The sequence below is a fragment of the Vibrio sonorensis genome (assembly GCF_001854765.1).
GTDB classification, from domain to species: Bacteria; Pseudomonadota; Gammaproteobacteria; order Enterobacterales; family Vibrionaceae; genus Vibrio; species Vibrio sonorensis.
In genome coordinates, this window is record NZ_LJJE01000070.1 from 173,015 (window position 1) to 223,877 (window position 50,863).

At 45.0% G+C, this 50,863-nt stretch carries 36 protein-coding genes, 11 pseudogenes and 1 riboswitch (1 of these 48 only partly in view); of the genes and pseudogenes, 25 read left to right on the forward strand and 22 right to left on the reverse strand.

Translation table 11 applies throughout. From position 1 onward, the window contains the following. The 8 genes and pseudogenes from fabF to BLO31_RS13640 all read left to right on the forward strand — a co-directional run. Nucleotides 1-411, forward strand: partial view of a beta-ketoacyl-ACP synthase II gene (gene fabF / locus BLO31_RS13605; protein WP_070967539.1) — the 3' end only. Its footprint begins 831 nt before the window's first position; only the last 411 of its 1,242 coding nucleotides appear in the window; its start codon lies off the left edge, out of view; the stop codon is at nucleotides 409-411. Between the two features lie 76 nt (nucleotides 412-487). Further along, the gene (gene pabC, locus BLO31_RS13610) at nucleotides 488-1,291 is read left to right on the forward strand and encodes an aminodeoxychorismate lyase (RefSeq protein WP_070967542.1); all 804 of its coding nucleotides are present in this window, start codon (nucleotides 488-490) and stop codon (nucleotides 1,289-1,291) included. Then, entirely contained in the window at nucleotides 1,288-2,304 is a 1,017-nt protein-coding gene (gene mltG, locus BLO31_RS13615) for an endolytic transglycosylase MltG (RefSeq protein WP_070967545.1), read from the forward strand. Before pabC ends, mltG begins: the two co-directional genes overlap by 4 nt. Then, nucleotides 2,301-2,936 carry a dTMP kinase gene (gene tmk, locus BLO31_RS13620; RefSeq protein WP_070967548.1) on the forward strand — a complete coding sequence of 212 codons (636 nt, stop codon included), beginning with the start codon at nucleotides 2,301-2,303 and terminating at the stop codon, nucleotides 2,934-2,936. Before mltG ends, tmk begins: the two co-directional genes overlap by 4 nt. Then, nucleotides 2,929-3,891, forward strand: a complete 963-nt coding sequence (gene holB / locus BLO31_RS13625) for a DNA polymerase III subunit delta' (RefSeq protein WP_070967551.1) — start codon at nucleotides 2,929-2,931, stop codon at nucleotides 3,889-3,891. The genes tmk and holB overlap by 8 nt, the downstream gene beginning before the upstream one ends. Next, complete coding sequence (locus BLO31_RS13630; protein WP_070967554.1) at nucleotides 3,882-4,649, forward strand: TatD family hydrolase; 768 nt, start codon at nucleotides 3,882-3,884, stop codon at nucleotides 4,647-4,649. The genes holB and BLO31_RS13630 overlap by 10 nt, the downstream gene beginning before the upstream one ends. Before the next feature lie 444 nt (nucleotides 4,650-5,093). After that, a pseudogene (gene ptsG / locus BLO31_RS13635) lies at nucleotides 5,094-6,522 on the forward strand (PTS glucose transporter subunit IIBC). Nucleotides 6,523-6,696: 174 nt separating this feature from the next. Then, nucleotides 6,697-7,101, forward strand: a complete 405-nt coding sequence (locus BLO31_RS13640) for a hypothetical protein (protein WP_070967557.1) — start codon at nucleotides 6,697-6,699, stop codon at nucleotides 7,099-7,101. A gap of 65 nt (nucleotides 7,102-7,166) precedes the next feature. Here the strand turns inward: BLO31_RS13640 and BLO31_RS23530 are convergent. The 3 genes and pseudogenes from BLO31_RS23530 to BLO31_RS13655 all read right to left on the reverse strand — a co-directional run bounded on the left by BLO31_RS23530 (nucleotide 7,167) and on the right by BLO31_RS13655 (nucleotide 9,812). Beyond that, nucleotides 7,167-7,261, reverse strand: a pseudogene (locus BLO31_RS23530) (MetS family NSS transporter small subunit). Continuing rightward, nucleotides 7,261-8,723, reverse strand: a pseudogene (locus BLO31_RS13650) (sodium-dependent transporter). The pseudogenes BLO31_RS23530 and BLO31_RS13650 overlap by 1 nt, the downstream one beginning before the upstream one ends. Before the next feature lie 495 nt (nucleotides 8,724-9,218). Beyond that, complete coding sequence (locus BLO31_RS13655; RefSeq protein WP_139159010.1) at nucleotides 9,219-9,812, reverse strand: outer membrane protein; 594 nt, start codon at nucleotides 9,810-9,812, stop codon at nucleotides 9,219-9,221. Nucleotides 9,813-9,990: 178 nt separating this feature from the next. Here BLO31_RS13655 and cydH point away from each other — a divergent pair, with 178 nt between their 5' ends. From cydH to BLO31_RS13680, 6 genes and pseudogenes are all read left to right on the forward strand, one after another. Further along, complete coding sequence (cydH, locus tag BLO31_RS25210; RefSeq protein ID WP_139159011.1) at nucleotides 9,991-10,080, forward strand: cytochrome bd-I oxidase subunit CydH; 90 nt, start codon at nucleotides 9,991-9,993, stop codon at nucleotides 10,078-10,080. 12 nt (nucleotides 10,081-10,092) lie between these two features. Then, nucleotides 10,093-11,250 carry a patatin-like phospholipase family protein gene (locus BLO31_RS13660; protein ID WP_070967563.1) on the forward strand — a complete coding sequence of 386 codons (1,158 nt, stop codon included), beginning with the start codon at nucleotides 10,093-10,095 and terminating at the stop codon, nucleotides 11,248-11,250. Nucleotides 11,251-11,380: 130 nt separating this feature from the next. Continuing rightward, entirely contained in the window at nucleotides 11,381-13,039 is a 1,659-nt protein-coding gene (locus tag BLO31_RS13665) for a GGDEF domain-containing protein (RefSeq protein WP_070967566.1), read from the forward strand. Between the two features lie 521 nt (nucleotides 13,040-13,560). Next, nucleotides 13,561-14,778 carry a glucose-1-phosphate adenylyltransferase gene (gene glgC, locus BLO31_RS13670; protein WP_070967569.1) on the forward strand — a complete coding sequence of 406 codons (1,218 nt, stop codon included), beginning with the start codon at nucleotides 13,561-13,563 and terminating at the stop codon, nucleotides 14,776-14,778. Then, nucleotides 14,768-16,227, forward strand: a pseudogene (gene glgA / locus BLO31_RS13675) (glycogen synthase GlgA). Before glgC ends, glgA begins: the two are co-directional and overlap by 11 nt. 149 nt (nucleotides 16,228-16,376) lie before the next feature. Further along, nucleotides 16,377-17,177 carry an alpha/beta fold hydrolase gene (locus tag BLO31_RS13680; RefSeq protein WP_070967571.1) on the forward strand — a complete coding sequence of 267 codons (801 nt, stop codon included), beginning with the start codon at nucleotides 16,377-16,379 and terminating at the stop codon, nucleotides 17,175-17,177. On the opposite strand, the gene BLO31_RS13685 is transcribed toward BLO31_RS13680, so the two are convergent. The 5 genes and pseudogenes from BLO31_RS13685 to torD all read right to left on the reverse strand — a co-directional run bounded on the left by BLO31_RS13685 (nucleotide 17,155) and on the right by torD (nucleotide 21,209). Next, on the reverse strand, nucleotides 17,155-17,478 hold the full coding sequence (locus tag BLO31_RS13685; protein WP_070967574.1) for a putative signal transducing protein: 324 nt from the start codon (nucleotides 17,476-17,478) through the stop codon (nucleotides 17,155-17,157). The two genes, BLO31_RS13680 and BLO31_RS13685, sit on opposite strands and share 23 nt — an antisense overlap. Beyond that, a complete protein-coding gene (locus tag BLO31_RS13690; protein ID WP_070967577.1) occupies nucleotides 17,478-18,170 on the reverse strand; it encodes a TVP38/TMEM64 family protein in 693 nt (230 codons plus the stop codon). Before BLO31_RS13690 ends, BLO31_RS13685 begins: the two co-directional genes overlap by 1 nt. A 210-nt stretch (nucleotides 18,171-18,380) precedes the next feature. Then, nucleotides 18,381-18,973, reverse strand: a pseudogene (locus BLO31_RS13695) (TfoX/Sxy family DNA transformation protein). Between the two features lie 107 nt (nucleotides 18,974-19,080). Then, a riboswitch (cyclic di-GMP riboswitch) is annotated at nucleotides 19,081-19,165 on the reverse strand. Between the two features lie 144 nt (nucleotides 19,166-19,309). Further along, nucleotides 19,310-20,317: an HTH-type transcriptional repressor PurR gene (purR, locus tag BLO31_RS13700; RefSeq protein WP_070967580.1), complete on the reverse strand. Its 1,008-nt coding sequence runs from the start codon at nucleotides 20,315-20,317 to the stop codon at nucleotides 19,310-19,312. Nucleotides 20,318-20,561: 244 nt separating this feature from the next. Beyond that, complete coding sequence (gene torD, locus BLO31_RS13705; RefSeq protein ID WP_070967583.1) at nucleotides 20,562-21,209, reverse strand: molecular chaperone TorD; 648 nt, start codon at nucleotides 21,207-21,209, stop codon at nucleotides 20,562-20,564. Between the two features lie 499 nt (nucleotides 21,210-21,708). Between torD and torR the strand changes: the two genes are divergently transcribed. After that, nucleotides 21,709-22,419, forward strand: a complete 711-nt coding sequence (gene torR, locus BLO31_RS13710; protein WP_070967586.1) for a two-component system response regulator TorR — start codon at nucleotides 21,709-21,711, stop codon at nucleotides 22,417-22,419. 89 nt (nucleotides 22,420-22,508) lie between these two features. On the opposite strand, the pseudogene elyC reads toward torR, so the two are convergent. Continuing rightward, nucleotides 22,509-23,314, reverse strand: a pseudogene (elyC, locus tag BLO31_RS13715) (envelope biogenesis factor ElyC). A 115-nt stretch (nucleotides 23,315-23,429) separates the two neighbouring features. Between elyC and cmoM the strand changes: the two are divergent. The 4 genes and pseudogenes from cmoM to mukB all read left to right on the forward strand — a co-directional run bounded on the left by cmoM (nucleotide 23,430) and on the right by mukB (nucleotide 30,705). Next, nucleotides 23,430-24,212, forward strand: coding sequence for a tRNA uridine 5-oxyacetic acid(34) methyltransferase CmoM (gene cmoM, locus BLO31_RS13720; RefSeq protein ID WP_070967589.1), 783 nt, complete (start codon nucleotides 23,430-23,432; stop codon nucleotides 24,210-24,212). Nucleotides 24,213-24,223: 11 nt separating this feature from the next. Continuing rightward, nucleotides 24,224-25,560, forward strand: a pseudogene (gene mukF, locus BLO31_RS13725) (chromosome partition protein MukF). Then, the gene (gene mukE / locus BLO31_RS13730; RefSeq protein WP_070967592.1) at nucleotides 25,541-26,254 is read left to right on the forward strand and encodes a chromosome partition protein MukE; all 714 of its coding nucleotides are present in this window, start codon (nucleotides 25,541-25,543) and stop codon (nucleotides 26,252-26,254) included. The pseudogene mukF and the gene mukE overlap by 20 nt, the downstream one beginning before the upstream one ends. Continuing rightward, nucleotides 26,251-30,705: a chromosome partition protein MukB gene (gene mukB / locus BLO31_RS13735; protein WP_070967595.1), complete on the forward strand. Its 4,455-nt coding sequence runs from the start codon at nucleotides 26,251-26,253 to the stop codon at nucleotides 30,703-30,705. The genes mukE and mukB overlap by 4 nt, the downstream gene beginning before the upstream one ends. Before the next feature lie 141 nt (nucleotides 30,706-30,846). Here mukB and BLO31_RS13740 read toward each other — a convergent pair whose 3' ends face one another. After that, a complete protein-coding gene (locus tag BLO31_RS13740; protein ID WP_070967599.1) occupies nucleotides 30,847-31,524 on the reverse strand; it encodes a Crp/Fnr family transcriptional regulator in 678 nt (225 codons plus the stop codon). A gap of 198 nt (nucleotides 31,525-31,722) precedes the next feature. Here BLO31_RS13740 and BLO31_RS13745 point away from each other — a divergent pair, with 198 nt between their 5' ends. Continuing rightward, entirely contained in the window at nucleotides 31,723-32,529 is an 807-nt protein-coding gene (locus tag BLO31_RS13745) for a class I SAM-dependent methyltransferase (RefSeq protein ID WP_070967603.1), read from the forward strand. A 2-nt stretch (nucleotides 32,530-32,531) separates the two neighbouring features. Next, nucleotides 32,532-32,855 carry a cupin domain-containing protein gene (locus tag BLO31_RS13750; protein WP_070967607.1) on the forward strand — a complete coding sequence of 108 codons (324 nt, stop codon included), beginning with the start codon at nucleotides 32,532-32,534 and terminating at the stop codon, nucleotides 32,853-32,855. A 191-nt stretch (nucleotides 32,856-33,046) separates the two neighbouring features. Here the strand turns inward: BLO31_RS13750 and BLO31_RS13755 are convergent, their stop codons facing one another. From BLO31_RS13755 to BLO31_RS13780, 6 genes and pseudogenes are all read right to left on the reverse strand, one after another. Next, complete coding sequence (locus tag BLO31_RS13755; protein WP_070967611.1) at nucleotides 33,047-34,024, reverse strand: alpha-L-glutamate ligase-like protein; 978 nt, start codon at nucleotides 34,022-34,024, stop codon at nucleotides 33,047-33,049. A 3-nt stretch (nucleotides 34,025-34,027) separates the two neighbouring features. Beyond that, nucleotides 34,028-35,533 carry an inactive transglutaminase family protein gene (locus BLO31_RS13760; protein WP_070967614.1) on the reverse strand — a complete coding sequence of 502 codons (1,506 nt, stop codon included), beginning with the start codon at nucleotides 35,531-35,533 and terminating at the stop codon, nucleotides 34,028-34,030. An 11-nt stretch (nucleotides 35,534-35,544) separates the two neighbouring features. After that, on the reverse strand, nucleotides 35,545-36,282 hold the full coding sequence (locus BLO31_RS13765) for an ATP-dependent zinc protease family protein (RefSeq protein WP_070967617.1): 738 nt from the start codon (nucleotides 36,280-36,282) through the stop codon (nucleotides 35,545-35,547). 209 nt (nucleotides 36,283-36,491) lie between these two features. After that, nucleotides 36,492-37,468 (reverse strand): annotated as a pseudogene (cmoB, locus tag BLO31_RS13770) (tRNA 5-methoxyuridine(34)/uridine 5-oxyacetic acid(34) synthase CmoB). Between the two features lie 55 nt (nucleotides 37,469-37,523). After that, nucleotides 37,524-38,261 (reverse strand): carboxy-S-adenosyl-L-methionine synthase CmoA, encoded by a 738-nt coding sequence (gene cmoA / locus BLO31_RS13775; RefSeq protein ID WP_070967621.1) that lies wholly within the window; start codon nucleotides 38,259-38,261, stop codon nucleotides 37,524-37,526. A gap of 95 nt (nucleotides 38,262-38,356) precedes the next feature. Then, entirely contained in the window at nucleotides 38,357-39,223 is an 867-nt protein-coding gene (locus BLO31_RS13780; protein ID WP_070967624.1) for a DUF72 domain-containing protein, read from the reverse strand. Nucleotides 39,224-39,504: 281 nt separating this feature from the next. Here BLO31_RS13780 and aspS point away from each other — a divergent pair. Further along, a pseudogene (aspS, locus tag BLO31_RS13785) lies at nucleotides 39,505-41,279 on the forward strand (aspartate--tRNA ligase). 78 nt (nucleotides 41,280-41,357) lie between these two features. Here aspS and BLO31_RS13790 read toward each other — a convergent pair. Beyond that, nucleotides 41,358-42,038, reverse strand: a complete 681-nt coding sequence (locus tag BLO31_RS13790) for a pseudouridine synthase (RefSeq protein WP_070967628.1) — start codon at nucleotides 42,036-42,038, stop codon at nucleotides 41,358-41,360. Between the two features lie 332 nt (nucleotides 42,039-42,370). On the opposite strand from BLO31_RS13790, the pseudogene BLO31_RS13795 reads away from it, so the two are divergent. Further along, nucleotides 42,371-44,595, forward strand: a pseudogene (locus tag BLO31_RS13795) (NADP-dependent isocitrate dehydrogenase). Between the two features lie 64 nt (nucleotides 44,596-44,659). Here BLO31_RS13795 and cspD read toward each other — a convergent pair. Then, nucleotides 44,660-44,881, reverse strand: a complete 222-nt coding sequence (gene cspD, locus BLO31_RS13800) for a cold shock domain-containing protein CspD (RefSeq protein ID WP_070967631.1) — start codon at nucleotides 44,879-44,881, stop codon at nucleotides 44,660-44,662. Between the two features lie 463 nt (nucleotides 44,882-45,344). Between cspD and clpS the strand changes: the two genes are divergently transcribed. Further along, complete coding sequence (gene clpS / locus BLO31_RS13805) at nucleotides 45,345-45,665, forward strand: ATP-dependent Clp protease adapter ClpS (protein WP_070967635.1); 321 nt, start codon at nucleotides 45,345-45,347, stop codon at nucleotides 45,663-45,665. 45 nt (nucleotides 45,666-45,710) lie between these two features. Beyond that, a pseudogene (gene clpA / locus BLO31_RS13810) lies at nucleotides 45,711-47,980 on the forward strand (ATP-dependent Clp protease ATP-binding subunit ClpA). 90 nt (nucleotides 47,981-48,070) lie between these two features. Here the strand turns inward: clpA and BLO31_RS13815 are convergent. From BLO31_RS13815 to BLO31_RS13830, 4 genes are all read right to left on the reverse strand, one after another. Next, a complete protein-coding gene (locus BLO31_RS13815) occupies nucleotides 48,071-48,718 on the reverse strand; it encodes a YdcF family protein (protein WP_070967639.1) in 648 nt (215 codons plus the stop codon). Nucleotides 48,719-48,725: 7 nt separating this feature from the next. After that, nucleotides 48,726-49,547 (reverse strand): NAD(P)H-binding protein, encoded by an 822-nt coding sequence (locus BLO31_RS13820; protein WP_070967642.1) that lies wholly within the window; start codon nucleotides 49,545-49,547, stop codon nucleotides 48,726-48,728. A gap of 222 nt (nucleotides 49,548-49,769) precedes the next feature. Then, entirely contained in the window at nucleotides 49,770-50,021 is a 252-nt protein-coding gene (locus tag BLO31_RS13825) for a TIGR02647 family protein (protein WP_070967676.1), read from the reverse strand. Between the two features lie 452 nt (nucleotides 50,022-50,473). Next, nucleotides 50,474-50,659 (reverse strand): hypothetical protein, encoded by a 186-nt coding sequence (locus BLO31_RS13830; protein ID WP_070967646.1) that lies wholly within the window; start codon nucleotides 50,657-50,659, stop codon nucleotides 50,474-50,476. Nucleotides 50,660-50,863 lie beyond the last annotated feature (204 nt).

Consider the following 50,863-nt stretch of genomic DNA (forward strand, 5'->3'; position numbering starts at 1 on the left):
TCGGGTGGTGCACTAGCGATGGAAGCGGCGATGCGCGATGCTGGAATCACGGGTACGCAGGTGGGTTATGTGAACGCTCACGGTACATCAACACCAGCGGGTGACGTTGCGGAAATCAAAGGTGTTAAACGCGCACTAGGTGAAGAAGGCGCTAAGCAAGTGCTTGTGTCCTCCACCAAGTCGATGACAGGCCACCTTCTAGGTGCCGCAGGTTCGGTAGAAGCTATCATCACGGTTATGTCTTTGGTTGACCAAATTGTTCCACCAACTATTAACCTTGACGATCCCGAAGAAGGTTTGGATATCGATCTAGTACCTCATACCGCTCGTGAAGTGAATATGGAATACGCTCTGTGTAACTCATTTGGCTTTGGTGGTACCAACGGCTCTCTTGTGTTCAAAAAGATCTAATACATCTTTTTACAGAGACTAGGTTTAGGCGGCTTAATGCGATAGCATTAAGCCGTTTTGTTTTATGGAGAAAACTGTGTATTGGGTTAATGGAAAGGTGGCACAAACCGTCGATATCGGTGATCGCTCATTTCAGTATGGCGATGGCTGCTTTACGACCATGTTGACGCTCAATGGCTCAATTCATCTGTGGCATTTGCACAAAGAGCGAATGGTTCGCTGTTTAGACCTATTAGGAATCGTTCAACCCGATTGGTTTGAAGTGGAGTGTTGGCTTAACCATGCAAGCCAACCTTCCCCAAAGGCTGGCTTAAAACTGCATATAAGCAGAGGAGCTGGGGGGCGAGGTTATGGTACAGATGGCGCTGACAAGACACTCGTCACGATTAGTGATTTTGCTTTTCCTTCCCACTATTTGCAGTGGCAAGAAAATGGCATCGACCTCGGTGTATGCACTACAAAACTAGGTCACAATCCACTGCTTGCTGGTCACAAACACAACAATCGTCTAGAACAAGTTTTAGCAAAGCGAGAAGCGGAGAGTGAAGGTTTTGCCGATGCCCTAGTGTTGGACATCGATAACAAGGTCGTAGAGACTACTATGGCAAACCTGTTTTGGTGCAAAGACCAAACACTGTTTACTCCAACCATAGACAAGGCAGGAGTCGCTGGCGTTGCCAGGAAACAGGTGATGTCGTTAGCGAAAGATAAGGGGATGTCTATTTGTGAAGGACACTTCAAACTCGATGAGCTATACCTAGCCGATGAAATTTTTATCACTAACTCAGTTATCGGTGTATGTCCAGTCACCGCCATCTCTGGACGAACCTATAAGCTGGGCGTGTTAACCAAACACTTTCAGGAGACCTATTACCCGTGATAAAAAAACTATCACTTTTGCTTACCTTGACACTATTACTGCTGGTTGGGGGGTATTGGTATGTAACCAAGCAAGTTGAATCTTTGCTTTCGCAGCCATTGAACTTAGAACAAGAGCAGATATTTACCGTAAAATCCGGAACCAGTTATCACGGTTTGGTTCGCGAACTAGAAAAGAACAACTGGTTGCAACCCAATGACATGCACCCAATTGTGCGTCGACTTCATCCGGAGCTAATGGCGATTCGAGCGGGGACCTATCTCGTTGCGGAGAATACTTCTTTTCAATCTTTGCTCGCTCAATTGGTAGAAGGCAAAGAACACCAGTTTTCTATCACTTTTGTTGAAGGGTCTCGTTTCTCAGAGTGGCTTGATGAATTACAAGCCGCCCCGCACTTGGAGATAAAAACCGATCAAATGAGTGAAAAGGCGATTGCCGATGCGCTTGGTTTAAAACAACAGAAGCTGGAAGGCTTGTTCTTAGCCGAAACGTATAGCTATACCTCTGGTGATAGCGATTTAGACATTTTAAAACGCGCTAACCTAAAGCTGCAAAAGGTGTTAGATAAACACTGGTTGGACAGACAGGACAACTTGCCTTTAAAGACGCCTTATGAAGCGTTAATCCTTGCTTCCATTATTGAAAAAGAGACAGCAGTGGACGAAGAACGCGAACGCGTCGCTTCAGTATTTGTAAACCGCCTGAACAAGCGTATGAGATTACAAACAGACCCTACAGTAATCTACGGCATGGGTGAAAATTACGATGGTAATATTCGCAAAAAAGACCTTCGCCAACGCACTGATTACAACACTTATGTTATTTTCGGCTTACCGCCTACACCAATCGCGATGGCTGGTGAAGCATCTATTGCGGCAGCATTGCAGCCAGAAGCGAGTGATTACTTCTATTTTGTGGCGAGTGGCGATGGTGACCACGTATTCTCTAAAACACTAACCGAGCACAACAGAGCGGTTAGAGCCTATTTAAAAAAACTAAGAAGCAGAAAATGAAACAAGCAAGATTTATTGTCATCGAAGGGCTAGAGGGAGCAGGTAAGAGTACCGCTATCAGCAAAGTGGTCGATGTACTAAAAAACAGTGGAGTGACTGACGTCGAACAAACTCGCGAACCGGGAGGAACGCCACTGGCAGAAACTCTTCGCAACTTAGTCAAACAAGATCATAACGAAGAAGAGCTACAAGATATGACAGAGCTGCTTATGATTTACGCGGCTCGTGTACAGTTGGTGGAAAATGTTATCAAACCTGCACTATCGAAAGGAAAATGGGTAGTGGGTGATCGCCATGACTTGTCATCACAAGCATACCAAGGCGGGGGAAGAGGCATTCCATCGACGACGATGAAAGCGCTTAAAGAGACGGCTCTGGGCGAATTTGCCCCTGATCTAACGCTCTATATGGATATAGAGCCTAAACTAGGGCTTGCGCGTGCTCGTGGGCGTGGAGAGCTAGATCGCATTGAAAAAATGGATATAAGTTTTTTTGAACGAACTCGCGATACTTATTTGCGACACGCAGCAGAAGATGACTCGATCATTACCATTGACGCAGCTCAAGACATCGACTCGGTAGCTCGCGATATTGAGAGTAAGTTAACGCAATGGCTAGAAGCGAATGGATAAGCTTTACCCCTGGTTACAGCAGGAGTGGCGCCACTGGCAACAAAGAGTTGGCAGTGGAAGGTTCCCCAATGCAAACTTAGTTGTAGCGCCCAAAGGTTTAGGCGCTCACGACCTCGTTCAACATTTAGTTGCTGTACTTTTGTGTGAGGATCAGTCAACCAGTGCATGCGGATTTTGTCATAGCTGCCAACTGGTTGAATCGGGGAATCATCCCGACTATCACCTTATTGCCCCAGAAAAGGAAGGCAAGGGGATTGGGGTGGACCAAATCAGACAAATTAATCGCATCGCTATGGAATCTTCACAGTTATTCGGTCCTCGTGTCATCCTTATCGAGCCGGCTGAAAATATGAATACTTCGGCTTCTAATGCACTTTTAAAGACATTAGAAGAGCCACCGGAAAACTGTATTTTTATTCTGCGTACGGCGGCCGCTAACAAGCTACTGCCAACGATAGTGAGCCGTTGCCAGCAATGGTTGATAAGAACGCCGAATACAGAAACAACGATGCAATGGTTAGCGGATAAAGGACACGCAAAAGTCCCGAGTTATGTTCTAACCCTAAATCACGGTGCGCCTCTGGAAGCGGAGACTTTTCTCAGTGAAGGAAAGATGAAACAGTACGAGCAAGCAGAGCAAGCTCTGATTCATTTTCTAGCGGCTAGTGAGCAAGTTTCCGAGGTGTATAAAAAGCTCGATGTCGAGGGCAATGAATCGCTGCGATGGATTTGGTATTTACTCGCCGATGCACAGAAACTTCACTTTCAACCGGATTTAACGGGCACCCTCCCCGGGGCTTTGGCATTGAAAGAAGCAAAGTCATATTCCTCTCTCTATAATCAAAGTAAATCCCTTGCCGAATTATTGAATCAGTTTTCGGCTTTTTCAGGGTTAAACCGCGAACTACTCATAGCGGATTGGCTGTTTAAATTTTACGAGGATACATGTTCGTAGATTCCCATTGTCATTTGGACAAATTAGATTACCAAGAACTTCATCAAAGCGTGGCCGATGTTGTTTCTAAAGCTGAACAAGCTAATGTGACCGAAATGTTGTCGGTTGGCGTAACCCTCAACTCGTTTCCCGAAATGTTAAAGTTGATTGAACCCTACCCACAGGTACACGCCTCTTGCGGTGTTCATCCACTTGACGTTGAAAGTGAATTTGCTCTAGATAGATTGCAGGAATATTCCAAGCACCCCAAAGTGGTTGCGATTGGTGAAACGGGTTTGGATTATCACTATCAACCGGAAACGGCTGAGCTGCAAAAGCTCAGGTTTGAGCAGCAGGTGAGTATTGCTACTTCATTGAATAAACCGCTAATTATCCATACTCGCGATGCACGAGAAGACACCTTGTCCATATTGCGTTCCGGAAACGCACAAGCGTGTGGTGGTGTTATTCACTGCTTTACCGAAGACTACGAATTCGCTAAGGCGGCGATGGACTTGGGTTTTTATATCTCCATTTCAGGAATCGTCACCTTTAGGCAAGCAACCGAGCTGAAAGAAGTGGTTAAGAAATTGCCGCTTGATCGACTACTGATTGAAACAGATTCACCTTACTTAGCTCCTGTTCCTCATCGCGGTAAGCAAAATCAGCCCGCTTTTGTTGTGGAAGTAGCTGCATATATTGCCCAGCTCAAAGGACTTTCTCTGTCTGAAGTGGGTGAAAAAACCAGCAAAAACTTCCGAGATCTTTTTTTGAGATAGAAAATGGGTTTTGCACAGAAAAGGAGCGAAAGCTCCTTTTTTTATAAGCGTTAGTTAATAAAAGCATTATTAATATTCTTGTTAACTATTAATGTTGAAGTTGCGAGTCATTTTGGTTCAAAATGTAATTTTGTTACATAAAATAACAACTGGCTTAATTTTATTTACTCAGTGAAATTAATGCGTAGACAATAATTTTTCAATTTATTCATATATATAGGTCAATTGTAATCCATTTCACAGCCTGTTTTGCTATGTGATCTATATATGAGTTTGAAACTTAATTTCGTGACCATGTGGAAAGTACGCTGGACGGCAAGATATATTTGTAGATAGAAAATTGACGTTAATACAATGTTACATTTTCAGCGAGTGCTAACATTTAGGCTACGGGGGTGTGCCGTTAGTACTCGACAATTCTAAAAATCTATCAGGAGCATAATTATGTTTAAGAACCTTTTTGCAAACCTGCAAAATAGGTAAGGCGCTGATGCTTCCAGTATCCGTGCTCCCTGTTGCAGGTATCCTACTTGGTGTCGGTGCTGCCGACTTAAGCTTTATTCCAGAAATCGTTTCCAACTTAATGGAGCAAGCGGGTGGCTCGGTATTCGGACAAATGGCACTGCTATTTGCCGTGGGAGTAGCGCTTGGCTTCACAAACAACGATGGCGTAGCAGGCCTAGCGGCTATCGTTGGCTACGGAATCATGACAGCTACATTAGGGGTTATGGCTGGTGTCATGGGTGTCGAAAAAATCGATACTGGTGTACTAGGCGGTATCCTAGTCGGTGGTCTAGCGGCTTGGGCGTTTAATCGCTTCTACCGCATTCAGCTTCCAGAATACCTAGGCTTCTTTGCTGGTAAACGCGCAGTGCCAATTATCACTGGTTTCGCTGCAATCGCGTTGGGTATCGTTCTGTCCGTAGTATGGCCACCAATTGGCGGCGCAATTGCTAGTTTTTCTGACTGGGCTGCTCACCAAAACCCACAAGTGGCGTTTGGAATCTACGGCATCGTGGAACGTTCTCTTATTCCCTTTGGTCTTCACCACGTATGGAATGTTCCTTTCTTCTTCGAAGCAGGTACCTGTGTCAACGCAGCGGGTGAGACTCAAAATGGTGTGCTTACGTGTTATCTAGTGGCGGACGAAGCCTCTCGCGCAGCGGGCAACGGCTTTGGTCAACTTGCCGGTGGTTACATGTTCAAGATGTTTGGTTTGCCAGCTGCTGCAATCGCGATTGCACACTCAGCTAAGCCAGAAAACCGCGTGAAAGTGATGGGTATCATGGCATCGGCTGCGCTGACTTCGTTCCTAACAGGTATTACTGAGCCTATTGAGTTCTCGTTCCTGTTTGTTGCACCAGTACTGTACGGAATTCACGCGCTTCTTGCTGGTTCAGCTTATGTTTTGTCAAACACGCTTGGTTTTGTGCACGGCACTTCGTTCTCCCACGGTCTCATTGATTTCCTAGTGTTGTCTGGCAATGCTTCTAAGATGGGGCTGATGGTCGTTTGTGGTCTGGCGTATGCGGCTATCTACTATGTGGTTTTCCGCGCGGTTATCAAAGCTCTAGATCTTAAAACACCGGGTCGCGAAGACGAAACTGATGATGCGCAAACCGTAACTGGTACTGAACTAGCCGGAGAGCTGGTAACGGCATTTGGCGGTAAAACAAATATTACGGGTTTAGATGCATGTATTACACGCCTTCGCGTGGCGGTCGCTGATACTGACGCAGTTGATCAAGATAAGTTGAAGCAACTTGGCGCAGCGGGAGTTGTCGTTGTCGGTGGTGGTGTACAAGCTATTTTTGGTACCAAATCTGACAACCTCAAGACTGAAATGGACGAGTGGATTCGCAACCACAGTTAAGTCATTCACCCCTATGATAAAGGAGGCCGTAGGCCTCCTTTTTCCGTTATACATCTCTATCATAACGCGATTGTCTTTCTACTGACTCTACTTCACTTGTCCCTGACATAAGTCACCCCGTCACTGGTATAAAAGCGCTTGTTAACAATCATCTTTGATCTACAGGTATGTGATATGAGCAAACGCCACCTTATGCTAGCCAGTTTAATCCCTCTTTCTGCCATTGCCGAAGAAGCGAATGCACCTAGCCTTTCGGTCGGTATGGCGGTGGACCAACAACTAAGTGTTGTCGTTGAACTCGAAGAGCAGTATCGATTGACTATTGGTAATCAAGGCGGTGCTTTTGACTATATTGTTGGCAGAGGAGAATTTGATGCTCATACTCCAGTAGATTGGTATGTCGGTGGCGGTGCATGGGGAGAGTGGGACCACGATTTTGGTTTAAGAGTTCCACTGGGGCTAAATTGGCAAGTGAGTGATGGTTGGAATGCTTATGGCCAAGTTCACCCAGAGCTCAACTTATACAAGGGGCCGAAACTGCAAATAGGTGCCGCTATTGGTGTGACTTACCGTTTTTAAACTGCGGTTTAAACGACAAAGCCGACACAAATGTGTCGGCTTTAACTTGATTATGCAGTGAGTCGTTACTGCTTGTCCATCGCGCGCTTGATACAGATGCAGCGCCACCCCATGTAATACCAAGACCTAGAACCATCATAATAATTGCACCAGTAGTCATTACGCTACCTCCTTGCGGTTAGTGGCATTGATAAACAGACCGAATACAAACAGTGCCGCGATTAGAGCCCAACCTAGAGTCAAGTCGTAGCCGCCGTAGCCTTCTGTAAATAGGGTTTGTAGTTTGGTCGCCAAGATTACCGCCAGAATCACTGGGGTGATAAAGCGAAGACATACTTCAAACCATGCGCCAATAGTGAAATCAGATGTACTGTTAACATAGTCACGTACGTCGCCGACTTTGTTAAGCAACCAAGCCATTAGGATAATTTCAATCAAACCGCCGACCATAATGCCTACGTTGTTTGCAAAGTGGTCTACTAGGTCAAGAAGCAGTAGGCCGCCATTGGTAGCAAATGCCATTGAAACCACTAAACCAGTACCAATTACGATGTTTGCAGCTTTCTTACGGCTCCAGTTTAGTTTGTCCATAATTGCTGAAGTGACCGCTTCCATGATTGAGATATGTGAGCTCAAGCCAGCTACCACAAGTGCAAAGAAGAACAGAGGGCCTAGAATAAATGGCGCAGGTAACAGGTTAATTGCAGCAGGCAGAGTAACAAATGCCAGACCAACACCCGCAGATACTACTTCAGTAAGAGGCTTACCTTGCTCTGCAGCCATGTAGCCTAGTACAGAGAAGATCATGATACCTGCTAGGATAGAGAAGCCACAGTTGATCAATACTGTCATAAACGCATTGTTCGTGATGTCTGATTTCTCTGGCAAGTAACTTGAGTACGCCAGCATGATTGAGAAGCCGATACTCAAAGTAAAGAAGATCTGACCATAAGCCGCAGCCCAAACCTTCACATCCCAAATTTTGCTAAAGTCCGGTTCGAACATGTAGTTCACACCATCTAGAGCACCTGGAAGAAGTAGCATACGACCGATCAACAGAACGACCATCACAAACAGAATTGGCATCATAATTTTAGATGCGCGTTCGATACCTGACTTAACACCGCCAACGATTGCTGCATAGGTAATGCCCCAAGCAATCAACATCGCGATAGCGATCTTCCACTGGATACTGCCAAGGTTAGTTGGTGAGTTGTCGCCAAGAGCAAGATACTCGCTAAAGAAGAAAGCGTTAGTATCTGTTCCCCAGCTTTGGGTAAATGACATGCCAAAGTAAGAGATAGCCCAGCCGATAACCGCAACGTAGTAAACGGCGATAACCGCTGCTACACCAACTTGGAACCAACCCAACCACTCAAACTTGGAGTGAATTTTACCAAGTGTTTTTGGCGCAGAGCACGGTACTTCTGACCCATGCTGAATTCCAAAATCATAAATGGAATACCAGCGGTGATCATGGCAAAAAGGTAAGGGATAAAAAAGGCGCCACCACCGTTTTCGTAGGCCATGTAAGGGAAACGCCAGATGTTTCCAAGGCCGATTGCTGATCCAACCGCGGCTAGTATAAAGCCTGCGCGGGATCCCCATTGTTCTCGCTTCATAAAAACTCCTTTACAACTTCATGAGGCATAAAGGTCTTTCGGGACTTGACTGCTTTTTTGGAAAGATAGGGAAGGTCAGAATATCTGACTGTTTGCTCTATCTTCCATGAATAAGCAAAAATTTAGTTATATATGTTGGTTGTCCACAAGAAAGACAGAATATTGTGCTTAATTGTCCGATGTGTGTTTGCGAAAACTGAAATATTCAGCTGCGCATGTTGTACAGACTAACCATTAATAGAAGTTAACGCAATAGAATATAATTGTTGTAGAAAGGTGGATAAGAGGTTTTATATGTGTTTTAAACATAAAAATGTGAGCTATGATCTGGTTTGGTTGTTGCTAATGTGGTCAATAATGCTATTTAAAGTGACTTTTATGAGATATAAAACTTTGTGCTAGAAAAGATTGTATGACTGAAAAATGTTCAATCACTAGTTAATGTTTACCGTATTGTTAGAGATGTTAAATTGATCAACATCTGAGAAAGGGTAGCTAAAATTGCCAAACAATACCGAATAGAGCGGCAAATTGATTCATCCAATCGGTTTTAAATCGAATCACGCACGAGCCACTTTCTCCCGCAGGGAGTTGGCAAATACCACTGGTTTGATTGTCTACAACTGTACCCAACCAACGAATTTGACCACTTATCGCTATATTTTCGCTGAACTTGTATTCCAAACCAGTAAATACTGAAGCGGCAAAGTCCGTGTCGGTGCCACTCCAGTCCGTATCAATAATTGACACCCCTAAACCTGCTCCTAAATGACTTTGCCAGTTCGAAGCGATGTCGTAATGAATCGCGCTTTGAAAAAGGGTATAGGCTATTTGGCTGTTAGCGTTTAACGTTTCAAGTTCACTCTCTTGTCGTGAGAGAAACAACCCGATACGCCCTTTGTCAAAGTCGGTATCCAAGCTCACTGCAAATAAGTTTGAGTGCTCGATATTGTAAGTCGCTTCGCTTGATAGTGTGACTTCTCCACCGTCAATCACGCCAGCCCAAGGCGTAACATAGATTGACGCCACGCTATGGCTGGATAGAGCAGTTGATAGTATAGCTAACAGAAACGGGATCTTTTTCATCATAATGTACATGCTCACAATTCACTTAATGTTTGTGATGTTAATTTCATATTTATGAGCTAAACAGAGCGATTGTTTGAACAACGCCGATTGCGGTGTTATTAATTTGTTATACAGGTTTGAATTATAGTCGATTAAACTTGTTGTATAACAGTTAACAGAATCCATATAAGGGGTGTTTATGGAACAGGAACTCAAATATTCGCTGGTGATCACTGGGACTATATTTGCAGTGCTGATTGGCTTTGGTGTAGTAGCAATAGCTTTCTAACTAGAGTGTTCTATGCCAAATAACGGTATCGTTACTAACGATAGTCACGAGATCGACCTTGGCCGATTGTCAAAGTACACGGGTGGTAAACACAGCCTCGTTGCTCAAGGTGGTGGGCAGCGTGGAATCTTTACGGCTGGTGTACTAGATGCTTTTCTCCTCTCAAATTTTGATCCTTTTCAGGAGTTCTACGGCACCTCAGCTGGAGCTTTAAACCTTTGTGCCTTCCTTTGCCGTCAACGCGGTATCGGTCGTTCCTTTATACTTGAACTGACCACTTCAAAATCCTTTTTTAATCTATTCGGCTATATCCGTCGCAAGCAGTACCTAGGGTTGGATTGGGCCTTAGATAGAATTAGAGACTATCCCTACAAGCTTGATCTCGGAATGGGACGCAGCGTATTGGGACCTCGTAGAGCGTTTGCAGCGGTGACTAATGCTGCTACGCTACACGACCACTATTTCCCAGCAATGGGAGACGATTGGCAACAAGTCATGCTAGCGACCTGTGCCATCCCGCGCTTATATCACCGGGAAATTGAACTTGATGAGCATTTGTACATCGACGGCGGAGTGTCTGCGTCAGTGCCTGTTCAAGAGGCATGGAGACAGGGTGCAAGATTGATTACCGTTATTCGTACCGAAGGGTTGCAAATCCAGCCACAGAACAGAGAAGTATTAATCCCCGCCAAAGAGGTTGAATGGTTTGAAGAGTCATTCAAGAGCATAAACAGTCAATGGCGGCAGAAACTAATGCAATGGAAAACGGATTGGAATGACTTTTTCTCTGAGCAGATAAGGCGGTCGAAAGAACAGAAAAAAGATCACGCGCATCTGGATCTTATTAATGGCGGGCGATGGCTTTTTGGCGCAGACGACATCTATCGTCTTAGCCATTTAATAGGAGATAAGTTTGATTCCGGTTTAGCCGATATGTTAATGGTTCACTATCAAACTTATCAGTTAACTCAGGGGTTTCTACAAAATCCGCCTGACGATTGTTTTGTGGTTCAAATTCGCCCCTCCGCCCCGTTGAAGTCAAGTTCCTTGCTCAGCGATATCGACGATTTACTTCATGACTATCAACTGGGCTTGGATGCGGGATATAAATACATCTCTTTACTCGAACATCCGTTGAATTGCCATTTACACCAACAAAAACACGTCTAACTCGCAAATACTTCACATTGTTTTTATAGATGATACATTGAAACATGTTGCATTTAACAAAAGAAGTAGCAAGCGTTGACATCAACCTTCCTTCACATTAATTGTTTCGGTGTATATCAAGCGAGCAAACATGAAACTGAAATATAAAACGTCACTTATATTGGTAATCTTGTGTGGTTTTTTTGCCACCTCTTTATACCTTTCCGTTCGATACGTATTTGAAGATCTTACCCATAAGTTGGTTTGGAAATACGCTCACGTCGCTACGCACTACGATATTGAAACTACGTTGAAACCGATTCTGCACGAGATTGAAGAGATCAGTGATATTGCGAGTCACCCCGATGTTGTTTCTTGGGCAAAGAATCCCGAAGATGAACGGTTACGTACTAAGGCAGAGTACACCTTAGAACGATTTCGTTGGCGATTTACCGATAAGAACTTTTTTATCGCCTTGGATAAAAACCTCTCCTACTACTTTAACAGTGCAGAGCAGTTTAAAAGCGAAAATTTTTATCGCTATACCCTGACGCCTGCTTCCCACCTAGATTTGTGGTACTTCAAGCACAAGGCCGAACATCGAAAAGTGGAAATCAACGTCGATAGAGATAGAAAGCTTGGGATCGAGAAGTTATGGATCAACCACATTATCGAAAAGGACGGTGAGTTTCTGGGTTTAATGGGGACGGGTATGGAAGTCAAACCGTTCGTTAACAGCCTAATTGCCCATCACGGTTCAGGTGTGGATACCTTGTTCGTCGATCATGATATGCGAGTACAGCTTCAGCGAGACTCTGGTGTCTTCCAATATCGACCAATGGGGGTGACAAACAAACCTGTAGAACTCAAAGATATCTTGGTTTCCAACAATGACTATCAAGCAATTATTTCATTGATGGAGAGACAAAAGCGAGGTGAAGAAGCTCACACATTAACTTTGGATAAAGGCGAGAAGAATCAAGTGGTCACCATCCACTATGTCGAAGCCTTAGACTGGTATGAGCTGACATTTGTCAATATCGATACCATAGTAGACCCTCAGCTTTACAGTGCTTTGCTCTATTTAGTGTGTGGATTGATCACCGTGCTAGGCGCTTTAATCTATCTTTTAATCGCAAAGGGATTAACTCGCCAAATTGAGCGCATAGCTACGAGATTAAGGTTGATAAGTCGATCTGAATCATCGGCCAAAAATGAGTTTTCTAGCATTGAGCAGGAGTTGACTAACATCCATGAAGAACTCTCTTCCAGCCGCAGTTCATTAAAGAGGATTAACCAATCTAAACCCTCTGAACTCTACCAACTTGCTATGCTAGATCCAATAACAGGCCTGCTTAACCAAATGGGCATGGAAAGAGAGCTGTCCGAAGAACTCGCTAAAGCCAAGAGGGAAAACATACCATTTGGATTGGTGTGGATGGAGGTAGAGCAAAAGTCACATCGCTATACTCGAGTCTCTACCGAGGGGTTAAAAATGGCAACTAAGGCCATTACCCACTCGATCCGAGAGTTTGACAGTGCTAGCCATTGGGAAGGGGACGAGTTCCTAGTCTTGGTACGCTCCAGTAAAAGGCGTTCGATTTTTGAGCTGACGACGCGCGTGAATACCCATTTAGAGCAGCTTTGTCAGCAGCAACCTGAGTGTGAAAATTTAACCATTCATATCGGTGGAGTAATGATTTCGCCAAATTGTGGGTTACAAGATGCTCTGACTCAGGCTGATAGTGCACTTTACTTGGCAAAAACCGATCAAAACAGGGTGCCTGCACAACAAACTGTTCACACTTAAGTCATGAAATTGAGTTGGAGCCCAGTTTCATCGTTTGTTCACGGAAGAATGGCACACTGACGTAAAGGTCATTGTATTGTGCTGTTATTGTTAACTTTATGTTGTTCCAGACTGGGTTATTGTGACTCAAATCAGGAGCTGAGAAATTAACTCTAATCCACGTCAAGTATGGTGTGTTTTAAATTGTAATCTTCGCTCAGTTCGGTACTTTATAACTATACCTAAGTAACGCTAATGTACTGACATAGCGGGACTCGCGCAGCCTAGAAATTACGACATCGACAGAATAGTGGAAAGTTATTACTAAGGTTTATTTTAGCTCTTTAGGTATATGTGCCTCGTGAATACTTCGGGGTGAAATAGAGAAGCATCTCGCGTCTCTTAAGTACGGTTTATAACAATAAAAAACGACTAAACAATGATGTTAGGTCGATATTTGTGTCTGGCAACAACAGGCTAACAACTAGGAAATTAAAAGCACACCGAATCAGGCGGTAGTGCCATAACAAATGGAGATACAAATGGCTGGTGTACTAGGAATGATTCTTGCTGGTGGAGAGGGCTCTCGACTAAGACCTTTGACTGAGTCCCGAAGCAAACCTTCAGTGCCATTCGGGGGGAGCTATCGACTGATAGACTTCGCACTTAATAATTTTGTCAATGCTGACTTAATGAGAATTTATGTATTGACACAGTTCAAATCTCAGTCCCTGTTTCATCATATGAAAAAAGGCTGGAATATCAACGGTATCACCGACCGGTTTATCGACCCGATCCCAGCGCAAATGCGCACGGGTAAACGTTGGTATGAAGGTACGGCCGATGCTATCTACCAAAACCTTAGATTTATGGAGCTAGCAGAACCAGAGCAAGTATGTATCTTCGGCTCCGATCACATCTACAAAATGGATATTAAGCAGATGCTTGATTTCCATAAAGAAAAATCCGCATCGCTGACGGTGTCAGCCCTTCGTATGCCACTGTCTGAAGCTTCGCAATTCGGTGTGATAGAAGTCGACAAAGAAGGAAGAATGGTTGGCTTTGAAGAGAAGCCTGCTAATCCGAAGTGCATTCCGGGCGACCCGAATCATGCTCTGGTTTCCATGGGTAACTATGTGTTTGAAGCACAAGTACTGTTTGCAGAGCTTATCGAAGATGCAGACAATCCAGATTCTACTCATGACTTTGGTAAAGATATTATTCCAAAGATGTTCCCCCGTGGTGATGTCTATGTATACGACTTTAGCACCAACCGAATTACTGGCGAAAAAGAAGAAGTTTACTGGCGTGACGTCGGTACGATAGATGCCTACTGGCAAGCCCATATGGATCTGTTAGAGAAAGATGCGCCGTTTTCGCTCTACAACCGCAAATGGCCGCTACACACATTCTATCCGCCATTGCCACCAGCGACATTCACTGATTCGCTCAATGGCCGTGTTCAGATCATTGATAGCTTAGTGTGTAATGGCTCTTTAGTGCGTGGCTCTCGCATCGAAAAATCTGTACTTGGTTTCCGCAGCAATATTGCATCTGCTTGTGATATCAGCGAATGTATCCTTTTAGGAGACGTGAAAGTTGGTGAAGGAAGTGTTCTACGTCGCGTGATTATCGATAAAGACGTCGATATTGCGCCAAACACTCAAATCGGCGTCAACTTGCAAGAAGACCGCAAGCACTATCACGTTTCAGATGACGGTATTGTAGTGATTCCAAAAGGAGCAAGAGTTGGCTACTGAAAGTAAGTCCATTCTGTTTGTAGCATCAGAAGTAGAAGGAATCGTCAAAAGTGGAGGCTTAGCCGATGTGGCTAAGGCTCTGCCTGAGGCGCTAAAAAAACAAGGTCAAGATGTCAGAAGCGTTATCCCTGCTTATCGACAAGTCTTGGAAAGTGAAGCTGGTGAATCGGTGTTAAATACCGAGTTAACCCATTGGCCCCATACTCCTTATCGAGTGATAAAGTTAGAAAACGCAGGCGTACCTGTTTATGCCATCGACTGCCCGCAGTTCTTTGACCGACCAGAAATGTATGCGGAAAACAATCAAGCATACTCAGACAACGGAGAGAGGTTTGCATTCTTTAGTGCGGCTTGTCTCGACATGTTGCCAAAGCTAGATTTTAGGCCTGACATTATCCATGCTAATGACTGGCACACGGGTTTAGTGCCATACCTTTTGAAAAAGCGATATGGGAAAGACAGCTTCTTCCAACCAGTAAAAAGCATTCTTACCATACACAACGCCGTGTTTAAAGGCGTGTTTAGTTATGAACAGCTTAGGTGTTTGCCAGAGTTTCACACTCGCTATGCCCCAGAGGCTGCCGTAAGTCCAACTCACGTTACTATGCTAAAGGCTGGCGTACTAACGGCGGACAAGATCAATGCAGTTAGCCCAACATACGCCGACGAGTTAAAAACGACGTTAGGCAGTCACGGTATGGCGGCAGAGTTTAAACAGCGCCAACACGACCTAGTGGGTATTTTAAACGGTTGTGATTACAGCGCGTGGGATCCTCAGACTGATCCAGTTCTACCCGTTAATTACTCTGCCAGTGAACAGAGTATGCTAGAAGGTAAAAAGGCAAGCAAAGCAGAACTGCAGAAACGCGTAGGGCTTTCAGCCAAACCGGGTGCGCTCTTTGGTATGGTGTGCCGGCTGACCAATCAAAAAGGGGTTCACTATCTTTTACCCATCCTAGAACAGTTTATGAAGTATGAACTGCAACTAGTGATTGTCGGCACGGGTGATCCTGTTTTAGCTTCCCAGCTTAAAGAGATTTCCGCTCTGCATGCAGATAAGTTTGCGTTTGTAGAAGCCTATGACAATGAATTGGCTCACTTAGTTGAAGCTGGCAGTGACTTTTTCCTAATGCCGTCAGAGTTTGAACCATGTGGGTTAAATCAGATCTACAGTATGGCCTATGGCACATTGCCAATTGTTCGTGGAGTGGGGGGTTAAGAGACAGTGTTGTGGATTACGATACCAACCCTTATGAAGCAACGGGCTTTGTGTTTGATGATCCCGAACCACAGTCACTTCTTCTGACCTTGCAAAGAGCACTTTTGCTTTATGCGCAACGTCCAGACGAAATGATAAGAGTTCAGTTACACGCCATGAAGCAGGACTTTTGTTGGGATAAAGCCGCAAGCCTCTATGTGGCGCTTTATGAAGAAGTAATAGGTTATTAATTGTTAGTCATTATTAAAAAGGTACCAATTTGGTACCTTTTTCTTTTCTGGTCGGATAGGCATTGTTACACTTATTGACTTAAGCTAAACATTAGCATGAGTGGATTGTGCTATTGTTGCCAACCTAAAAAATTATAATTGCATTGGATATGTCGTTCGAATCATTACTGTTTCATAAAACTTATTTACACCCAACCAGTAAAGAATGGGTGGTGTTTGTTCATGGAGCTGGTGGAAGTTCATCTATTTGGTTTAAACAGCTAAAGGCCTACAAAGCCCACTTTAACCTTTTACTTGTAGACTTACGCGGTCACGGAAAGTCCAATCAATTGCTTAGAGAATTGATCGCCAATCGCTATACATTCAAAGCTGTGACGCTCGATATTCTTAAAGTTCTCGATCACCTAAAAATTCATTCGGCGCATTTTGTTGGCATGTCCTTGGGTACGATTATTGTACGTAATATTGCCGAGCTCGCTCATAGCCGAGTGAAAACAATGGTGTTAGGCGGGGCAGTAACTCGTCTAGATGCCCGTTCCCAGTTTCTTGTAAAGTTAGGGAACATGTGTAAACACATAGTACCTTACATGTGGCTATACAGCTTATTCGCTTACATAGTGATGCCTCAACGCGCTCAAAAAGAGTCAAGGCACCTGTTTATCAGAGAAGCAAAGAAGCTATGTCAAAAAGAGTTTAAGCGCTGGTTTATGTTAACTTCAGAAGTAAACCCGTTGATGCGCTACTTTAAAGAGCGAGAACTCCCGATACCCACGTTGTACCTTATGGGCGATAAAGATTACATGTTTATTCGTCCGGTAAAAGAGATGGTGGCAGTGCATCGTCAGAGTCAGCTTCGAGAGATTGAAGATTGTGGACACGTATGCAATGTAGAGCGCCCCGACGAGTTTAATCGCTACTCAATAGATTTTATTCAACAACATTCTCTATAGGTGCATGCTGCCCACATTGCCAGCAAATGGCAAATTGCGCTTCATTGCTTTCTCCGCATTCAGGGCAATGCCAATCCTTTTGCAATGACTGGCTTTCAAAGTCCCTAATGACGGTTTTTGCTCTATCCAATTGTTGTTGATCTAACAGCCAAATATAACTGTCGGTGTCTGGCGATATCGGTAACTCCCCTTGAAGTCCAAAAATGCCCTCTCCGCGAACTTCACAGCGGATCGTCTGACTTTTGAGAAGTTCGCAAAGAATATGGGCTTGAGTAGGATTTGATGCCGAATAAATTTTCATTAAGCGTTTCCATTACCAGCAGGCTGGGACGGCTTAACCTTAGCCATGACCCATTTAGCGATGATAGGGAACACACCCAGAAGAGCAAAAGAGAGCAAAACCTGAGGAGAGACAATTCCAGACAGAGAGTCAATTTGCGCCAATTGAGTACCGGCATTTAAATACACTGCGGTTCCGGGAAGCATGCCTAACTGACTGACGAGATAAAACCTCAGGGTGGAAATCGGGGTGAGCCCCATTAAGAGGTTAATTAAGAAAAATGGGAATACAGGGATAAGCCTTAGCGAGAAAAGGTAAAACGCCCCCTCTTTTTCAACTCCATTATTGATAGCAGAGAGTTTGTTTCCAAATTTTGTTTGTACCCATTCGCGCAACAAGAAGCGGCTACTAAGAAAAGCAATCGTTGCCCCAATTGTACTGGCAAAAGAAACCAGTAGTAGGCTATTCCAAAATCCAAATAGGGCGGCGCCAAGTAGAGTAACGACAGCAGCTCCGGGAATGGAAAGGGCGGTAATTGCGATATATAGCGCGAAATAAGTGGCGGCAGAGAGAAAGTAATTTTGCTCGATAAGCTGCGCCAGTGCGGCCTGTTGTGCTTTTGCATTTTCCAGAGTGAGATAGTCGCCAAAGTTAATCGCAACGAAGGCAATCAGTGCGACCAACAGAATTCCCAAGATAAGTTTACCGTTCATTACTTCTTCTCCGTTCTCATAGAAGTGCCTAGTTTAATAGTACGCAACTTTTGTCGGATAGTCGCAATCCTTTGGAGAATAAGAACTTGTCAACGCAAAAAAAATTTCACTACATATCTATTAGGAGAAAATAAAGTAAGGGGCTAGATGAGTAATAAAGCGCTATAAAAGAAGAGCTCACTTGGGGGAGTGAGCTCTAAATGAAGGGGGTTAGCTACTGAGTCTATCGACCAACTCGCGTCGCCTTTCTACTGGGATTACTGACCAGTGCGTTCCTTTAATCGCGCCTTCAAGCGCCCAAAGCAGTTCGAGGCTCACTTCGGAGGAATGGGTTTGCTGAATCGCCTTAAAGGCTTCAACGGCACCGGTTTGCTCAAGATTCTCTACACTGCAATCCCAGCCTTTTTAAGCATACGCTCGGTTGCGAGGCGCAGATTAGGGAGATCTTTGAGGCGATTGGGTTTCGCTTTTGCTTGCTTAGTTTTTTCTTGCTTAGCAACTTCTAACGCGCGCTTCGCCATAGCTAGAGTGTGGTTTTGAGTTTCCGCCCAGTTGTCGGAAAGTGCAAAGTATTTTGTGACAACAGGGAAACCGCGCTTTTTGTAAACGTATGGTTCTAATCCCTGAAGTTTAAAATCCTGAGCAGTTTCTTCATCGGCTCTGATGTGAAGCTTATCGTGTACGACTAAAGCAAACATTGTTTCATCAGCAAAAATCCCAAATCCACCAAACATAGAGCGGGATTTTATACGACCTAGTTGCTCAAAGAGTCGCATTGAGTCTTTTAGTATTGGTTTATCCATGCTGTCTTTTCTCGGTGTATATGTATACGCCACCAATTCAGGTCCGAGAGATTAGCAAAATAATGCAGAAAAATGTCAGTAAGGAGTTAACAGTTTGCATATTTGCCATCGGCAACCCCGCTACCATGCATAAAATGCTTAGGCCGGAGGCTTTGCGTCCCACTCTTTCGAGGTGGTTTGCCCTGTGCGTGGCTCTTTTCGTCCAAATTAAGAATAAATAAATTTTGAGGTAAGTATCACACCTCAGTGTTTCAAGTGTGATCTTGATTCAGATAATCGCACGTAACGATGTGTTTGGCTGATAAATAGTTGAAGCAACCAAACACAAATTAATGACTATTTAGTCAAATCACGCACCGTGCAACGCTCCACGATTTCAGGGTGCATCTCAAATACACGCTTGTCGTGCTCTTTATCTTTAATGCGCTCTAGCAATATCTCAAATGCATTTTTACCCACACGTCGTTTTGGTTGGTGAACAGTGGTGAGAGGCGGAGAGAAGTACTCTGCCAACTCAATATTGTCGTAACCAATAACCGAAATATCTTCGGGAACGCGGATCCCTTTTTGCTGCAAACGGCTCATCAAGCCCAGCGCCATGGTATCGTTGAAACAGAACACTGCCGTGGGTTTTTTATCCATTGCTACGATTTTATCCGCCGCTAATACTGCAGTATCGCATTCGAAGTTACCTTCTAAAATCCAGTCTTCGTCGACAGAAAGGTTCGCTTGGCTCATTGCACGTTTGTAACCTAGGATCCGCTCTTGGCAGGCGGCTTTTTCAAAGTGTCCGCTGAGGCACGCAATATCTTTATGTCCTCTGTCTATTAAGTATTTAGTGGCTAGATAACCGCCTTCTTCAGAGTTATCAATGATCTTGTCTGCCTGAGAGCTTTCAGGCCCCCAATCCATGACTACTTTAGGGATATCAGAGTGACGATCCAGCATCTCGCTCAGCTCTTCCGTAAGGTCAGAACACATAACTAAGATGCCATCGACGCGTTTTTCAGCCAACATGCGAATATAGTCGCGTTGCTTTTCATAGATACCGCCCGTATTACACAAAATGAGTGTGTAACCTTGGCGATAACAATAACTTTCTACACCGTCGATAACTTCAGAGAAAAATAAATTGGTCGACTGGGTGACTAGCATGCCAATGGTACGAGTGGTGTTGCACTTAAGGCTTCTTGCAACAGCACTTGGTGCATAGTTAAGTTCTTTTACCGCTTCATTCACTTTTTCTTGTGTTGCTTCGGCAACAAAACGGGTTTTGTTGATAACGTGTGAAACAGTCGTTGTCGAAACTCCGGCTAAGCGAGCTACATCTTTAATAGTGGCCATAAGGTTTTGTCCTGTCGAATCCTGCAATCTGGTTTTATCATCCAATTGCAGTAAGTATCAGAAACACAAAAACCGCTTTTAAACAGCGGTTTGTATTTAACTTCATCGTTTTTATCGTTTGCGGTCTCAATTTTAAACTGCTTGTTAAAAGCAGGCAAATAAAAAACCGTTAAGCCTACGGAATAAGTCACATTTAATAAAACTGATTTAGTTTTATTATTGCTAATTATTCAAGCTTAAATCCCTACTCTCCAATGAGGTAGTGATCGTCAAGCGCTAAAAACGCGGCGGTTAATTCAACCATTGCTGCGTAAAACCCAAATTCATCGAGTTTTGTACATTTCTGTGTAAATGGTTCGAGCCAATTGAGTAGGTGTTGCTCAATAAACTCATGTTGCTCGGCAAAGGCATCTTCCATATGTCTTTCTTGTTCTAACTCATTCGAGCGAATAATTAAGTTACCTAAAAAGTCGAGCTGAATGGCGATGTGGTCGGCTGGCTCATTGAGCTGCTTATCAACCGCAATGCCGTGTTGTTCTAATATGCTCTCCATCTCTTTTGCTGGTTTGTCGTTGAGCAAGCCGCTTTCGCCTACGTACATCGAAGCATAAGGCAGTGCAGATTCTTTGTCTGACTTTAAAAATAAATCGCAAAAGTCCGCAGCTAGTTCAAGTTGAGCGTCTTGTCTGTCATTGAGACGATTTAGGGCGTCGACCAATTTATCCGTCGCGGGCTTTAAGCTTGGGTTTTCACCTAATCCCGATAGAAATGACCGTATCTCTGCAGACTGATACTGCTCCAAATCTGCTTCTGTCAGTTCTCTAGCAAAAACGCTGGATAACCACCAGTAAATCTCAGCCCGTTTTTCGTTAAAGGCTTTTAGTTCTTGCATCGCTTATTACTCCAACCATTTGTCATCACGACGTCACTATATTTATTCCTTTAAGTGTAACGAATAAATATGAATAGAGGTAACACCATGTGTAACAAATAAAAAAGAGAAATAACGACTTGTGAAAACAAAAGCGAGATCGATCACTAAGTTCGGTTGTCGCACTCGATTAGGTTATCAACATACTTGAAATAGAACATGGTGCAACTCGCTAGAAAATAGAACAATTTTATTTAAGATGCCGTTTGAAAATTGCAAAGCTATTTCTATACGGAGTTGGATGAACAAGCTTGATAACACGTTTTGCTGTTAAACCCGATTTCAACCTCTAGGCGAGACCAGATAAACCTGTTGCATTTGACCAAAGAAGTAGATTGTCTTGCATCAATAAACTCTCAGGTTTCCAACATTTTCCTGCTAATCAGGCTAGAATTGTTAATGTTTATGAATAGAATGACCCGCAGTTCCTGCTCCTAATAACTTAAACAAAGTGGTGAAAATGAGCTCTCACGTACTTGTAGTAGAAGATGACATTGTCACTCGCAGCAAGCTAGTCGGATACTTTCAAAACGAAGGCTATCGAGTTAGCGAAGCGTCGAGCGGCGATGAAATGCGTACTTTGCTATCGGAACAAAATGTCGATCTGGTGATGTTAGATATTAACTTACCCGGTGAAGATGGCCTGTTACTGACTCGCGAACTGCGCAGCCAGTCTGATATAGGGATTATATTGGTTACTGGACGCACGGATAGCATAGATAAGATCGTTGGTTTGGAAATGGGCGCTGACGATTATGTGACTAAACCGTTCGAGCTACGAGAGTTGCTTGTACGAGTTAAAAACTTGCTGTGGCGTATTTCCCTAGTGAATTCTGGATCAGAAGGCCACAGGACGAAAGAGGATACGAGTCTCATCTATTTTGGAGACTGGACGTTCGATGTACAAAGACGAGCGCTGTGTAAAAATGGTGACCCCGTTAAGCTAACCAAAGCTGAATATGAGCTATTGGTGGCGTTGAGCAGTTACCCCAATCAGGTACTGAGCCGAGAGCGAATACTCAATATGATCAGCCATCGAGTCGATGCGCCAAATGATCGCACCATTGATGTCTTGATTCGACGAATGCGTGCAAAAATGGAGTATGACCCCAAGAACCCGCAAATTTTTGTTACCGTCCATGGTGAAGGGTATATGTTTGCAGGCGATTAAAGCTTTTTTTTGTAGGACATAGACAATAAATAACCGAAGCGTCTGCTTCGGTTATTTTGTCGTTTATCTCGCTCCGAGTGAGTAGATAGTCACGACTGGTTTGCTGCCGAATTTTCTATCGCTTTCTCTTCGTAATCCGAAGCCCAGTCACGCAAGCTCTGCCAAATGATACCCAAAGTTTCATGCCAGTACTTTTCAGTCTGTTCCAGATAAACTGCTTTAGGTGTGTATTTAACCCAGAACTGTTCGACATTAGAGTGTGCCAAATAGTTAGTGGGTGCAGGGAAAGGTTTTAGACCAGCAGAATGGAACTCATTTAATGCGCGTTGCATATGGCTTGCTGAAGTGACGACCACTAAGTTTTTTCTCTGTACAAAAGCCGCGGCTTGTCTCGCTTCTTCCCACGTATCTTTAGCCGTCTCTAGAAGAATAATATCAGATTTTGATACGCCAAGTGCCAAGCTACTTTTGCCATCATTCGGGCATTACTGACTTCCGACCCACCCGAATAACCGGAAAGAATTAGCTTGGCTCCAGGGTACATACGCAAAATGCGAATACCTTCGGCCAATCTCATCAACCCTGTTCGACTTAACTCCGAAGTGGGTGGGATTTTGTCATCAACAACGTGACCACTCCCAAGCACCATAACGTAATCAATCGATTCATTAACCGCAAAAAAAGCGCTGTGTTGACGCTCGATAGGCATTAACAGACGAGAAGAAACCGGTTGGAAAGCGATCAGGAAAATGCCAATAAAAGAAAACAAAACCACAAAGCAGCCTGTCTTCTGCTTGCGGGTAAACATGATCAGCATCAGTCCAGTAAACCCGATAATGAGTAAAGCGGGTAGGGGCATAAGCAAGGACGATACGATTTTTTTCAGCTCAAACATACTTAAACAGTCCGAAAAAACATCAATTGAAGATAAATTAAGAGAATCCCTCTTTATTCCTGCCACCCTTATGACAGAATAGCAGCACCAATTAGCTATCATAACCCAAGCTGCTGTGACTGAAGACCGCAATTTCGACGATATTGCCCACAAATTTGCAAAAAATATTTACGGCTCTGACAAAGGTGAGATTCGCCAAGTCATTGTTTGGCAAGACCTAGAACAAGTGTTATCCGCTTTTGACCCCCATCTAAAGCAGCTGCATGTGCTGGATGCTGGTGGTGGACTCGCACAAATGTCTCAAAAGCTTGCTAAGCTCGGACACCAAGTTTCGTTATGTGATTTATCTTCTGAGATGCTTCAACTGGCGAAGGTGGATATCGAAAAAAACGGTTTGCTAGAAAATTACCGTTTTATTCATTCACCAGCTCAAACAGTATCTGAGCACCTTGAAAAACCTGTAGATATCGTTATGTTTCATGCGGTTATGGAATGGCTGGCGGATCCAAAAGATGCGCTTGAGAAGGTTTTGAAGCTCGTCAAGCCCGGTGGCATGGCGTCGATAATGTTCTATAACCAGCACGGTTTGGTTTATAAAAATGCGGTATGCGGTAATATCCCCCATATATTGGAAGGTATGCCACACCGTAAACGGTTTAAATTACAGCCACAACAAGGTTTATGGCCTGAGTCCGTCTATCAATGGGTTGAAGAGGCGGGCTATGAGATTTGTGGTAAATCTGGAATTCGCTGCTTTAGTGACTACATAGGAAATAGAGAGTACATGGGCGATTTCCAGTATGAGGATGTATTGGCATTGGAAGAAAAGTTTTGTCGCCAAGAGCCATACCTATCCTTAGGTCGATACATACACGTATGGGCAAAAAAGAAACAATAACAGGAATAACAATGAGTGAGACGACTCTAAATGCGGCTCAGCAACCAATAGATGAGCTGGTTGGCTGGGTAAAACAGCATGATTTCTCATTGAACCTGACAACTGAACGGCTAGCGTATTTAATCGCTATCGCCGTATTGAGCAACGACAGGTTTGATGAAGAGTTAGGGGAAGGAGAACTCCACGATGCATTTGCAATCGTAACCCGACTATTTGAAGAAAGTGGAGACGCATCGGCGTTTCGTGCTAACAACGCGATTAACGATATGGTAAAGCAGCGCTTGATCAGTCGCTTTATCAGTGAAGTTAACGACGGGGCGAGTATCTACCGCCTTTCCCCACTAGCCGTGGGCATAACTGACTATTACGTTAGACATCGCGAATTTTCCAAACTCAAGTTGTCGATTCAGCTATCCATGGTTGCAGACGAAATGTCGAAAGCCATTGAAGCGGCAAAGGAAGGAGGAACAGTAGGCCACTGGCAAAAAAATGTGTATGGCGTACTGAAGTACTCGGTTGGCGAGATCTTTGATCAAATTGATCTTAACCAGCGCGTGATGGATGAGCAGCAACAGTCGGTGAAAACCCAAATAGCTGAACTTCTCAATCAAGACTGGCGCGATGCGATCAATCAGTGTGAGAGCTTGTTGTCAGAAACCTCCAACACCCTCAGAGAACTGCAAGATACACTGCAAGCAGCAGGAGATGAGTTGCAAACCCAGATCTTAGATATCCAAGAACTGGTTTATGGGGACTCAGAGCTGGAGTTTATCGAAGAGACCTTATTTGGCCTTCAGCAGAAGCTAGATAGGATCACCAGTTGGGGGCAGCAGGCCATAGACCTTTGGATTGGCTATGACAGACACGTTCACAAATTCATTCGTACCGCTATCGATATGGATAAAAACCGAGCGTTCAGTACACGCTGCGCCAATCACTTAAGGAGTACTTCGATTCACCTTGGTATCTGACTCATGCCGACGCAGAGCGCTTGCGAGACCTGCGCGATGAAGCGCTGGTGTTGCGAGACGACGAAGTCACTGGCCATGTACCACAAGAAGTGGAATATGAAGAGTTTAAACAAGTGAACGACGAACTTTCAGAGCGCATAGGTGGCATGCTCAAAGTTCACAAAGAAAAGGGGCAACCGATCGATCTCGGTTTAGTGCTTCGAGATTATCTCGCGCAACATCCCCACACCCACCATTTTGATTTAGCTCGAATTGTTATCGACCAAGCGGTTCGCCTAGGATATTCCGAATCGGATTATCAAGCGATTCAACCAGATTGGCAGGCGATTAACGATTTTGGAGCAAAGGTACAAGCAAATGTCATCGATCGATACTAATGAATATATGTCAGAAAAACTGGCAAAAGCGATCTCAAATCCACTTTTTCCCGCTTTGGACAGTATGCTCCGAGCAGGCCGACACGTTTCCAGCGAAGATTTAGACAATCACGCGCTGCTGTCGGATTTTGAAACAGAGTTGGCACTGTTTTATCAAAGATACAACACCGAACTGGTAAAAGCTCCAGAAGGCTTCTTCTATTTGCGTCCACGTTCCACATCGCTTATCTCTCGGAGCGTGTTATCCGAACTGGATATGTTAGTTGGCAAAGTACTTTGTTACCTCTACTTAAGCCCAGAGCGATTGGCACACGAAGGTATCTTTACCAATCAAGAACTCTATGACGAAATGTTGTCTCTCTCTGATGAGAAAAAGCTAATGAAGCTAGTGACCAACCGAGCGAGTGGTTCAGATTTAGACAAAGAAAAGTTGTTTGAAAAAGTGCGCACGTCTTTGCGACGATTACGTCGCCTCGGAATGGTCATCAACATTGGTGAGACCGGAAAGTTTCGCATCAGCGAAGCGGTGTTCCGATTTGGTGCCGACGTTCGAGTCGGTGACGACATTCGAGAAGCCCAGCTTCGACTCATTCGAGATGGTGAAGCCGTGGTTCACACACCTCAGCCAAGTCAGGGCAGTCTGCTCAATGAAGAAGAAAACAACGACAATGCAGAATTAGAAGGTGAAGTATGATTGAACGAGGTAAATATCAATCGCTAACCATGATTAACTGGAACGGATTTTTTGCCCGTACCTTTGATATCGATGGCTTAGTTACCACCCTATCTGGTGGTAATGGTGCAGGTAAGTCGACCACAATGGCGGCGTTTATAACCGCGTTAATCCCAGATCAAAGCTTGCTTCACTTTAGAAATACGACAGAAGCAGGCAGCAGCCAAGCGTCACGAGACAAGGGACTTTACGGAAAGCTTCAGCCCGGCGCGTGTTATGCGGCGCTAGATGTCGTTAACTCAAAGAAACAACGACTGCTGTTTGCAGTGAAGCTTCAGCAAGTGGCGGGAAGAGACAAAAAAGTCGATATCAAGCCGTTTGTGATCCAAGGATTGCCAAGTGACGTTAAGCCATCAGATGTATTGATCGAATCCGTCTCTGCAGGCCAAGCGCGAGTCCGACAAATCAGTGAAGTGAAAGACGGCATTGCTCAATACGAAGGGGCACATTTTAAGGCCTTTAACTCGATAGTCGATTATCACGCACAGATGTTTGAGTTCGGAGTTATCCCAAAGAAACTGAGAAACTCAAGTGACCGCTCCAAGTTTTATCGCCTTATTGAAGCCTCGCTTTACGGCGGTATTTCCAGTGCCATTACCCGTTCGCTACGCGACTATTTGCTTCCGCAAAACGGCGGAGTGAAAAAAGCGTTCCAAGATATGGAATCGGCACTGCGCGAGAACCGTATGACGCTGGAAGCGATAAAAACGACTCAAGCGGATAGAGACCTGTTTAAACATCTTATTACAGAGTCCACCAATTACGTTGCCGCCGACTACATGCGTCATGCTAATGATCGACGCAATAAGCTAGAGCAAACCCTTAACCTACGTGGCGAATTGTTTGGCTCGCGAGAAACCCTAATTGAGCAAAATCGCCTACTCAATCAAGTTCACGAAGAGCTTGAGTTACTGGTGGAGCAGGAGTCGGCTTTAGAGCAAGACTATCAATCCGCATCAGACCATCTGCAGTTGGTGCAAAATGCCCTTCGACAACAAGAAAAAATCGAGCGTTATCAAGACGATCTTGAAGAGCTAAAAGAGCGCCTTGAAGAGCAGATGATGGTCGTAGAAGAAGCCCAAGAGCGCCTCTTGTTAACAGAAGAGCAATCGACAGTATCTGAAGATGAAGTCGACAGTCTGAAAACACAGTTGGCGGACTACCAACAAGCTTTAGATGTTCAGCAAACTCGCGCGTTGCAATATCAGCAAGCTCTTGAAGCCTTGGCCAAAGCCGTGGAGTTAACGGGAAGCGATTCGCTTAATGCCGAAACCGCACCAGCTTTGCTCAATGAACTAAAACGCAAAGAGAGCGAGCAAACCGCAGACGTTCTAGCGTTAAAACACAAGTTAGATATGTCTTCGGCTGCGGCTAAGCAGTTTGAGAAAGCCCTTAGCTTGATGAAAAGTGTCGACAGCAATATTGAACGCCATCAAGCTTCAACAGCAGCGAAAAAAGCGATTCAACGAGCCAGAGACGCAAAAAATATCTTGGCTAATGAGCAGCAATGGCAGGCTCAGCATCGAGATTTAGAAAGAAGCTTGAATCAGCAGCGACAAACGCAAGAACTGGTAGAGGCGTATCGAAAGCAGTACCAAATTGAGCTGAGAGAAGAGGCGCAATTAGAGCTAGAACGCGAGCGCCATCAAGAGCTGATAGAGACGGTTGATATCTCTTTGGAAGAGAGCCGAGAGACTCGTGGAGAAATCAGACGCAAAGAGCAAGACGCCAGTGCTGAAATACAGCGCTTGGAAGGCATTGCTCCCAAATGGATAGCCGCTCATAACGCACTTGAGTCACTAAAAGAACAAAGTGGTGCTGATCTGTATGACAGTCAGGCGGTAATGGCTCAAATGCAACAAGTACTTGAGCAGGAAAAAACGCAGTCACTGAAAAAAGAACGCTTATCAACGCGTCGAAATGAGCTGGAGTCGGAAATTGAACGTCTAGCTTCTCCCGGCGGTTCCAATGACCCGCGTTTAAAAGGTCTTGCCGACACACTTGGCGGTGTATTGCTGTCCGAGATCTACGACGATATAACCATTGGTGATGCTCCGTATTTCAGTGCCATGTATGGTCCTGCCCGACATGCTATCGTGGTATCAGACCTAAGTGGGATTGAAGAGAAATTAGTTGAGTTAGACGATTGCCCGGAAGATCTTTACATCATTGAAGGTGATGTGGACGCATTTGATGACAGCAGTTTCGATGCGGAAGAACTAGAGGGTGCGGTTTGCGTTCGAATGAATCAGCGCCAAATGCGTTACTCTCGATTCCCAGAAATTCCACTTTTTGGTCGAGCAGCGCGTGAGCAGCGCCTAGAACTCCTTCGCAACGAAAAAGAGCAGGTGGTTGAAGAACATGCTAAAGCCGCCTTTGACTCGCAAAAGTTGCAACGACTCTATCAAGCGTTCAATCAATTTGTCGCAAACCACATTCAAATTGCCTTTGAATCCGATCCTGAACAAGCTTTGCAAACGCTGCGCGAAAACCGCGGCCAATACCAGCGTCAGCTTAGCGAACTCGACGGCAAAGAGAAGCAGCTTAAATCGCAGCGCCAGCAAAGTAAGCAGGCGATTGGCAACCTAGATAAATTAGCTCCAGTAATGGGCCTGTTCGAAGATGAGACGTTATCAGAGCGCTTTGAAGATCTAGAGTCCAAGTTAAATCGATTGTCAGAAGAGAAACGCTTCTTAGGGCAACACGGCAGTGTATTGGAAGAGCTGGAGCTTATTGTAAGCGCGCTAGAAGCTGATCCAGAACAGTTTGATGCACTAGAAGTGGCTTACCAGAATGCTGATCAAACTCTTCAGCTGGTTAAAAAGCAAGTATTTGCCGTAGCAGACCTCGCTGAGCGTCGCCACTATTTTGCCTATTCAGATTCAGTGGATATGCTCTCCCAGAGCAGTGAACTGAGCGAGCAGCTCAAAGCTAAGTTAGTGGAAGCAGAGAGAGCGAGAACTCGCTACCGCGATGAACTCAAGCAGTCTCAGCATCAGTTGAACCAATACAATCAGGTTCTGGCATCACTGAAAAGCTCTCATCAGGCAAAACTCGAAACCGTGCAAGAGTTTAAACAAGAACTTCAAGAGTTTGGCGTTAATGCCGATGAAGGTGCAGAAGAACGCGCTGTTCGTCGTCGAGATGAGTTGCAAGAGCGCCTACATAGTTCGCGCAATCGCAAGAGCGAATACGAGCGAACGATCACTTCGACCGAGCTAGAGATGAAGGCGCTCGCCAAACGTGTGAAGAAGGTGCAAAAAGAGTATGTGGAACTGCGTACCTTTGTAGTCGCTGCCAAAGCGGGGTGGTGCTCCGTTCTTCGACTTGCCAGAGAAAATGACGTAGAACGCCGCCTGCACAAGCGAGAGCTTGCTTACCTCAGTGCTGGCGAGTTGCGCTCTATGTCAGATAAATCTCTTGGTGCATTGCGTCTAGCAGTGGCGGATAATGACGACTTGCGCGATGCGCTGCGTCTGTCTGAAGATAACGCACATCCAGAGCGCAAAGTGCTTTTCTATATTGCGGTATACCAGCACCTTCGCGAACGAATTCGTCAAGATATCATCCACACCGACGATCCAGTTGAAGCGATTGAAGAGATGGAAGTGGAACTGGCGAGACTGACCGAAGAACTGACACAACGCGAGATGCGTTTGGCAATCAGTTCCGAATCGGTGGCGAGTATCATCAAAAAGACCATTCAGCGTGAGCAAAACCGAATTCGCATGCTCAACCAAGGCTTGTCGAACATTTCGTTTGGTCAAGTTAAAGGGGTTCGACTCAACGTTAACATTCGTGAAAGTCACGACGTGTTACTCAATGGTCTGGCTTCGCAACAAGAGCAGCACAAAGACCTGTTTGAATCCTCTCGATACACTTTCTCTGAAGCGATGGCGAAGCTGTTCCAGCGCGTCAATCCGCATATCGATATGGGGCAGCGTTCGCCTCAGGTCCTAGGTGAAGAGTTACTCGACTACCGCAATTACTTGGAGCTTAGTGTGGAAGTGAATCGCGGTTCCGATGGTTGGTTGCAAGCAGAGTCTGGTGCATTATCTACTGGTGAAGCAATTGGTACCGGTCAGTCGATATTGCTCATGGTAGTTCAAAGCTGGGAAGAAGAGTCTCGACGTTTGCGCAGCAAAGACATTGTGCCGTGTCGACTACTATTCCTAGATGAAGCCGCACGACTGGACGCTAAGTCCATCTCGACACTGTTTGAACTCTGCGACCGTTTAGATATGCAGCTCCTTATTGCGGCGCCAGAAAACATCAGTCCAGAGAAAGGAACGACTTACAAATTGGTTCGTAAGGTGTTTAAAGATCACGAGCACGTACACGTAGTCGGCCTGCGAGGTTTTGGCCAAAATAGCGAACCGGTAAAAGAAGCCGAGTTGCTATTGGAAGATTAGCCAAAATCGAGTCATTGATAATAGAAACCGATGGGGGTCAGTTCAGAAGCCCATCGGTTTTTTCGTATTAGTCCACTAAGGGATAGAATTCTTGGCGAAGCGTCGCATTTGGTCACGGTCGTGGATAAAGATAGTCCAGCGTTACACTGCAAATATTTCCGGAGTTAGGTCCACCGATTCACAAAGCGCTGGAATATCGACAAGATTGATGTGGTTTCCCGCTTCTTTGAGCAGCCCGTCAGCTTTTAGCTTTTTCATTGCCCTTGATAGAGTTTCAGGGGTCATTCCCAATTGAGTGGCAAACAGTTTTTTGGTCACGGGCAAGCAGATTCGGCCGTCTTTGGCATTCTGAGCCCGATAGAGATCGGCAAACTTCATTACCAGCCTTTGGTTCGCATTTACTTGGGTGAGGATGTTGACCGTATTCATTAGGTGGCAAATTCTGTTGCTCATAAAGGCCATGACCCGTATGGAGAGTTCTGGAGAGCCTGAAACCACTCTTAACACATCTTTGTAATGGAATGCGGAAAGCTCGGTATCTTGATCGACTTTTGCACTCATCGGGTAATTTCTCGGCTGCATAAACATCGCCATTTCCGCGATCAACTCACCGGCCAAAAATACCTTAAACAGTTTCTCGGCACCGTTTGGCATTAAGCGGTACAAGGTGACTTTTCCCTTGTCTACCAAGTACATGTGGTCGGCGCTCTCACCTTGATTGAAAAGCAGATGACCGGCGTCGTATTTGGAGGATTTTCGCGTTTCAAACAACGCTTGTTTCTGCTCGTCATCCAACAGCGAAATAATGGAACCCGGCATAGCACATTCCTTAGCTTGACAATAATCAAGCGGTGAACGAATTTTCTTGAGATAGACTGCAAATAGTAATCATTATCAACAGTAGTGCAACAGCAAAGGAACTGGTATGGAACAAATAAGCCCGATCTTCCGGTGTATAGGCCTAGTAGCGATTGTGATTTTCTTCGTTCCCTTAATCATTTTTTGTTAGGAGCTACCATGTCGGAAAAACTCGTGATGCCGAACAGTCACCGAGAAGTATCAAAAACCCCAGGGCATTGGGTGTTAGCCCAACTTGGTAAAAAAGTACTTCGACCTGGGGGCAAAGAAATCACCCAAAAAATGCTCAACGGGTTGAAAATTAGCCCAATAGATAAGGTGGTAGAGTTTGCACCCGGTATGGGCTATACGGCTCAGCTTTGCTTACAGAAACAGCCCAAGAGTTACACCGCTATTGAACAAGACGAACAAGCGGCGAAAATCGTGCGCTCTTACCTAAATGGCAAAGAGCAAACGTGCAAATTAGGTAACGCTCAACAGACTGGTTTAAGTGAAGAGGTTGCCACGGTGGTCTACGGGGAAGCCATGTTAACGATGCAGCCCGATAGCCGAAAAAACGAGATTATCGCCGAAGCTGCAAGGATCCTTGAAGCTGGTGGTCGATACGGGATCCACGAACTTTGCATTGAGCCAAACACCATCGATGAAAGCTTAAAGCGCGAAATACAAAAAGAGATATCAGAAACCATTCAGCACCCAGCCAAACCAGTAACCGCTTTAGAGTGGAAACAGCTAATGATAGACAATGGCTTTGAAATTGAGTTTGAGGCGGTCGCCCCTATGCACCTTTTGGAACCGAAGAGAATGATCGACGATGAAGGGGTATTTGGCTTTTTAAAGATAGCAAAAAACTTGTTGACCAAGCCGAAAGCCAGAAAGCGCGTTTTTGGGATGCGTAAGGTGTTTCGCAAGCACAAAGACAATCTAGCTGCCATTACTCTGGTAGCAAAGAAGAAGGAAAAATAAGTATGTTTGAATATACCTACTATGAAGATCTCGCAGAAACGGTTGATATTCCAAAAGCAGGGATCACAAGTCGACCAGTCTACAAAAGTGATCGGCTAAGAGCGGTCATTTTTGGCTTTGCTGAAGGGGAAGAGATGTCGGAACACACCGCTTCGGTTCCAGCCATCGCTCAAATTGTTGAAGGCGAGTGCATTTTTACTCTAGATAATGAAGAGAAAGAGATGAAGGCCGGCGGCTGGGTTCACATGGACGCACATCTGCCACATAGTATTATCGCTAAAACGCCACTAAAACTTATGCTTTATTTATTGCGAGAACCCAAGTAATCGTCAGTTAACGAAATAAGTAGTGAGTACTAATAAGTAAACCGGGAGTGAACCTCCCGTTTTTTTATCCCTGCTTTCCATTCTAATTCGGGGAATTTGATGAAACATCGGCAAAGCATCTGCGCCGACAGCGAAGAGACAGAAAAACGCGACACGCTTAATAGTAACAAGCCCCTAGTTCGGGGACTTGTTTATCTTTGAATGGACTTGGCGAATATTCCAAATTGTTTGGCGGCATAGGCAACGCGTTCTTCGGGTTTGGGATAGTCAGCTGGAGAGCCAAGAGATTCGATATGGTGAAGGCGTGGCAACAAGCCAGCTCCGTTAGCAATCTGAATGGCTAAGCCGGGTCTCGCGTTCAACTCTAGCACCATTGGACCCTCCTCTTTGTCCAGAACCATATCGGTTCCCATGTAGCCAAGGCCTGTCATTTCCCAAGCGCTGGAGGCCAAAGTAAGAAGGCGTTCCCAATGGGGGACTTGTAACGTAGATAACTCTTTTCCGGTGTCTGGATGATGAGTGATCGGTTGATCAAATTGAACAGCGCGCACGGCTCTTCCTGTCGCGATGTCAATTCCCACACCGACGGCTCCTTGGTGAAGGTTTGCTTTTCCGTCGGATGCCGAAGTCGAGCAACGCATCATTGCCATAACAGGGTAGCCTTTAAACACAATGATTCGAACGTCTGGCACCCCCTCATAACTAAAGCCGTCAAAGCAGTCGTCGAATTTGATTAGGTTTTCAACCACGGCTACATCGTTTTTGCCGCCGAGGGAGAAAAGACCGGCAAGGGCGTTACTGATATGTCTTTCAACGTCTTCTTTGTTTATCGTCGCACCAGAAGGTTTGGTATAAGTCCCGTCCTTGTGAGCGATAATAACGAGTATCCCTTTCCCTCCACTTCCTTGAGCGGGTTTGATCACAAAGCCAGGCCACTTCTCTACCATTTTGTGAATGGTTTTAACTTCCGCTTGATTGCGGATGACGCCAATCAGAGTAGGGACGGTACAACCAGCCTGCTCTGCGATGATTTTTGTTTTCAACTTGTCGTCAACTAAAGGGTATTTTGAACGATCATTATAGCGACCAATATAGCTGTGGTTGCGCTGATTCATTCCCATAATGCCCTTGTGACGCAGTTTGCTTGGTGACGTTAAGCGGGAGAACATAACTCAGTCCTCCGCCAGTGGTTTAAAGCGTCTTAACTCAGTGAGACGGTAACCAGTGTATGTACCCAGCAACAAGATACCCGCAAGAACAATAAGTTGCAGACCGATAAAGTTAAAGGTCAGGTGTTGAACAAAACTGTTCGTCATTGCTAGGTATACCAATACCGCGGTTAACAGTGAACCACCGCCTTGTAAAACCACTTCTTTCGGGCCTTCCTCTTCCCAAAGGATGGACATGCGTTCGATGGTCCAAGAAAGAATAATCATTGGGAAGAACGTGATGGAGAGTCCTTCAGTTAACCCGATCTTAAAGGCGACAACGGTGAAGATACTGATGATCATAATCACGGTAATGATAACCGCCGATATTCGAGCGACGAGCAGAAGGTTTAATCGCGACAAATAACTTCTGATAATTAGACCGGTGCCGACGATGAGTAAGAAGCCGACAATGCCTGTGACTAACTGGGTTTGTACAAAGGCAACGGCAATCAGTACTGGCATAAAGGTACCGGACGTTTTCAGTCCTATGATCACCCGAAGAAAGACCACAATCAGTGCGCCAATTGGGATCAGCATAATGGTCTTAAACATCGCTTGCTCTTCAAGGGGCAAGCTGTGAATGGAGAAGTTCAGCAGTCCGTCTGCTTCCACTTTGCTGTCCGTGGCTTGCTGAGGTGATACCTCCTGCGCGATCATGGTAAAGTGAACTTGACTGTTTCTACCGCCAATCAAATCGAGCAGAGAGACGTTTGACTCATCCCATACCAGCAGGTTTGGTTGTGCAGACCAAGTTGCGGACTCAGGGTTGAAGAGTTGCCACTGCTTACCGTTCCACACTTGATTCATATGTTGAATACTTTGACGTCGACGCCCGTCTTCGAGTTCTATCACGCCGACGATTTTTGCAGGGATTCCTGCGTATGCCAGTATCTTGTCTACGGCATTTACCTTGCTCATCTGGTTTAGGATCAATGCAGCGTTTTGGCTATCGTTGTCGTTGAGTTGTTTGATGAGCTCACGAGCAAAAGTAGTATCGTCTGCCGAGCGTTGGCTCGCGCGTTCAATTAATGCCGTGACGGCCGCTTCCATAGGGCCATCAAACGTCGGTGGGAAGATCTTATCTTCTGGGGGAAGGGGTTCAACTTTTGCTTGTGGGTCAACAAGGAATTGCGCCTTGTAATAAATAGTTTGTGGGCCAGAAGCATGACGAATAGACCACTCTGCTCGGCGTCCCGCATCACTGCTGACATAAGCGACACCGTAACCAGATGAAGAGGAAGACTCATTAATCAGTGTAAAGCCGTCTTGGGTATGGGGAACCGCTAATGACGCTTTGACCGGTTTGTCTTGAGCGTTGAACTCCACTCTAGCTTCGATATCCCACATTTGACGTGTTTCGCCGGGCGTCCATGGGACACCATAACTCTGATGACGAAAAACACTAAGGGCAATACCGGCAATAATGAGAAAGACTACCGAAAGGTAGAAAGGGACTTTTGACGTCATAAGTTACCTTTTTACTTCTGATTCTTGTTGGTATGGATATACTTACGACTCACATCCACTACCGCAATATCTCTGATGAATTCGCGACCTAAGAGCACAGGATGGCTCATCTGAGATCGATCTGCTAGGGTGAATTGCGCCTTTTCGTGAATTGAACCGACTTTTACCCATAATTCCACCACTGCGCGCCTTTCTCCCTCGTCGTTGGTCGATTGACGAATTTTAACAAACCGCACGATAGGGGCTTCGATCCAGTTTGAATCGTCAGAGGTACTCGCTCCGTCTGACAGGTGGAATCGAACCCACTTTTTCCCATTTCTTTCAAAGTGTTCGATATCAATCGCATTTAGGGATGAAGTCGCAGCGCCCGTATCCACCCTCGCGTCGAAGGTTTGGTTAATTGAATCAATGCTTACTTTTTCAATCTCGCCCAACACGACAGTATCGCTAATAGCAGTGTTTGTTTTCGGCTTCGCTAGATAGCTTGTTTTAGTCGATGAATTTGATGTTTTTGATGAATGAGCAATTTTGTCAATGGACATTTGCAGAGTGAGTAAGCCGTTTTCCAAGCTTTCGATGTAGTCTGCTTGAGTACTTATCGCTAACTCCAAATTACTGATGCGATTTTCGGTCGCCGTTTGAGCATTGTTAATAGCGGTTAAAGTTTGTTGGTGGTACTGGTTTGAACCATTAATGGCGCAACCCGATAGCAATAAAAGAGCGACAGCGGGGCTCAAAATTTTAAGCATCGATTAACCTAATTGATAGAATCAGAGTTTAATATAGTTTAGCCCACGCTTTGTTCCCACCTCAACGGGTGGCCGTCACAAACAATGGGTTTGAAATTCAGGATGTTAACTCAGCGAATAAAAATGTCGCCAGAATGGCGCTAGCTTAACTAGCGCCGAAGATAGATTGGTTAGATTTATGTCAGGATTTTGGGGTATTCGTTACTCAACTATGCGTTGGGCTTTTTTGCGACGAGAATAGCGCGGCGTGGGGCAGGGTAGCCTTCGACGGTTTTATTTGGATCTTGTGGATCGAGATAATCGGGCAACGAGTTGTGAGTCATCCAACTAGTGGTGCGCTGCTCTTCGGTCGACGTGGTGTTTTCGTCCACGATACGCACCTCTTCAAAGCCTACTTGTTCAAGCCACACTTTCAGTGCTTTGGCTGAAGGGAAGAAGTACACGTTGCGCATCTGGGCATAGCGGTCAACTGGAACCAACACAGAGGTTTCGTCCCCTTCGATAACCAGAGTTTCAAGAATGAGTTCACCTCCGGCAACCAACTGGTCTTTCAGTTGGATAAGGTGATCCAAAGGAGAGCGGCGGTGATACAGCACGCCCATGCTAAATACGGTATCAAAGGCTTCCAGCATAGGGAGTTGCTCGATGCCGAGTGGCAGTAGGTGGGCGCGTTGGTCGTTACCCATTAAACGACGAACCGCTTCAAACTGAAGTAAAAACAGATGAGATGGGTCAATTCCGATACACAGCCTTGCACCTTCTCCTAGCATTCGCCACATGTGATAACCATTGCCGCAGCCTACATCTAGAACAGAGCGGTTTTTCAGTGGCTGATGTGGGGAAGAACGCGATCCCACTTCCAGTCACTGCGCCATTCAGTATCTATGTGAATACCGTGTAAATGATAGGGGCCTTTTCTCCACGGATGAAAAGTGCGCAGTAAGTTTTCCAGCTTGTTGTATTCGCCAGTGTGCAAAGCTTGGTCGTTGCTGATGGTAACTGAGGTCTTTAAGTCGACGTTATCAGGAGCATCAGTAGGGATTTTGCTCAACGCCTTTAACCAGCGGTTAAAGTCACCATGTTCAGCGTTTTGCCAGTCGGTTAACTGTTGTGGCAGGGTATTTAGCCAAGGTTGAAGGCGGGTATCCTGAGCAATTAGCTGGTAGATATCGGAAAAATTAAACATAGTAACTCTGTCTTTGTATTTTCATGGTCACGGCGTTTAGCCGCGAGTTGACGGATTATTTTATAGCGAACATAGAGCCAAAATTAAAACACTGGAACCACACTTCCACACTGCTAAAGCCGATGTTGCTTAAACGTTCTTTGTGCAGGTGAATCGGGTCGGGCTTCATCACATTTTCAATGGCACTTCGCTTTTGGCTGATTTCGAGTTCGCTGTAACCGTTGGCGCGTTTAAAGTCGTGGTGCAGTTCGATCAACAGATCGTTAGAAGCGGGATCATCAAACACGTATTTCTCAGAAATAATTAAAATACCGCCCGGTCTCAATCCTTGATAAATGCGTTGCAACAACGCCAACCTATCTTGTGGCGATAGAAATTGTAAGGTGAAGTTAAGTACGACAACCGATGCATCCTCGATTTTGATATCGCGGATGTCAGCTTCTATAACTTCAACCTGAGTGTCTGAACGGTAAGCATTAACGTGAAGTTTACAGCGTTCTACCATAGCTGGAGAGTTGTCGACAGCAACAATGCTGCACCCCTCTTGCTGAATATGGCGGCGCATCGAAAGCGTTGCCGCTCCCAGAGAACAACCCAAATCGTAAACCTTGCTATGAGGTTTGGCAAAACGCTCTGCAAGCATGCCGATAGCAGAAATGATGTTGCTGTATCCCGGAACCGAGCGCTGAATCATATCTGGGAAGACTTCGGCGACTTTCTCATCAAACGTAAAATCACCAATCTTATCGATAGGTGCAGAGAAAATAGTGTCTGGATTGCTTTTAGGGTTCATACCTGTCTCGTTAGCCAAGCGCGTAAAAAAGGCGCGTATTTTAAGAGATATTCGACTCGGTGTCATCAAGGTGAACCAAGTTCGCTGTAATTATATCAAAACATCTGTATCTGCTGGTTTCCAGATATGGATGGGAAGGGAGCCAACTCGGGTAAATCGAGCGAAGCAGAAAGTGTTTCGTATAGCTTTTTGGCGAGTTGAGGGGCCTCTGCGTTGTCCGGTGTGTGGATCATTAAATAGGGTTGGCGCCCCTCTTCTATCCAAGCCGGAATTTTGCTAAGCCAAGGTTTGAAAAAAGTTAAGTTCTCAGCCATCTCTGGGTGGCCGATGAATCGAATCATTGGGTGCTGAGCGGTTGCAATGGCGTGGACCGGTACTTTAGGCTTTTTCTGATGCGCATCGATAACGGCCTCGCTATCTGGCGGGGCGGAGAATACAGGGCGACTGTCCATTACGATACGGTCAATACCAGCCTCCATTAACTCATGGTTTAAGCGGCGCTCCGCTTCGCCTTTAGAGAAAAAGGCCATATTGCGCACTTCCACCCCCAACGGAAAGTCACGAGGAAACAGCCGACAGAATTGAAACAGACGATCCAAATGTTCTTCGCCAAAAGCAGCGGGTAGTTGAATTGTCCATTGACCAACTCTTGAATGCAGCGGTTCCATCACTCTTAGGAAGCTATTGAGTTCAGCGGTGCTATTTGCCAACAAATGCTGGTGGGTGATGACTTTTGGCAGCTTAAACGTAAAGCGAAACTCGTCGTGAGTGGCATCTTTCCAATTTGATACGGTAGCCGCACTGGGAGTGGCATAAAAAGTGGTGTTGCCTTCTACGGTATGAAACACCTCAGCATAACGTGCCAGTCGCTCATTGTTTTGAGTACCTGAACCGTAGAAACTTTTTTGCCACTGGTTGTGTGACCACATAGTGAGACCGAGTAAAAGTGGTGGCTGTGTCATATTCAGTTCTCTGGTTGAAAAATGAGGTGAATTCACCCTTTATTCTACCTAGCATCCCAAGATTAGTTGAGGTTATAATCAGCGCCAAATTTTACGCTAACGGTGCATTTTGCACATTTCTTGTGCTAAATAACTTTAGTTGGCAGTAAATCACTACAAAATGTACGTTGAATAGTCGATTTTAAGTAACTTTCAGCGTATAAATGGATCTTTGGTTCGTTCGAAAGATGATACTCCGGACGACATGGAATTAACAACATAAGAGATACTGGGAATTTATTATGCGTACCCATTACTGTGGTCACCTGAACAAGTCCCTTGCAGGACAAACTGTAGAACTTTGCGGCTGGGTTAACCGTCGTCGTGATTTAGGCGGTCTTATTTTTATCGATATGCGAGATCGCGAAGGTGTCGTTCAGGTAGTAGTGGATCCGGATATGGCGGATGCTTACGAAGTGGCTAACCAACTTCGCAATGAGTTTTGCATCAAGCTAACGGGTGAAGTACGTGCGCGTCCAGACAGCCAAGTGAACAAAGATATGGCAACGGGTGACGTTGAAATCTTGCGAAAGGCCTAGAGATCATAAACCGCAGTGATGTTCTTCCACTTGATTTCAATCAGAACAACAGTGAAGAGCAGCGCCTTAAGTACCGTTACCTAGATCTTCGTCGCCCAGAAATGAGCGACCGTATCAAACTGCGCGCGAAAGCGTCTAGTTTTGTTCGTCGTTTCTTAGATGATAACGGTTTCCTAGATATCGAAACGCCAGTACTGACCAAAGCGACACCAGAAGGTGCACGTGACTACCTTGTACCAAGCCGTGTTCACAAAGGTAGCTTCTATGCGCTTCCTCAATCTCCGCAGTTGTTTAAACAGCTGCTAATGATGTCTGGATTTGATCGTTATTACCAAATCGTTAAATGTTTCCGCGATGAAGATTTGCGTGCTGATCGTCAGCCAGAATTTACTCAGATCGATATCGAAACGTCATTTATGACCGCTGATGAAGTTCGCGCAACGACAGAGAAAATGGTTCGCGATATGTGGCAAGAGCTGCTAGATGTCGACTTAGGTGAGTTCCCAGTGATGCCTTTTGCTGAAGCGATTCGTCGTTTTGGTAGTGACAAGCCAGATCTGCGTAACCCACTTGAGTTAGTTGACGTTGCCGACCTAGTGAAAGACGTAGAGTTTAAAGTATTCTCTGGCCCTGCAAATGACGAAAAAGGTCGTGTAGCCGTGATCCGTGTACCGGGCGGTGCTTCTTTGACTCGTAAGCAGATTGATGGTTATGCCGAGTTCGTGGGCATCTACGGCGCTAAAGGTCTTGCATGGATGAAAGTTAACGATCGCGCAGCGGGCGTTGAAGGTGTGCAATCTCCAGTGGCTAAGTTCCTAAACGAAGACGTGATCAACGGTATTTTAGAACGTACAGAAGCTGAATCTGGCGATATCATTCTTTTCGGTGCAGACAAAGCAAACGTTGTTGCAGAAGCACTTGGAGCGCTGCGTCTTAAACTGGGTAAAGACCTAGAGCTAACGAATGAGTCTGCTTGGGCTCCGCTATGGGTTGTCGACTTCCCAATGTTTGAAGAAGACGACGAAGGCAACCTACACGCGATGCATCACCCGTTCACATCTCCTCTAGGCGTATCTCCAGAAGAGTTAAAAGCGAACCCTGCAGCCGCAAACTCAAATGCTTATGATATGGTTCTTAACGGCTACGAAGTGGGTGGCGGTTCTGTACGTATTCACGATGCAGAGATGCAATCAGTAGTGTTTGATATCTTGGGCATCGAAGCAGAAGAGCAGCAGCTTAAGTTTGGGTTCCTACTGGATGCTCTAAAATACGGTACTCCACCACACGCTGGTTTGGCATTTGGTCTAGATCGTCTAGTGATGTTGCTATGTGGTACAGAAAATATCCGTGATGTGATTGCCTTCCCTAAAACAACGGCGGCATCATGTCTACTGACTGACGCACCTAGCCTTGCAAATCCAGCAGCGCTAGAAGAGCTGGCTATCGCGGTTCAAAAAGCGGAAGAGAAAGCAGAATAAGCGTATTCGCAAAAGCAAAAACCGCTGTTGTGATACAGCGGTTTTTTATGTCGGTAATCTTTTCAATGTGACCTTGGCTCAGAGGGTAATCTCTTTCCATTCTCCCAAGCCGAGTGAACCCAACTCTATTTCTCCCATCGAAGCGCGAATCAAACGCAAAGTAGGAAATCCGATATTGGCAGTCATACGCCTAACTTGACGGTTGCGGCCTTCAGTAATGGTGATGGAAAGCCAAGTCGTTGGTATGTTGGCTCGAAAGCGAACAGGGGGCTCTCGTTCCCAAACGTCTGGTTGTTCAATAATGGTGACGATAGCCGGACGAGTCATGCCATCTTTTAATTCCACGCCTTTTCGCAGTTTATCCAGATCAGCATCAGTAGGCGCACCATCGACTTGTACCCAATAGGTTTTTGGCGCTTTTGATTCAGGTTGAGTGAGTTTAGCTTGCAAAATTCCATCGTTAGTTAGTACGAGTAACCCTTCGCTATCTCTGTCTAATCGACCTGCCGCATAGACATCTTTGATGGGAATATAGTCAGCAAGGGTCTTTCGACCATCGCCATCAGTAAATTGGCTTAAAGTGTCGTAAGGTTTGTTAAAAATGATCACTTTTCGGTTTTCAGGTGTGACCTTAGGGCGTTTATCCGCCGCTGAAGCCCTTTTTTTCTTAGCTTTATATTTATTATTTTGCTGTTTTAAACCCGATGAGCGCTGGGGTGATCGAAAACCTTTTGGTTTTTGGCGAGAGCCAGAAGACATGTTAACTACCTTGCAAAAATGTAAACGAAGTGTAGGTTAAAGTTTTATGGGGCACGATTCTGAGCTATTATGTGCGCGCCCAAATTAAGGAAAAACGAAACCAATGATAGACTATTATCGCTGTTTTGTTTAATTATATGCTCCAGTAATCTCATGAGGAGACTACTGGCGATTAGATCTCATGGACAACCAGAAAGATAAATATCGACTGGGTTTAAACAAAAGAGACAGACAAGCGCAAACAAGTATTGAGGGGATGAAACATCAACTTGTGAGCGGAACATCACACATCACCTGTTCCAAGGGTGATGTAAGAACAATAGGGAAATTTCATGCCTACAGAAAAACCTACAATTATCTATACCATCACTGATGAAGCACCAGCATTAGCAACTTATTCACTACTGCCGATCATTCAGTCTTTTTCAGCTTCATCTGGTATTGCCGTTGATACTCGTGACATCTCCCTTGCTGGACGAATCATTGCTAACTTTCCAGAGCATTTAAAAGAAGATCAACGCATTGGCGACGCGCTAGCAGAGCTAGGCGAACTGGCGAAAACGCCAGAAGCGAACATTATCAAACTACCTAATATTTCAGCTTCTATTCCTCAGCTTCAAGCTGCAATTAAAGAGCTACAAGCGAAAGGCTACGACCTTCCTGACTATCCAGAAGAAGCGAGTACCTACGAAGAAGAAGCAATCAAAGCGACTTACGATAAGATCAAAGGCAGTGCGGTTAACCCAGTACTGCGCGAAGGTAACTCAGACCGCCGTGCGCCTTTGTCAGTGAAGAACTACGCCAAGAAAAATCCACACTCAATGGGTGCTTGGGCAAAAGATTCTAAGTCACACGTTTCAAGCATGAGCGGCGGTGATTTCTTCGGTAGTGAAAAATCGACTACCGTAGAAGCGGCAACAGAGGTCAAGATTGAGTTTGTAGGTGCGGACGGTGCGAGCAAAGAGCTTAAAGCGCCATTTGCTATCCAAGCGAAAGAAGTGATCGATTGCTCGGTAATGAATAAGAATGCGTTGGTTAAGTTTTTCGAAGAGCAAATCGAAGACGCGAAAGCGCAAGACGTTCTACTGTCGCTGCATATGAAAGCGACAATGATGAAAGTGTCCGACCCAATCATCTTTGGTCATGCCGTTAAAGTTTACTACAAAGAAGTCTTCGACAAATACGGTGACGTATTTGACAAGCTAGGTGTTGACGTTAACAACGGTATTGGTGACGTTTACGCTAAGATTCAAGCCTTGCCAGCTGCTCAGAAAGAAGAGATTGAAGCAGCGCTGCAAGCGGTATACGAGACTCAACCACCACTGGCTATGGTTGATTCAGATCGCGGTATTACTAACCTCCACGTTCCTAGTGACATCATTGTTGATGCCTCTATGCCAGCGATGCTACGTGCTTCTGGCCAAATGTGGGGTCCAGATGGCAAGCAGAAAGATACTAAAGCGATGATCCCTGATCGCAGCTACGCGGGTATTTATCAAGCGGTTATCGATTTCTGTAAAGAGAACGGTGCGTTCGACCCAACAACTATGGGTAGCGTGCCAAATGTGGGCCTTATGGCACAAAAAGCGGAAGAGTACGGTTCACACGATAAAACCTTTACTCTAGACGCCGCTGGTAGCGTTCGCGTTGTTGATGCATCTGGTGCGGTTCTTTTAGAACAGCAAGTCGAAGCGGGCGATATCTTCCGCATGTGTCAGGTTAAAGATGAGCGATCCAAGATTGGGTTAAGCTTGCCGTTACTCGCGCTCGCGCGACGGGTGTTCCAGCGGTGTTCTGGCTGGATGAGAACCGTGCTCACGATGCAGAGCTGATCAAAAAAGTAAATGCATACTTACCGAATCACGATACAGCTGGTCTAGAAATCAAGATCCTAGCACCACTTGATGCGTGTAAGTTCTCTCTAGTTCGCATCAAAGACGGTCTAGACACCATCTCTGTTACGGGTAACGTGTTGCGCGATTATCTGACTGACTTGTTCCCGATCTTAGAGCTGGGTACGTCTGCGAAAATGCTTTCAATCGTTCCATTGATGAACGGTGGTGGCTTATTTGAAACAGGCGCTGGTGGTTCTGCACCTAAGCACGTTCAGCAGGTAGAGAAAGAAAACCACTTGCGTTGGGATTCATTAGGTGAGTTCCTAGCGTTAGCGGCCTCTCTAGAGCATTTGAGCACGGTAACAGGTAATGCCAAAGCTCAAGTTCTGGCTGATGCATTAGACAAAGCGACGGGCAAGTTCCTAGACAACAACAAATCGCCTTCGCGCAAAGTAGGTGAGCTGGACAACCGTGGTAGTCACTACTTCCTAGCGACGTACTGGGCAGAAGCACTTGCAGCACAAACCGCGGATGCAGATTTAGCCGCTGAGTTTGCACCAATTGCTAAAGCTTTGTCTGAAAACGAAGATAAGATTGTTGGTGAGTTAAACGGTGCTCAAGGTATTGCTGGTGAACTCGGTGGTTACTACGCTCCTGAGTTTGATAAAGCTTCTCCATTGATGCGCCCAAGTGCAACACTGAACAGCATTATTAACGCTTAATAGTACCTAAGCTAAAAGAAAACCGCCAAGAGGCGGGTTTTTTAATTCTTGTTATCGGCTGCGGTTATTTTACCGCTTGAGCTTCAATTGGTACGACAGTACTAGCGTGGTAGCCTTTAGGTCCTTCTTCAACTTCAAACGAAACTTGTTGTCCCGCTTTTAAAGTTCGATAGCCGTCCATTTTTATTGTTGAATAGTGAGCGAAAACGTCACCATCTTCTCCTTCTGGACAAATGAAACCAAATCCTTTGGCATTATTGAACCATTTTACTGTACCTGTAGCCATGCTATACATCCCTCATGCATTTTGTTACTGATGTTGTTAGTCCGCACTAAGCCTTTGTGCTGTTACGAAAGTGAATATCAATCCAGCCATAGCCAAATTTTTAGTCACTATTTGACCAATGTAGTCAATGATTGAGTACAGTCAATAGAAAAAACACAATATAGTCTACATATTTGCAAACAAATCACTTTTGAGATTTACAAATTTGTAACTTGCAGCCGTGATGTGATCTGAACACTTATTCAGCGGCCTAATTTTTTTTGGTGTCTTTTTAATCAATTAGATACCTAGATTTACATCAATAGCATTCTTTTATTTGCAGCGATACAATTGGTGGATTAGTCTCTAAGTAAGGGCGCAAATTTGTCCGTGATGTTTTTTTGTTCTTACTGGAGTTAAATCGAACATTTCGTAGCCACGAAGTGATAAAATTAAACTGTATTACAGCTAATATCGATGAAACATGAGTAAGCATTTTGAATGGGTAACTCCAGACTCAGATCTACTGGAGCGAGAAAAGACCAAAGTACAGCCTCCATCTTTGTATAACGTCATACTCAACAATGACGATTACACGCCGATGGACTTTGTCATCGAAATCCTAGAAAAGTTTTTTTCGATGGATATTGATCAGGCTACACAGGTGATGCTCAAGGTGCATTATGAAGGAAAGGCAATTTGTGGCACGTTTACTGCAGAGGTAGCAGAGACCAAAGTCGCACAGGTCACAATGCATTCAAAGGAAAATGAGCACCCTTTGCTTTGTACGATGGAACAAGCCTAATTCGGGCTTGGCCGAGCAACCACGTTGTTCCTTAAGGAGGTACTTATGCTGAATAAAGAACTAGAGTCGAGTCTTAATGGTGCTTTTGCACGTGCTCGAGATAAAAGGCACGAGTTTATGACGGTCGAACACCTCCTGCTAGCATTGCTTGAAAACGATGCAGCAAGGGAAGCTCTACTGGCGTGCCAAGCTGATATTGATTCGCTTCGCAATGAGCTTGATATCTTTATCGACCAAACTACACCTCTGATCCCAGAGAACGATGAAACCCGAGAAACACAGCCAACACTGAGCTTTCAACGCGTACTTCAACGCGCTGTCTTTCATGTCCAGTCGTCGGGACGCAGTGAAGTAACAGGGGCGAATGTACTTGTCGCTATCTTTAGTGAACAAGAGTCCCACGCGGCGTATTTACTTAAGAAAAACGATATTAGTCGCCTTGATATCGTCAATTTTATATCGCATGGAATCACCAAAGCATCGAGTGCAAGTGACGATTCTTCGTCATCTGACTCATTTGGAACTGAATCTTCAGACGAAAGTGGCTCTGAAGAACGTTTAGAGAGCTTTGCAACTAACCTTAATCAGCTTGCCAGACAGGGACAAATTGACCCGTTAATCGGTCGAGACAAAGAGCTAGAACGCACGATTCAGGTATTGTGTCGCCGTCGCAAAAACAACCCGCTGTTAGTCGGCGAAGCAGGCGTGGGTAAAACCGCAATTGCAGAAGGTTTAGCGTGGCGAATTGTTGAAGAGCAAGTGCCTGAAATTATTGCAAATAGTGTCATCTATTCTCTGGATATTGGTTCGCTGCTTGCGGGCACTAAATACCGCGGTGATTTCGAAAAACGCTTTAAAGCTATTTTAAAACAGTTAGAACGCGAAGAAGATGCGATTCTCTTCATTGATGAGATCCACACCATTATTGGTGCGGGCGCAGCTTCTGGTGGTCAGGTAGACGCCGCCAACCTTATCAAACCTTTGCTGAGCAGTGGTAAGCTGCGCTGTATTGGTTCGACAACTTATCAGGAATACAGCAATATTTTTGAAAAAGAGCGCGCCCTGTCTCGCCGATTCCAGAAAATTGATGTGGTTGAACCATCGCTAGACGATACGACTAAGATCCTGATGGGCCTTAAGCCAAGTACGAAGCGCACCACGAAGTTCGCTATACCAACAAAGCCCTTCGCGCTGCGGTTGAGCTATCAGCAAAATATATCAACGAGCGTCATTTGCCGGATAAGGCTATCGACGTTATTGATGAAGCGGGTGCTCGACACCGCCTAGCCCCAGCTAGCCGTCGTAAGAAAACCGTTGGGGTAGGCGACATTGAAGCAATGGTTGCTAAAATGGCGCGTATTCCTGAAAAATCTGTCTCTTCATCTGACAAAGAAATTTTGCAAAATCTCGATGAGAAGATGAAGTTGCTAGTGTTTGGACAAGACCCCGCTATCGACGTACTGAGCGAAGCGATTAAGCTATCACGCGCTGGTTTGGGTGCAGACAATAAGCCGGTTGGGTCGTTCCTGTTTGCTGGCCCTACAGGGGTAGGTAAAACAGAAGTGACCGTACAGCTTTCTAAGCTGATGGGCATTGAGCTGTTGCGTTTTGATATGTCTGAATACGGTGAGCGCCATTCGGTGAGCCGTCTGATTGGTGCTCCTCCTGGGTATGTGGGCTATGATCAAGGCGGTCTGTTGACTGATGCGGTTATCAAACATCCTCATGCAGTAGTATTACTTGATGAGATTGAAAAAGCGCACCCAGATATCTTTAACCTGTTACTGCAAGTTATGGATAACGGTACGCTAACGGATAACAACGGTCGCAAAGCGGATTTCAGAAACGTCATTCTTGTCATGACTACCAACGCTGGTGTACAGGAAACGCAGAAACAGTCTATTGGTCTGATTCAGCAGGATCACGCGCCAGATGCGATGGCTGAAATTAAGAAAGTCTTTACTCCTGAGTTCAGAAACCGTCTGGATAACATCATTTGGTTCAATAGCTTAGATGAGCATGTTATCCATCAGGTCGTAGACAAGTTTATCGTAGAGCTTCAAGCTCAGCTCGATGCTCGTGGAGTGTCTCTAGAAGTCTCTGACGATGCTCGCCACTGGTTAGCACTCAGAGGTTACGATAAATCCATGGGAGCTCGTCCAATGGGTCGTGTTATTCAAGACAAACTTAAGAAGCCGCTGGCAAACGAACTCTTGTTTGGCATCTTAGTCAACGGGGGTACGGTGAAAGTCGACCTCGGAGAAGATGAGCTGAAATTTACCTATTTAGGTGAAGAAGAAACGGCCGTTCACTAGTCCTTTAATCTACGAAAAAGTCAGGCAATAAAGCCTGACTTTTTTTATGGAATTTCAGCAATAAAGCGTTTTCAATATGCGACTGGTTTATTATTGCGTTGCAAGTTGCAAATATTTCTCGCGAATTTGTCCATAAGCCTGCTGCACTTCGCTAGGAATATCCTGTGAGATTTGAAATCCTTTTTGTGCGTAATCTTCGATTCTTTCAAAATCGGCGACTAGCGCTAAGATGACATTATCCAGATCCTGTTCTTCATTGGTGTATTCAAATATTGGCGTTTGCTGGGAAGTCACTTGTATCTCTTCGTAGTGATCTGGCCATTGCTTTTTAAATGTGGCGTAGGCTCTTCTTTCCATAAATGGTTTTTGGACGACGAGATAGCTTGAAAATTGAAGGCCTTTTTCTCGAATTAGTTTGGCGCTAAACAGAACATTCTCACCGCTATTAGTTGATTCAACCTCAAGTAAAATATCCTTGGCCGGAACACCACAATCGCGCGCAATGGTTGCGAAGGTTTCCGCTTCGGTTTTTTCAAATAGCGAATCAGTAAAGCGGCCACTTTTTCCAGAGAAGAGGATCTTTTTACCATAACCTTGTAAATAAAGTTTTGCGGCGTGCTCTGCTACCCGAGTGTCATTACTGCAAAACACCAAGATACAGTCAGCAGGTTTTACCTTGTGCCCCATTTGCATATAGTTCCACAAAGTTTCAATTTGACGAAATAGATGATGACTCATAGTGACCTCATAACGCGTCTAACACGTGGTTGAAGTGAAAGCGATAGCCAAGGGAGACCAGTTTCTCGGCGCTGATGTGTTTGTCGGGTTGATCGACGATGTTGGGAAGTTGACCATCGATGGAAGCGCGCTCTAGTGCGGTTTGATAGAACTCTGCTTTTGATGTGGTGTTCGGTGTGGTGGCATTGACAATATGGTTTTCACTGTGCAAAGCCATAAAACTTACCGCACCAACGGCGTCAAGACGGTGAATCATGTTAGCTGGGGCACTGCTACTGACTTGCTTCATGTGGGTAACAAATCGAGCTGGATTGCGCTCAGTATCAAACAGACCGCTACAACGGACAATGGCATAGCCTAATTGACTATCGATAACATACTGCTCCGCCTTTAACATTGCTTTTCCATTGTCGGAGAACTGTTTCTGTTGCTGGCTTAAAAGCAGTGTTGCTCTTGATTCAGTCATCGTCTCAGCCAAATTAGGATAGACGGTGGTAGAGCTGACCATAACCACACGTTTCACGCCTGCTTTTTTAGCTTGCTCGCACAAGTATTTCCAATGACTTGGATAGGCTTCGCCCCCCATTTTTCTAAAACCGGGGGGAAAGCAGCCGATTAGGATCTCGCAATTTTGGCTTGTTAAGGTTTGGCTAAGGGCGTCACTCTTGTCGTTGAGATCGCAAATAAAGCCATTAACACTGGAAGAGCTGACCTCTTTTGCTCCAACATCAGAGGTGCGGCTTGCATACACCTTATGGCCAAGGGAGGATAGGTAATCCGCCAAGGGCTTCCCCAGCCAACCAGCTCCAATAATCGTAATTACTTTCATCACACTCCCTCGCTTACTTATATTTTTCTTTAATGCAGATATCGATAAAGACTAACACTCAAGCATGACAAACGCATGTAAAAGTGTTGTTTAATAAGGATGTAGGGTGGAGTGAATCAAGGAAGGAATAGCCTGTAAACAAGCGGCATAGGTGCCGCTTGGCGGTTACAGAAAAGCCTGACTAGAATGAAAACCTTCGGTTAGTTTTCGAATTGAGAATGATTAGTGGAATCCAGCTAGACGACTACTCAGTACTCGCAAAACTCGTTCCGCGTGTTCTGCGACCTCAATGCCTTCATCGGTTAAATAGCCTCCATCGGGGAGCGTGCAAAGTCCTTTGTTGTATAGACGCTCAGCCGCTTCGCGCACGGCTTCGCTGGCATCTTTGTGGACTTTAATACCCGTCGCGGCACTGCTTAGGTCAAACTGAAGAAGTAGGTTGAGTTCTTCGATATGATCGGCGGAAAATTTCATAAAGTATCCTTTTTGCTGTTCTTCATTAAAGCTACTGCGGTTAACGAGGCATTGCAATCTCCATATTCAATTAGTGGTCTTGGAGCACAAAACTAAATTACGCAAAGAATTTACATATGAGTGTAAGTTTATATTGGTTTTATTTATATAGCCTGATTTTGGTAAATATTGATTCGTGTTTGCAACTAACTAGATGAAATATTTAGATTAGATAGAGGGTCTTTTTTGAGCATTTTTAATTTAATGCCAGCAAAATGTCGAAGAATGCACTTTTTAAACTGTCAAGAAATGTACGTTGGTTTGATATGCAACCATTAAACCGAGTTTTCCATAACTTAACTTGTGTTGATTGAGGTGGCTTATATGACGCTGATTGGCCTTGCTTAAATCACTCAGCCCCAAAGTTGCCCAAATTTTTGGTAACCGAGTGATTTTGGTGCAGACCAATCGATTTAGCAGACCAGAATATCAGTCCAGTGAGAATCGCATAGGATCGAGATTTCCGGTGTCGAGCTTTCAACAAGTGTGGTCTGGTTGTTTGATTTTTCAACCAGTTCAGTTGGAGAATCGATCAGCCAATTCTTTGGATTGAACTCAGTGTCATTGTGGTGTGGTTGTGTGGCTATAATGCTATCCATTGCGTTATTCCTCTATCCCTAGTTTTGAGTTTCCTGACACGCTGAGATTAGGACTCTACTATGAACACAAAATGACAGATGGATTAACTTATTGTCATGTCGGTAAATGGTTATCCACAGAAATTGTGGATAACCTATCCAATGATACCAGGGTCTGTGAGTATGTAGTGACTAAATTTAGTGCGCTTGTGTCTAAACCCAACT

Bases quoted from the DNA above. Each gene is read 5' to 3' on its own strand.
- BLO31_RS13815 (WP_070967639.1), bottom strand. From the start codon at position 48,718: ATGAGTCATCATCTATTTCGTCAAATTGAAACTTTGTGGAACTATATG.
- BLO31_RS13685 (WP_070967574.1), bottom strand. From the start codon at position 17,478: ATGAAAATTTATTCGGCATCAAATCCTACTCAAGCCCATATTCTTTGC.
- BLO31_RS13630 (WP_070967554.1), top strand. From the start codon at position 3,882: ATGTTCGTAGATTCCCATTGTCATTTGGACAAATTAGATTACCAAGAA.
- BLO31_RS13825 (WP_070967676.1), bottom strand. From the start codon at position 50,021: ATGAAATTTTCCGCCGATCATATCGAAGAACTCAACCTACTTCTTCAG.
- mukE (WP_070967592.1), top strand. From the start codon at position 25,541: ATGTCATCGATCGATACTAATGAATATATGTCAGAAAAACTGGCAAAA.
- BLO31_RS13760 (WP_070967614.1), bottom strand. From the start codon at position 35,533: ATGACGTCAAAAGTCCCTTTCTACCTTTCGGTAGTCTTTCTCATTATT.
- BLO31_RS13755 (WP_070967611.1), bottom strand. From the start codon at position 34,024: ATGTTCTCCCGCTTAACGTCACCAAGCAAACTGCGTCACAAGGGCATT.
- cmoA (WP_070967621.1), bottom strand. From the start codon at position 38,261: ATGAACCCTAAAAGCAATCCAGACACTATTTTCTCTGCACCTATCGAT.
- BLO31_RS13680 (WP_070967571.1), top strand. From the start codon at position 16,377: ATGTCGTTCGAATCATTACTGTTTCATAAAACTTATTTACACCCAACC.
- purR (WP_070967580.1), bottom strand. From the start codon at position 20,317: ATGGCCACTATTAAAGATGTAGCTCGCTTAGCCGGAGTTTCGACAACG.
- BLO31_RS13745 (WP_070967603.1), top strand. From the start codon at position 31,723: ATGTCGGAAAAACTCGTGATGCCGAACAGTCACCGAGAAGTATCAAAA.
- holB (WP_070967551.1), top strand. From the start codon at position 2,929: ATGGATAAGCTTTACCCCTGGTTACAGCAGGAGTGGCGCCACTGGCAA.
- BLO31_RS13750 (WP_070967607.1), top strand. From the start codon at position 32,532: ATGTTTGAATATACCTACTATGAAGATCTCGCAGAAACGGTTGATATT.
- cspD (WP_070967631.1), bottom strand. From the start codon at position 44,881: ATGGCTACAGGTACAGTAAAATGGTTCAATAATGCCAAAGGATTTGGT.
- BLO31_RS13640 (WP_070967557.1), top strand. From the start codon at position 6,697: ATGAGCAAACGCCACCTTATGCTAGCCAGTTTAATCCCTCTTTCTGCC.
- cydH (WP_139159011.1), top strand. From the start codon at position 9,991: ATGGAACAGGAACTCAAATATTCGCTGGTGATCACTGGGACTATATTT.
- BLO31_RS13790 (WP_070967628.1), bottom strand. From the start codon at position 42,038: ATGTCTTCTGGCTCTCGCCAAAAACCAAAAGGTTTTCGATCACCCCAG.
- BLO31_RS13820 (WP_070967642.1), bottom strand. From the start codon at position 49,547: ATGAAAGTAATTACGATTATTGGAGCTGGTTGGCTGGGGAAGCCCTTG.
- torD (WP_070967583.1), bottom strand. From the start codon at position 21,209: ATGCAAGAACTAAAAGCCTTTAACGAAAAACGGGCTGAGATTTACTGG.
- BLO31_RS13740 (WP_070967599.1), bottom strand. From the start codon at position 31,524: ATGCCGGGTTCCATTATTTCGCTGTTGGATGACGAGCAGAAACAAGCG.
- clpS (WP_070967635.1), top strand. From the start codon at position 45,345: ATGAGTAAGCATTTTGAATGGGTAACTCCAGACTCAGATCTACTGGAG.
- BLO31_RS13765 (WP_070967617.1), bottom strand. From the start codon at position 36,282: ATGCTTAAAATTTTGAGCCCCGCTGTCGCTCTTTTATTGCTATCGGGT.
- BLO31_RS13665 (WP_070967566.1), top strand. From the start codon at position 11,381: ATGAAACTGAAATATAAAACGTCACTTATATTGGTAATCTTGTGTGGT.
- mukB (WP_070967595.1), top strand. From the start codon at position 26,251: ATGATTGAACGAGGTAAATATCAATCGCTAACCATGATTAACTGGAAC.
- BLO31_RS13780 (WP_070967624.1), bottom strand. From the start codon at position 39,223: ATGACACAGCCACCACTTTTACTCGGTCTCACTATGTGGTCACACAAC.
- BLO31_RS13660 (WP_070967563.1), top strand. From the start codon at position 10,093: ATGCCAAATAACGGTATCGTTACTAACGATAGTCACGAGATCGACCTT.
- torR (WP_070967586.1), top strand. From the start codon at position 21,709: ATGAGCTCTCACGTACTTGTAGTAGAAGATGACATTGTCACTCGCAGC.
- BLO31_RS13690 (WP_070967577.1), bottom strand. From the start codon at position 18,170: ATGAACGGTAAACTTATCTTGGGAATTCTGTTGGTCGCACTGATTGCC.
- tmk (WP_070967548.1), top strand. From the start codon at position 2,301: ATGAAACAAGCAAGATTTATTGTCATCGAAGGGCTAGAGGGAGCAGGT.
- glgC (WP_070967569.1), top strand. From the start codon at position 13,561: ATGGCTGGTGTACTAGGAATGATTCTTGCTGGTGGAGAGGGCTCTCGA.
- BLO31_RS13830 (WP_070967646.1), bottom strand. From the start codon at position 50,659: ATGGATAGCATTATAGCCACACAACCACACCACAATGACACTGAGTTC.
- BLO31_RS13655 (WP_139159010.1), bottom strand. From the start codon at position 9,812: ATGATGAAAAAGATCCCGTTTCTGTTAGCTATACTATCAACTGCTCTA.